Origin of the sequence: Psychrobacter sp. AOP7-B1-25 (assembly GCF_052376195.1) — a bacterium.
GTDB lineage: Bacteria > Pseudomonadota > Gammaproteobacteria > Pseudomonadales > Moraxellaceae > Psychrobacter.
This window is the reverse complement of the sequence record NZ_JBQSVK010000005.1, coordinates 1-57,671: the sequence shown is the minus strand read 5'-3', so window position 1 is coordinate 57,671 and position 57,671 is coordinate 1. Positions and strand designations below refer to the sequence as shown.

Annotated in this window: 44 protein-coding genes and 1 tRNA gene (1 of these 45 running past the window's edge); 20 read left to right on the top strand and 25 right to left on the bottom strand. The window is 42.4% G+C overall.

Features of this window, described 5'->3' with window-relative positions:
- Together ACT3QR_RS06335 and ACT3QR_RS06330 are read right to left on the bottom strand one after the other, a co-directional pair.
- Positions 1-363 carry the beginning of a type I glyceraldehyde-3-phosphate dehydrogenase gene (locus tag ACT3QR_RS06335; protein ID WP_444520636.1) on the bottom strand. The gene continues 786 nt to the left of window position 1, outside the view, so 363 of the gene's 1,149 nt are visible here — the first part of the coding sequence; the start codon lies at positions 361-363; its stop codon lies beyond the left edge, outside the window.
- A gap of 158 nt (positions 364-521) precedes the next feature.
- Positions 522-2,459 carry an AAA family ATPase gene (locus ACT3QR_RS06330; protein ID WP_444520542.1) on the bottom strand — a complete coding sequence of 646 codons (1,938 nt, stop codon included), beginning with the start codon at positions 2,457-2,459 and terminating at the stop codon, positions 522-524.
- Positions 2,460-2,794: 335 nt separating this feature from the next.
- Here ACT3QR_RS06330 and exaC point away from each other — a divergent pair, with 335 nt between their 5' ends.
- From exaC to ACT3QR_RS06285, 9 genes are all read left to right on the top strand, one after another.
- Positions 2,795-4,321 carry an acetaldehyde dehydrogenase ExaC gene (exaC, locus tag ACT3QR_RS06325; protein WP_444520541.1) on the top strand — a complete coding sequence of 509 codons (1,527 nt, stop codon included), beginning with the start codon at positions 2,795-2,797 and terminating at the stop codon, positions 4,319-4,321.
- A gap of 224 nt (positions 4,322-4,545) precedes the next feature.
- Positions 4,546-5,574, top strand: a complete 1,029-nt coding sequence (gene adhP, locus ACT3QR_RS06320; RefSeq protein ID WP_444520540.1) for an alcohol dehydrogenase AdhP — start codon at positions 4,546-4,548, stop codon at positions 5,572-5,574.
- A 226-nt stretch (positions 5,575-5,800) separates the two neighbouring features.
- Positions 5,801-6,127 (top strand): DUF779 domain-containing protein, encoded by a 327-nt coding sequence (locus ACT3QR_RS06315; RefSeq protein WP_444520539.1) that lies wholly within the window; start codon positions 5,801-5,803, stop codon positions 6,125-6,127.
- Positions 6,128-6,317: 190 nt separating this feature from the next.
- Positions 6,318-7,961, top strand: coding sequence for a GMC family oxidoreductase (locus tag ACT3QR_RS06310; protein ID WP_444520538.1), 1,644 nt, complete (start codon positions 6,318-6,320; stop codon positions 7,959-7,961).
- 490 nt (positions 7,962-8,451) lie between these two features.
- Entirely contained in the window at positions 8,452-10,092 is a 1,641-nt protein-coding gene (locus tag ACT3QR_RS06305) for an ABC transporter substrate-binding protein (RefSeq protein ID WP_444520537.1), read from the top strand.
- 173 nt (positions 10,093-10,265) lie between these two features.
- Entirely contained in the window at positions 10,266-11,282 is a 1,017-nt protein-coding gene (locus ACT3QR_RS06300; RefSeq protein ID WP_444520536.1) for an ABC transporter permease, read from the top strand.
- 140 nt (positions 11,283-11,422) lie between these two features.
- Positions 11,423-12,337 (top strand): ABC transporter permease, encoded by a 915-nt coding sequence (locus ACT3QR_RS06295; RefSeq protein WP_444520535.1) that lies wholly within the window; start codon positions 11,423-11,425, stop codon positions 12,335-12,337.
- A gap of 1 nt (position 12,338) precedes the next feature.
- Positions 12,339-13,406, top strand: a complete 1,068-nt coding sequence (locus tag ACT3QR_RS06290) for an ABC transporter ATP-binding protein (protein ID WP_444520534.1) — start codon at positions 12,339-12,341, stop codon at positions 13,404-13,406.
- Positions 13,403-14,374, top strand: a complete 972-nt coding sequence (locus ACT3QR_RS06285; RefSeq protein ID WP_444520533.1) for a peptide ABC transporter ATP-binding protein — start codon at positions 13,403-13,405, stop codon at positions 14,372-14,374. The genes ACT3QR_RS06290 and ACT3QR_RS06285 overlap by 4 nt, the downstream gene beginning before the upstream one ends.
- Before the next feature lie 12 nt (positions 14,375-14,386).
- Here the strand turns inward: ACT3QR_RS06285 and ACT3QR_RS06280 are convergent, their stop codons facing one another.
- From ACT3QR_RS06280 to serS, 4 genes are all read right to left on the bottom strand, one after another.
- On the bottom strand, positions 14,387-15,406 hold the full coding sequence (locus ACT3QR_RS06280; RefSeq protein ID WP_444520532.1) for an NERD domain-containing protein: 1,020 nt from the start codon (positions 15,404-15,406) through the stop codon (positions 14,387-14,389).
- Positions 15,407-15,527: 121 nt separating this feature from the next.
- Entirely contained in the window at positions 15,528-16,034 is a 507-nt protein-coding gene (locus ACT3QR_RS06275) for a hypothetical protein (protein WP_444520531.1), read from the bottom strand.
- 253 nt (positions 16,035-16,287) lie between these two features.
- Complete coding sequence (gene tkt / locus ACT3QR_RS06270; RefSeq protein WP_444520530.1) at positions 16,288-18,285, bottom strand: transketolase; 1,998 nt, start codon at positions 18,283-18,285, stop codon at positions 16,288-16,290.
- 295 nt (positions 18,286-18,580) lie between these two features.
- On the bottom strand, positions 18,581-19,867 hold the full coding sequence (gene serS / locus ACT3QR_RS06265; RefSeq protein WP_444520529.1) for a serine--tRNA ligase: 1,287 nt from the start codon (positions 19,865-19,867) through the stop codon (positions 18,581-18,583).
- Between the two features lie 489 nt (positions 19,868-20,356).
- On the opposite strand from serS, the gene ACT3QR_RS06260 reads away from it, so the two are divergent.
- Together ACT3QR_RS06260 and ACT3QR_RS06255 are read left to right on the top strand one after the other, a co-directional pair.
- Positions 20,357-21,016 (top strand): YcxB family protein, encoded by a 660-nt coding sequence (locus ACT3QR_RS06260; RefSeq protein ID WP_444520528.1) that lies wholly within the window; start codon positions 20,357-20,359, stop codon positions 21,014-21,016.
- Positions 21,017-21,282: 266 nt separating this feature from the next.
- Positions 21,283-21,768, top strand: a complete 486-nt coding sequence (locus ACT3QR_RS06255) for a Dps family protein (RefSeq protein ID WP_444520527.1) — start codon at positions 21,283-21,285, stop codon at positions 21,766-21,768.
- Positions 21,769-21,869: 101 nt separating this feature from the next.
- Here ACT3QR_RS06255 and ACT3QR_RS06250 read toward each other — a convergent pair whose 3' ends face one another.
- The 3 genes from ACT3QR_RS06250 to ACT3QR_RS06240 form a co-directional block, all read right to left on the bottom strand.
- Positions 21,870-22,574, bottom strand: coding sequence for a DUF2057 family protein (locus ACT3QR_RS06250; RefSeq protein ID WP_444520526.1), 705 nt, complete (start codon positions 22,572-22,574; stop codon positions 21,870-21,872).
- A gap of 89 nt (positions 22,575-22,663) precedes the next feature.
- A complete protein-coding gene (gene hda, locus ACT3QR_RS06245) occupies positions 22,664-23,467 on the bottom strand; it encodes a DnaA regulatory inactivator Hda (RefSeq protein ID WP_444520525.1) in 804 nt (267 codons plus the stop codon).
- Between the two features lie 325 nt (positions 23,468-23,792).
- Positions 23,793-24,899: an AI-2E family transporter gene (locus ACT3QR_RS06240; protein WP_444520524.1), complete on the bottom strand. Its 1,107-nt coding sequence runs from the start codon at positions 24,897-24,899 to the stop codon at positions 23,793-23,795.
- Between the two features lie 503 nt (positions 24,900-25,402).
- Between ACT3QR_RS06240 and purM the strand changes: the two genes are divergently transcribed.
- Both purM and purN read left to right on the top strand, forming a co-directional pair.
- Positions 25,403-26,464 carry a phosphoribosylformylglycinamidine cyclo-ligase gene (gene purM / locus ACT3QR_RS06235; RefSeq protein ID WP_444520523.1) on the top strand — a complete coding sequence of 354 codons (1,062 nt, stop codon included), beginning with the start codon at positions 25,403-25,405 and terminating at the stop codon, positions 26,462-26,464.
- Entirely contained in the window at positions 26,464-27,150 is a 687-nt protein-coding gene (gene purN / locus ACT3QR_RS06230; protein WP_444520522.1) for a phosphoribosylglycinamide formyltransferase, read from the top strand. The genes purM and purN overlap by 1 nt, the downstream gene beginning before the upstream one ends.
- Before the next feature lie 186 nt (positions 27,151-27,336).
- Here purN and ACT3QR_RS06225 read toward each other — a convergent pair whose 3' ends face one another.
- Positions 27,337-28,710 (bottom strand): NAD-dependent succinate-semialdehyde dehydrogenase, encoded by a 1,374-nt coding sequence (locus ACT3QR_RS06225; RefSeq protein ID WP_444520521.1) that lies wholly within the window; start codon positions 28,708-28,710, stop codon positions 27,337-27,339.
- Between the two features lie 438 nt (positions 28,711-29,148).
- Positions 29,149-30,138, bottom strand: a complete 990-nt coding sequence (locus tag ACT3QR_RS06220) for a LysR family transcriptional regulator (protein ID WP_057761159.1) — start codon at positions 30,136-30,138, stop codon at positions 29,149-29,151.
- A gap of 678 nt (positions 30,139-30,816) precedes the next feature.
- Here ACT3QR_RS06220 and ACT3QR_RS06215 point away from each other — a divergent pair.
- Positions 30,817-32,403: an isocitrate lyase gene (locus ACT3QR_RS06215; protein WP_192519445.1), complete on the top strand. Its 1,587-nt coding sequence runs from the start codon at positions 30,817-30,819 to the stop codon at positions 32,401-32,403.
- A gap of 153 nt (positions 32,404-32,556) precedes the next feature.
- Positions 32,557-34,143, top strand: a complete 1,587-nt coding sequence (locus ACT3QR_RS06210; RefSeq protein ID WP_444520520.1) for a CYTH and CHAD domain-containing protein — start codon at positions 32,557-32,559, stop codon at positions 34,141-34,143.
- A gap of 144 nt (positions 34,144-34,287) precedes the next feature.
- Here the strand turns inward: ACT3QR_RS06210 and ACT3QR_RS06205 are convergent, their stop codons facing one another.
- On the bottom strand, positions 34,288-34,803 hold the full coding sequence (locus tag ACT3QR_RS06205) for a L,D-transpeptidase family protein (protein ID WP_444520519.1): 516 nt from the start codon (positions 34,801-34,803) through the stop codon (positions 34,288-34,290).
- A 140-nt stretch (positions 34,804-34,943) separates the two neighbouring features.
- Here ACT3QR_RS06205 and ACT3QR_RS06200 point away from each other — a divergent pair, with 140 nt between their 5' ends.
- The gene (locus ACT3QR_RS06200) at positions 34,944-36,221 is read left to right on the top strand and encodes a hypothetical protein (protein WP_444520518.1); all 1,278 of its coding nucleotides are present in this window, start codon (positions 34,944-34,946) and stop codon (positions 36,219-36,221) included.
- A 144-nt stretch (positions 36,222-36,365) separates the two neighbouring features.
- Here ACT3QR_RS06200 and ACT3QR_RS06195 read toward each other — a convergent pair whose 3' ends face one another.
- On the bottom strand, positions 36,366-37,604 hold the full coding sequence (locus ACT3QR_RS06195) for an argininosuccinate synthase (protein WP_444520517.1): 1,239 nt from the start codon (positions 37,602-37,604) through the stop codon (positions 36,366-36,368).
- Between the two features lie 335 nt (positions 37,605-37,939).
- Here ACT3QR_RS06195 and pyrC point away from each other — a divergent pair, with 335 nt between their 5' ends.
- From pyrC to ACT3QR_RS06180, 3 genes are all read left to right on the top strand, one after another.
- Entirely contained in the window at positions 37,940-39,010 is a 1,071-nt protein-coding gene (pyrC, locus tag ACT3QR_RS06190; RefSeq protein ID WP_444520516.1) for a dihydroorotase, read from the top strand.
- 168 nt (positions 39,011-39,178) lie between these two features.
- Positions 39,179-39,964 (top strand): ribonuclease T, encoded by a 786-nt coding sequence (gene rnt / locus ACT3QR_RS06185; protein WP_444520515.1) that lies wholly within the window; start codon positions 39,179-39,181, stop codon positions 39,962-39,964.
- Positions 39,965-40,495: 531 nt separating this feature from the next.
- Positions 40,496-40,571, top strand: a tRNA-Glu gene (locus ACT3QR_RS06180).
- A gap of 243 nt (positions 40,572-40,814) precedes the next feature.
- Here the strand turns inward: ACT3QR_RS06180 and ACT3QR_RS06175 are convergent.
- The 12 genes from ACT3QR_RS06175 to ACT3QR_RS06120 form a co-directional block, all read right to left on the bottom strand.
- Positions 40,815-41,423 (bottom strand): BLUF domain-containing protein, encoded by a 609-nt coding sequence (locus tag ACT3QR_RS06175; protein WP_444520514.1) that lies wholly within the window; start codon positions 41,421-41,423, stop codon positions 40,815-40,817.
- Positions 41,424-41,843: 420 nt separating this feature from the next.
- Positions 41,844-42,572, bottom strand: a complete 729-nt coding sequence (gene ispD / locus ACT3QR_RS06170) for a 2-C-methyl-D-erythritol 4-phosphate cytidylyltransferase (protein ID WP_444520513.1) — start codon at positions 42,570-42,572, stop codon at positions 41,844-41,846.
- Between the two features lie 166 nt (positions 42,573-42,738).
- Positions 42,739-43,047 (bottom strand): FtsB family cell division protein, encoded by a 309-nt coding sequence (locus ACT3QR_RS06165; RefSeq protein ID WP_444520512.1) that lies wholly within the window; start codon positions 43,045-43,047, stop codon positions 42,739-42,741.
- A 153-nt stretch (positions 43,048-43,200) separates the two neighbouring features.
- Positions 43,201-44,517, bottom strand: coding sequence for a phosphopyruvate hydratase (gene eno / locus ACT3QR_RS06160; RefSeq protein WP_444520511.1), 1,317 nt, complete (start codon positions 44,515-44,517; stop codon positions 43,201-43,203).
- 323 nt (positions 44,518-44,840) lie between these two features.
- Positions 44,841-47,189: a heavy metal translocating P-type ATPase gene (locus tag ACT3QR_RS06155; protein WP_444520510.1), complete on the bottom strand. Its 2,349-nt coding sequence runs from the start codon at positions 47,187-47,189 to the stop codon at positions 44,841-44,843.
- Between the two features lie 228 nt (positions 47,190-47,417).
- A complete protein-coding gene (locus ACT3QR_RS06150; RefSeq protein ID WP_444520509.1) occupies positions 47,418-47,642 on the bottom strand; it encodes a heavy-metal-associated domain-containing protein in 225 nt (74 codons plus the stop codon).
- Positions 47,643-47,881: 239 nt separating this feature from the next.
- A complete protein-coding gene (locus tag ACT3QR_RS06145; RefSeq protein ID WP_444520508.1) occupies positions 47,882-48,139 on the bottom strand; it encodes a heavy-metal-associated domain-containing protein in 258 nt (85 codons plus the stop codon).
- 27 nt (positions 48,140-48,166) lie between these two features.
- Positions 48,167-49,042: a 3-deoxy-8-phosphooctulonate synthase gene (gene kdsA, locus ACT3QR_RS06140; protein WP_444520507.1), complete on the bottom strand. Its 876-nt coding sequence runs from the start codon at positions 49,040-49,042 to the stop codon at positions 48,167-48,169.
- Positions 49,043-49,275: 233 nt separating this feature from the next.
- A complete protein-coding gene (locus ACT3QR_RS06135; RefSeq protein ID WP_444520506.1) occupies positions 49,276-50,910 on the bottom strand; it encodes a CTP synthase in 1,635 nt (544 codons plus the stop codon).
- 195 nt (positions 50,911-51,105) lie between these two features.
- Positions 51,106-52,227 carry a porin gene (locus ACT3QR_RS06130; protein ID WP_444520505.1) on the bottom strand — a complete coding sequence of 374 codons (1,122 nt, stop codon included), beginning with the start codon at positions 52,225-52,227 and terminating at the stop codon, positions 51,106-51,108.
- Positions 52,228-52,475: 248 nt separating this feature from the next.
- Complete coding sequence (locus ACT3QR_RS06125) at positions 52,476-53,522, bottom strand: porin (protein WP_444520504.1); 1,047 nt, start codon at positions 53,520-53,522, stop codon at positions 52,476-52,478.
- 608 nt (positions 53,523-54,130) lie between these two features.
- The gene (locus ACT3QR_RS06120) at positions 54,131-56,329 is read right to left on the bottom strand and encodes a malate synthase G (RefSeq protein ID WP_444520503.1); all 2,199 of its coding nucleotides are present in this window, start codon (positions 56,327-56,329) and stop codon (positions 54,131-54,133) included.
- A gap of 528 nt (positions 56,330-56,857) precedes the next feature.
- Here ACT3QR_RS06120 and ACT3QR_RS06115 point away from each other — a divergent pair.
- On the top strand, positions 56,858-57,589 hold the full coding sequence (locus ACT3QR_RS06115) for a tRNA-(ms[2]io[6]A)-hydroxylase (RefSeq protein ID WP_444520502.1): 732 nt from the start codon (positions 56,858-56,860) through the stop codon (positions 57,587-57,589).
- The last annotated feature ends 82 nt before the right edge of the window (positions 57,590-57,671 follow it).

Here is a 57,671-nt window from a genome sequence, read left to right as displayed (position 1 = left end):
CATATTGATGCAGTAAGTTAAGTTGTTCTTGGTCAGGCAAAGCTCGATCTTATTGGTATCACCTAACTCATTCTCTACAAGCTCAGCATCTACCCCTAGCCGACTGAGGCGACCATGTGTGCTATCAAACTTTAATAAATGCAGCAAGATATCCGCTGGCGCTAAATCATTAATTGCCACCACATGAATTGCACGGCCCAACACCTCAAAGCGCTCTAGCAAAGCACGAAGTACATTGCGCCCTATACGACCAAAACCATTGATAGCAACTCTCAGTGGCTGTGTGTGCTCACCCGTCGTACGGAACGTCGCCGCTATCGGATCAGAGGTCAATTGATAAGTAGCGCTCGAAAAATCAGGCATAACATTGGACATAAAGGGTATCGCTATAAATGGGGGCAAAAACTGAGCGTTATCACGTTAAGTGCCTTTATAATTGCTGAATACTAAGCAATAGTAAAAATAAAGGCCAAAAAACAAAAGTAGTAAAATAATAGGCAGTAAAGTTATAAGCAATACAGCTACGGAGTAATAAAAATCAGTGCGAGGCGAATGGTGTTGTAGTCAATGCTCTGCTTAAGATGATCAAATATCGGACGTAGCTTGATGTTGCCATCATCGTTGAAGTCATTTGGATTGTTAGCGACTTTAATGGCAACATAGGCATTGCCAACGGCTGTCATCACCTCATCATCTGGACGCAAATGATCACAGGCAAGGCTGGGGTCTTGCGACTTTAATTCACCGATGTGACGCATGATAGTCGACTGTGACAACTGACGGGCTTGTGATATCTCCGCAATAGTCAAACTCTCTTCTAATAACACTCTAGTCGCAAGTAGAGTACTGTCTGACTTGTCAGAGACTTGATTGCCTAATTTCTGTTTTTTATCAATCTTCGCTTGCTGCTGTTCGCGGCGCTTCTTTTGTAGCGTGGCGTAAGCGTCGATTACCGACTGACTTAGCGTCCCACCTGACTTTAAGACGAATTTCTCATGTGCCTGTTGCATGCTTTCTTCATCTAGCATCGCATAATTAGCATCCGCTTCTTCAGACAGTACCAAAAACCGCTTATCTGCACCACGAGCCAATGGGTCGAGTTGCAAGCTCATATCGTTCATACCTAGCAACTGTAGACCCGATAGCGACTTGAGACGTGATAATGCCACATAGCCTTGTCCCAACTCAAAAGTACGTGACAAGTCAATTTCAGCTGCATCGAGAGTCATGCCCTGTGATTTATGGATGGTAATCGCCCATGCCAGACAGAGCGGCACTTGTAAGTAACTTGCCAGCACATCACCCGTTTCATCTTCGATAATCCATTCTTCAGGCTCAGCGATGACTTCTCGTCCTGAATTGAGCCGCACGACAGGCATTTTTTGGGTCGTTGGTTTCTTCGACTTTGGTTTTTCTTTATCATTCTTAGCAGTGGACTTCTTACCTTTCGTTGTTTTTTCGCCAGCAGCATCTTCATCAACATCATCGCTGCTATCGTCTTCGACTAACGCGTCACTACTTTCTTTATCGTCTATTTTAACAGCAGCAAAACCAATCAACTCGCCCATTGTTCCATTAGAGACACCAAGCTCAGCATTGTTTTTGATAAACATCACCTTTGCGCCAACTTTAAGAATTAGCTCGTCTTGGGTGCGGACGGTCTTTTTTAGCGTCTCAACCAGCTTACTATCGCCTGTCGCCGTCGCCTCAAAACGCATCATCTCTCCATCTAGAGAGGCCAGCTCTTTATCATTGATTTTATTCACGTTGAGATTGTGCGTATACAGACGTGTACGCTTGATATCGACACTTTGGTCATAAGTTGCTTCTAAAGCGGCAATTGCCTCAAAAGTCACTTCCTGCCGACGAATTTGGTTAAGAATATCGTCCAAGTCAAGACCACCGTTGGCCGCTTCGCTGACTTGACGATGCTGCTCAGACAAGTAGCAAATATGGAACTTGGCATCGAGCCATGCCTCAGACATAAAGGCAAACTTTTCACGATTGGTTTCACCTTTACTACCAATCGGTGGTAACTGGAAAAAATCACCTGCGACAACCACTTGAATACCGCCAAATGCTTTGTCATTTTTGCGAATATGTTTAAGCACTTGACTGACCAAATTAAGCTGCTTGGCATGTAGCATTGAAATCTCATCGATGACCAATACCGCAGTATCTTTCAATCTGTCTGCTAAAAACTGCTTGCGTGACAAAGTGGTCAAATCTCGATCAGTCAGCTCATCTTTGATACCGATGCCTGACCAGCTATGAATCGTCGTGCCATTCATGTGCGTGGCGGCAATACCCGTACTGGCGGTCACCGCAACGGGCACACGGCGAGCGCGTAGATAGTCGATGTATTGATTGAGAGTATAAGTCTTACCTGAACCTGCTGAGCCGGTCAAAAAGACGTTTTGACCTGTTTTTAAGATATCAAGAGCAGAAGATTGACGCATATATGTAAACCAACCAATAACTTAGAAAAAAAGAGCCGCTATCAGCAAATTTATAAATGCAATAGCCTAAAAAACTGCCAATAATTATAGCAGCTACATCAACTTTACGAACCACTTTAACCGATACATTTTCCATAACTAAATTTCATACATATACCGACTAATCATTATTAAAATTGAGTATAAGTATAAGCAAAAGTTCAGTACGATTGATTAAGAACTTAATTAGGAAGATTAAGTAACGACGATATAAGTCTCTATTTCATACATAATAAAATGATGAATTATGGTTTACCCATCGTGTACCTGATATATAAAACAACAAGGAGCAGTTAATGTTATACCCTTATCCAAATACCGAGAAAAGCCAAGTCCAATTCCGCGAAAAATACGACAATTTCATCGACGGTGAATGGGTAGCACCAATTGATGGTGAGTACTTTGACAATACCAGTCCCATCGATGGCAAAGTCATCTGCCAAGTTGCCCGCTCAAAATCAGCCGATATCGAAAAAGCCTTAGACGCAGCACATGCTGCCAAAGACGCTTGGGGCAAAACCAGCGTGACGGAACGCGCGAATATCCTACTCAAACTCGCTGATAAAATGGAAGCCAATCTCGAGTCTATCGCTATTGCTGAATGTTATGAAAACGGCAAGCCAGTGCGTGAGACACTCGCAGCAGACATTCCTTTGGCTGTTGATCATTTCCGTTATTTCGCTAGTGCTATTCGCGCCCAAGAAGGCGGCATTAGTCAAATCGATGATGATACCGTTGCCTATCATTTCCATGAGCCACTTGGCGTTGTCGGTCAGATTATTCCTTGGAACTTCCCTATCCTCATGGCCGTATGGAAACTAGCCCCTGCATTAGCTGCGGGTAACTGTATCGTCCTCAAACCTGCGGAACAAACCCCTGCCTCTGTTTTATACATGCTAGAAATTATCGGTGCGGCTGATATTTTACCTAAAGGCGTATTGAACGTGGTTAATGGCTTTGGTGTCGAAGCAGGCAAGCCACTGGCTTCAAACCCGCGTATCAATAAAGTGGCCTTTACTGGTGAGACCACCACCGGTCGCCTTATCATGCAGTATGCCAGTGAGAACATCATTCCTGTGACCTTGGAGCTGGGTGGTAAGAGTCCAAACATCTTCTTCGCCGACATCATGGATGAAGATGATGACTTCTTAGACAAGGCGGTTGAAGGCCTAGTGATGTTTGCGCTCAACCAAGGTGAAGTCTGTACCTGTCCGTCACGTGCACTGGTACATGAGAGTATTTATGATGAATTTATCAAACGCTGTGTCGCTCGTGTCGAAGCCATCAAAATGGGTAATCCACTAGATACTGACACTATGATTGGTGCACAAGCAAGCTCAGACCAGCTAGAGAAAATCTTATCTTATCTAGATATCGGCAAACAAGAAGGTGCAAAAGTCCTAGTTGGTGGCGATCAAGCCAAACACGATGGCGACCTAGCAGACGGCTACTATGTTAAACCTACTATTTTTGAAGGCACGAACGATATGCGTGTGTTCCAAGAAGAAATTTTTGGACCTGTACTTGCCGTGACTACCTTTAAAGACGATGAAGACGCAATGAAAATTGCCAACGATACATTGTATGGTCTAGGTGCAGGTATTTGGACGCGCAGTGTTCATAAAGCATATCGCTTCGGTCGCGGCATCCAAGCAGGCCGTGTATGGACTAACTGCTACCATGTCTATCCGTCACATTCTGCATTCGGTGGCTACAAACAGTCTGGTATTGGTCGCGAAAACCATTTGATGATGTTAGATCACTATCAACAAACCAAAAACATGCTGGTATCCTACGATCCGAAGAAAATGGGCTTCTTCTAGACGCACATTTAAATACTGGCTTAAAGCACTTTGCAACTGAGGTTGCAAAGTGTGTTAGGAATGCTTATAGAGCATTTTCATATAGTAGCGATAGTCGGTTCAATCTAGTTTGGATACAAGGAAAGCGCGTGAAAGTACTACAAGTAGTAGACTAGACGAGGCTAACAACGTATCTAATCTATAGAGGATTGGCTGTATCAAGACTTATGACAAGGAATAACGACATGACTGATAAAATGAAAGCAGCCGTATTGCACGAGTTCAACCAACCTTTAAAAATCGAAGAAGTAGATACTCCCACACCAGGTCCTGGTCAAATTTTGGTCAAGATGCAAGCGTCAGGCGTTTGTCATACTGATCTACACGCAGTCGAAGGTGATTGGCCAGTCAAACCCAGTCCACCATTTATTCCAGGACATGAAGGCGTTGGTTTAATCACTGCCGTCGGTGATAATGTTACTCATGTAAAAGAAGGTGACCGAGTTGGCGTACCTTGGCTTTATTCAGCCTGTGGACACTGTACTCATTGTTTGGGTGGTTGGGAAACGCTATGCGAGAGCCAAGAAAACTCTGGTTATTCAGTCAATGGTAGCTTCGCAGAATATGTTCTAGCGGATGCCGATTATGTCGGTATTATTCCTGATAGCGTTGATTCTATAGAAATTGCACCAGTACTGTGTGCAGGGGTCACTGTCTATAAAGGGCTCAAAATGACTGATACCAAATCAGGCGATTGGGTCGTTATCTCGGGTATTGGTGGGCTAGGTCACATGGCAGTACAATATGCTATTGCAATGGGGCTAAATGTTGCAGCAGTGGATATTGATGACGAAAAACTTGCCTTTGCTAAGAAGCTAGGTGCCAAAGTTACGGTCAATGCAAAAGACACTGATCCTGGTGAGTATCTACAAAAAGAGATTGGTGGCGCGCATGGCGCACTAGTAACAGCAGTATCATCTAAAGCGTTTGACCAAGCATTGAGCATGTTACGACGCGGTGGTACTTTAGTCTGCAATGGTTTACCAACAGGCGACTTCCCTGTCTCTATCTTTGACACCGTATTAAACGGCATCACTATTCGCGGTTCTATCGTGGGTACACGTCTTGACTTACAGGAATCACTAGACATGGCCGCCGCAGGAAAGGTCAAAGCGACTGTAGCAGCAGAACCACTAGAAAACATTAACGATATCTTTGATCGTATGCGTGACGGAAAAATCGAAGGACGTATTGTCATTGATTATAGTATGTAATTATCACTTATGATATTTTGACTTTTTCTTAAAATAGTCGATTAGAGATAATTTGACTATAGATCATAAACCGTCAGTCGTATCATTTTCGTTCACATACTATAAATGATGTGAGTGAAAGTGATACGACTTTTTATATTCTCACTTAATATAGATATGAGCTAACCTACTTCACTTCAAATAAAACAATGTCTACAACTATAATTTATATGATAAGGAAGTCATTATGAAAGTTACAGCAACAGAAGCCTGCACTACCTTAATTGAACTGCTTAAATCTAAACATGGTGAGCTGATGTTTCATCAATCAGGTGGCTGCTGTGATGGTAGCTCGCCGATGTGCTATCCATTAGGAGAGTTCAAAGTGGGCGGTCAGGATGTACTGGTTGGGGATCTTGCTGGATGTCCATTCTATATGGGTAAGGCACAGTATAATCTATGGCAGCACACCGACCTCACCATTGATGTCGTCGATGGGCGCGGTGCAAGTTTTTCCTTAGAAATACCTGAAGGCAAACGCTTTATCGTACGCTCAGAAATATGTGCGATATAAGCTCGTTCGGTGCAACACTAAGTAGCATTCATTTTAAATGATGTACCCAATACAACAGTCTTAGCTTCTTCTATAATATTTGTGCAAACAGATACCGCAGAGTCATTTTTATTTTATTATTTCAGCAGAATAATAGTTACTGTAAAGCGTAGCCTATTTTAATTAGCACGGATGCTATAAGGAATATAAAATGGAATTTGACACAACCTTTGACTATGTCATCGTAGGCGGTGGCTCAGCGGGCTGCGTGCTCGCCAGCCGTCTTACTGAAAATCCAGATATCAGTGTCTGCTTGTTAGAGTACGGCGGTGATGGCAAAGATCTAGCAGTACGAGTACCTGCTGGACTGATTCTGATGGTTCCTGGCAAACCGCTTAAATTGAATAACTGGTGCTTTCACACCACTCCGCAAGAGCACCTTAATAATCGTAAAGGTTTTCAGCCGCGTGGACAATGCCTAGGCGGTTCATCAGCCATCAATGCCATGATCTATACACGCGGTAGTAGATTAGACTATGAGCGCTGGGTAGAGCAAGGCTGTACTGGCTGGGGATTTGAGGATGTCCTGCCTTATTTTATCAAAGCTGAAAATAACGTCCGTGGTAGCGATGATTTACATGGTGATAGCGGGCCGCTGCATGTTAGTGACCTACTCAGTCCACGAGATATTTCTAAAGCATTCGTAGAAGCTGCGATTGCCAATGGCCTAGATCACAACACCGACTTTAATAGCGAAAAGCAAGATGGTACAGGGTTGTATCAAGTCACTCATTTCCATGGTGAAAAACAAGGCCAACGCTGCTCTGCCGCAGCCGCTTATCTACATCCTGTACAAAACCGCTCCAACCTGACGGTTATCACTCATGCGCAGGCTAACCGCGTCATTATCGAAGACAATCAAGCAACAGGTGTCGTCTACGAAAAAGACGGCGTCGAACACACTGTCATGGCACGTCATGAAGTCTTACTATCAGGTGGTGCCTTTGGGTCACCCAAAGTTCTAATGCTTTCGGGTATCGGCCCTGCAGATCATTTGCAGTCTCATGGTATCGATGTGGTGGTAGATGCACCTGAAGTCGGTGGCAATTTGCAAGATCACTTAGACGTCGTCTTTGATTACGAGGTCAATACTACTGACGTTATCGGTATTGGCATGGCATCTATTTCGACATTGACCAAAAGCATTCGGCAATGGAGAAAGGACGGTACAGGCATACTATCTACCAACTATGCCGAAGCAGGTGCGTTCTTTAGCGTCGGTGATGACCCAAAAGAGTGGCCAAACACCCAACTGCACTTTGTCATCTCGCGCGTGATCGAGCATGGCCGCAACCTCAGACGTGGGTTTGCTGTCTCTTGCCATAGCTGTTACTTGCGTCCTAAAAGTCGTGGCACTGTCAGATTGGACTCAGCAGATCCATCTGATGCCGTCTTGATCGATCCAAACTATCTGTCTCATCCAAAAGACGTAGAGTATATGGTGGCAGGCGCCGAGCGGACTCGAGCCATCATGCAGGAGTCCGCGCTCGCTAAGTACATCACGGAAGACTACCCTGCCCCTTACATCGAAAAAGATGGCATGCTTGGCTATATCCGCAATAAATCAGATACTATTTATCACCCAGTAGGCACTTGCCGCATGGGCTCAGATGACAGCTCCGTGGTTGATTTGGAACTGAAGGTACGCGGTATAAGTGGATTACGAGTCATCGATGCTTCAGTGATGCCAACGCTTATTAGCGCCAACACCAATGCGCCAACCATTATGATTGCCGAAAAACTAGCAGACCTTATCAAGGTAACTCATGATCATGCCGAAAATATTTCTGCATAAAATATAGTCATATATATCGCCACACAACACAGATAACCATCCTAAAGGCACTTCATAACTGGCTACGCTAAATGAACGTAACCAGTTTATTTCTTGACGTATATATTTAGTAATAAAGACATACAGAAATAAATTTTGACTGCTTACCTGTAAAAATAAAATGTATAGACAAAAATCAATAAAATCTAGTGTATTCCACTAAAACCATGCTACCAACAGCATAATAATCTATTTTTTATCAAAATTAGTTTATTTATAGCTTGCGTTACTACAGATTAAAAGAGTATATTCGAACGACTTGTTCATATTTTTAGTTTCCATCTATATAATTTAAAGTTATAACAACCTTTAATATGTTTTATTTTGTATATATTAAACATTGTATAGATGGAGATTTTAGAGGTTATTAAATACTTTCTCATCATACTCATGCTCAAGTACGAGCATATGGATACATGAGTAACTACCTACCATTACATAGGATGTAATAATGCAAAAATCACTCTTCAAACTTACGATGTTGGCGACGTTTGTCTTAGGTATCAGTGCCTGTAGTGGAGACAACAAAACTACCGACGACTCTGCTGCTAGCTCAGACGCTAAAGCCGCGAAGACATTGCTCTATTGCTCAGAAGGTAGCCCTGCTGGATTTGATCCAGCGCAGTATACTTCAGGCACGGATTTTGATGCGAGTGCATTCCCTATTTACAATGGCTTGGTAGAATTCAAAAGAGCGGATACAGAGATTCAACCAGGACTTGCTGAAAGCTGGGACATTAGCGAAGACGGTAAGACTTATACTTTTAATCTACGCAAAGGGGTTAAATTCGGTACAACTGACTACTTTACTCCGTCTCGCGATTTCAACGCGGATGACATTGTCTTTACGCTAGAACGTATCACTGACCCAGACTTTGAATTTAACAAAGCTTATCCTGCTGAATTCCCGTATTCGGTCGGTATGGGGCTACCTGATATTATCTCTAATATCGAAAAGGTTGACGACTATACGGTGAAAATCACCCTTAGCGAAACCAATGCGCCGTTCCTACAGAACCTAGCGATGCCTTTCGCTTACATCAACTCTGCTGAGTACGCAGATCAATTGCTAGCCTCTGATAATGCTGCTGATATTAATACTAAGCCCGTTGGTACCGGACCTTTCGTCTTTACTTCATATCAAAAAGATGCGCAAATTCGTTATACCAAAAACCCAGACTACTGGAACAAAGACGACATTTATATCGACAACCTAGTGTTTGTCATCACTAAAGACTCAGCAGTCCGCGCCCAAAAAGTGCAAGCTGGCGAATGTCACGTGTCCGCTTATCCAAAACCTGCCGAAATCGAATCTGTCAAAAAATCAGGTAAAGCTACTGTGCTAGATCAGCCTGGCTTCAACGTTGGCTATGTCGGTTACAACGTAGAAAAACCTCAGTTGAGCGATCTTAAAGTTCGTCAAGCATTAGATATGGCGATCAACAAAGACGCCATTATCAACGCGGTTTATCAAAGCGAAGGGCTCAAGGCGACCAACCCAATGCCACCAACGCAGTGGGGCTATGACGAGTCACTTCAAGACGCACCTTACGACGTCGAAAAAGCAAAAGCACTAATCAAAGAAGCCGGCGCGGACAACCTAGCTATCAATTTATGGTATATGCCAGTTCAGCGTCCGTACAATCCAAATGCCAAGCTAATGGCTGAAATGCTGCAAGCAGACTGGGCGAAGATTGGCGTCGATACCAAACTTGTGACTTATGAGTGGGGCGAGTACCTCAAGCGCGCTGCTAAAGGCGAGCCTGATGTCATTCTAGCGGGCTGGACTGGCGACAATGGTGACCCAGACAACTGGCTTGGTTCGTTATTGTCTTGTGACGCGGTCGGTGGCAATAACTACTCACGCTGGTGTAACAAAGACTTCGATAATTTGGTGACCAATGCCCGTCAGATTAATAATCAAGATGAGCGTGTCAGTGAATATGAGCAAGCTCAGCAAATATTCAAAGAGCAGCTTCCTTGGACGACGATGGCGCATTCAGTAGTGACCGTATTCACCGCACCAAACGTTGTCGATTATAAAATCAGCCCACTTGGCTCAATACGCTTCGATGGTGTAAAAGTTGAATAACCTTGATTAATTAATTCCGTTACGACATTCGCAATTTATTCATTGATTTTCGGCTGGGTCAGTTACTCTGCTCCAGCCGAATTCATATAAGCAATATGAATTAAGCGCTTTGTCACGGAACTCTTCATCATCGCCAACACTCTAATCATTGAACCACAACTATTGAGCAGCCCATGCTACTTTATATTCTGCGTCGTATTGCCATTTTAATACCCGTCTATCTTGGTCTAACCCTGTCCACCTTTACTCTAATTCGCCTCGTCCCTGGAGATGCAGTCGAGATTATGATGGGTGAGCGTATGGTCGATCCCGAGCTACATGCTCGTGCCCTTGAGCGACTAGGATTGGACAAGCCTCTTATTGCCCAGTACTGGGATTATTTAACGGGTATCTTGACAGGTGATTTCGGCCAATCTTTTCGTACTCGTACACCCGTACTACAAGACTTCTTTGCTCACTTTGTCCCTACTTTAGAGTTAGCGCTGTGTGCCATTGTTATTGCTAGCGTCGTTGGTATTAGCTTGGGGATTTTTGCTGCCCTACGCCGTGGTACGTGGATTGATTACACGCTCATGTCAGGCGCGTTGGCAGGATACTCTATGCCCATTTATTTATTGGGCCCCATCCTGACTGGTATCTTCGCTCATTACTTAGGTCTTTTACCCGTCGCTGGCGTGATATCTGTCGCTCATTTTTTGGACGTGCAGCCATTGTATGGCTCATGGTTACTTGGCTCTCTCACATCAGGAGAACCTGGCGCGTTTTGGAATGTGGTCAAACACTTTATATTGCCTTCGATTGCATTATCGACCATTCCGTTAGCGATGATTGCACGGATGACGCGCTCTGCGATGCTGGAGGTGTTAGATGAAGATTATGTACGTACAGCACGAGCCAAAGGCTTATCTCCACGCCGAGTGATACTGGTTCACGTGATGCGCAACGCATTGATTACTGTTGTTACAGTCGTTGGTCTACAGATGGCAACGTTGCTCGCGGGTGCCATTATTACCGAGACAATCTTTAGCTGGCCTGGTGTTGGTAACTGGTTGCTCGATGGATTCTTCACGCGTGACTACCCTATTGTACAAAACGGTATTTTATTGGTCGCCACCGCTCTGATTTTGGTTAGTTTATTTATTGATATTTTGTATGGTCTGATCAATCCACGTATTCGCCATACTTCTTAATTTAACATTGATAAATACTCACATTATAAATAGTGATAATTAGCGCTTGCATGGTTCTAGAGGTTTTAGCAAATTCCTAATGATTGTTAGGAAAAGAAGCCCAAACGAAACCGATGCGCTAGTCACTATAGGAAATGCTCATGAAGCCTTCTGTTCTTCCCTCTGATGTCAATCTGATGGCAGCCACACCGCCGTCATCTTGGCAGCTATTTTTGTCGACGTTCTGCCGAAACAAAGGTGCAGTGATTGGCTTTATTGTACTGGCGTTGATGGTTCTTATTGCCGTACTCGCGCCTGCCATTGCTCCCCATGACCCTTACGAGCTGTTCACCGGTCAAGAGCAATTACCGCCTGCCTTTTTAGATGGTGGTAATACGATGTTTTGGCTAGGTACTGATGATGCAGGCCGAGATACATTGTCTCGCGTGATGTATGGCGCACGTTATTCGTTGTTTATCGGTCTAAGTGCAACGACTCTAGCGATGTTGGTTGGTATCTCACTAGGTCTGAGTGCGGCGTTTTGGCCAAAGGTCTGGGGCAAGGCCGTCATGCTAGTCAATGATATTTTGATGTCATATCCCAGCTTGCTATTGGCCATTATCATTGCCGCTATCTTAGGGCCATCTATGACTAATACGATTATTACGATCGCACTGGTCTGTACACCGCCATTTATTCGTCTGACTCGTGCGACTGCGATGGTAGAGCTACAACGTGAATACTTTATTGCTTCACAAGTGATGGGCGCTGGCGTACTCAGATTATTGTTTATCACCATTTTACCCAACTGTATGGCACCGCTTATCGTACAGGCAACGATGATTTTCTCGTCTGCTATTTTAGAAGCAGGTGCGATTGGTTTCCTAGGCTTTGGCGTACAGCCACCTGATGCTGAATGGGGCGCGATGCTAGGTACGGCACGTCAATATATTCAAAGCAATGTTTGGCTAGCAATCTGGCCAGGTGTCGCTATCTTCTTGGCTGCATTATCGATTAACCTGACTGGTGATGGCTTACGCGATGCGCTGGATCCCAAATTAAAGCAGGTGACCTAAGATGACTGAACCATTAATCAAAACACCTACCACTCACACCTCTATGAATGGCGCATCAACAAAAGATTCACCATTGTTGCTAGATATTGAAAACCTGTCTGTCACGTTCGGACAAGGAGTGCGTGCCTTTCGCGCAGTGGATGATGTGTCATTAAAAATAACCCAAGGTGAGGTCATCGCTGTCGTCGGCGAATCTGGCTCAGGTAAATCGGTCACTATGATGGCGCTAATGGGTCTGTTGCCACCTTCCGCGACCGTACGTGCACAGCGAGTGGTCTTTGACAATAAAGACATGCTCAGTATGTCAGCCAAAGAGAGACGCGGCATCATTGGTAAAGACATCTCTATGATTTTTCAGAATGCAATGTCTTGCTTAAATCCAAGCTTTACGGTTGAGATGCAACTGGGTGAAGTCCTGCGTAAGCACCTTGGTTTACGAGGCGCAGCTGTACAAACACGCATTTTAGAGTTGTTAGAGTTGGTCGAAATGCCCGATGCCAAAAACCGTCTCAAAGTCTATCCGCATCAGTTATCAGGTGGCATGAGTCAGCGAGTTATGATTGCGATGGCGCTTGCCTGCGAGCCAAAACTGCTTATCGCAGATGAACCGACCACCGCACTAGATGTCACCGTACAAGCACAAATTATGGATTTACTGAGCCGATTGCAACGCGAAAAACAAATGGCAATGGTATTAATCACTCATGATTTGGGTCTGGTTGCACAAAACTCGCGTGATATCGCGGTTATGTATGCGGGGCAAGTGGTTGAAACCAGTACTGTGCCAGAAATTTTTCAACATCCTGCACACCCTTATACTGAAGCACTGCTACAAGCAATCCCTGAGCTAGCTATCGGTCAAGACCGTCTGAATAGCTTACCAGGAGTCGTACCAAGTCAGTACGACAGACCAGCTGGTTGCTTGTTGTCTCCCCGTTGCCCGTATAAAGAACCCACTTGTGAAGTACCGCCACCTATTTTAGATACACCTAATGGCAAGGTGCGCTGTATTGATTCTAATATTACCTCTCGCCCCTCTCACGCTGCTACCTTGGAGTCACAAGTATGAGTAACAAAGTAGTCCTAAAAGCAGACAATTTACACAAGCATTACCCAGTATCACAAGGTCTGGGCAAAGCAAAAGCATACGTGAAAGCGCTCAACGGTGTCTCATTTGAACTTGAAGCTGGTAAGACACTGGCAGTCGTTGGTGAGTCAGGCTGCGGCAAATCAACCCTTGCCCGCCAGCTAACATTGATCGAAGCGCCTACGCAGGGTGAGCTATTTATCAATGATGAAGGCACTACGGGCTATAGTAGAAAGGCGCTAAAAGAGTTGCGTACTGAAATTCAAATGGTCTTCCAGAACCCGTATGGCAGCTTAAACCCTCGCCACACTATCGGCTATCAATTGACTGAGCCGTTGGATATTCATACCAAACTGTCTAAAGAAGAAAAGCGCGACAAAATCAACGAGATGATGAGGCATGTCGGTCTACGTCCCGAACATGCTGGTCGTTACCCACATATGTTTTCGGGTGGTCAGCGCCAGCGTATTGCCCTCGCCCGTGCCATGATGCTCAATCCTAAAATTGTCGTCGCTGATGAGCCAACTTCCGCACTCGATGTCTCGATTCAGGCGCAAGTCTTGAACCTGTTTATGGACTTGCAGGACGAGTATCAAACCGCTTACGTCTTTATTTCGCACAATCTATCCGTTGTGCGCCACGTCGCTGATGATGTGATGGTGATGTATTTGGGTCAAGCTGTTGAACACGGCCCCAAAGAAGCGATTTATAATGCGCCGAAACACCCCTATACCATCGCGCTACTGGCTGCTGCACCAACGGTCAATGGTCATAAAAATGATTTGACCCTACAAGGTGAGCTACCAAGTCCTCTCAATCCACCAAGTGGCTGTGCCCTACATAAACGCTGCCCATATGCCAAACAGCAGTGCAGCGAAGTAGAGCCACAACTGCGCGAATGGGATGGTCGATTGGTGGCTTGTTTACGTTTAGAAGAGATATATGGTTAAGATAATTAGTGGTTAGTCGATATTTACCACACCGCGACACGTAGGAAACTGCGCGCACCCATAAAAGGATTGTCCTTGGCGTGCGCCTTTTTTCGCAGTGCGTTCAACCATCACGCCGTTACATCTCGGACAGGTTGGTATTTGAACAAGATTAGTTGCATCGTCTGTCTCTTTAGGTATCTCAGGTGCTTCCACCTGCGGCTCAGACTCTATAATTTCAAACGGCGTAAGAAAAACCTTATCGGCCATATCTTGTGGTGGGCTTGCCTTATGAGTATTCAAACTATCAATCGGTAACTCGTTAGATGCAACTTCAGTTTGACCAGACCAGCGAGGCACTTCTTTGCTTTTTAGCGTGGCTCGTTTAGCGGTTTCTTTTACTATCGGCTCTAGTGTAGGCTTATTAGCCACTTTAGCAGCTGGTTTGTTATTAGCGTCACCGCTAGGCTGTTTGTTTGAGGGGCTATGCTTGTCTTTTAGATAGGCTTTATGCTTCCTATTAGTGCGCCAAGATTTACTAAATCTATTGCTATTAATCTGCTCAACGATAGATACAACCTCATCTTCAGTCAGTAGCTTATCTTGCTTTTTCTTTACATAAGACGCCATACCGCTCGTCAATACGTGCTCAGGTAATTCATCACGAGTTTTTAGCTCACACTCACCGATGAAAGCAATCATCGAATGAAAGTAGCTTAGCTCTAAACCTAATAAATCTGCAAGCGTTTTAATGTGCAAGTAGTTTTGGCGCAATGGGTTTTGGAATTTGTATTTGCTGCCATTGGGGAAGGATTGCGTCCACTGTCTTTGCTTCTCGCTACCGTATATCCAGCCTTTATAGTTTTTAGTCTCAATCACAAAGATGCCGTATACGGAGACGATAATATGGTCGATTTGAGTACTGCCGCCATTGGCTCGTGGCAAGGTGATACCGTTTAATCTATGGTAAACATCTTTTTTAAGCTTGAGCCACATGGCGACGTTGATGACGGTCTCGCCGATGAAGCCTTTGAAGGTGGGTTTTAGGGACATAGTTTTTCTTTCAACACGTGAATAGAAATCGTAGGAAATATATATACGATAAATAAAGCAAATATAAAAAACTGTACACTTAATTTTTGTAGTATAGACTGAATTATTCACGCCTTAGAAACTAAATATATTTTGGAATACATTTCTGTATGTTGTGGTAAAAGCTACTATAAACTTTTTCAAAATCTGCTTGACGCTGCTCAAGTTTATTTAGGTTTTCATCATTAGAGTTTATTTCGAGAAATCGCTGAGCGGCACATAAATCTGATCCTGCCTGTAGAAAAACCTTACATTCATCTTCAAGCTCAGAAAAATATAATACTGTCAAAATTTCAACTTTCCCACCTTCTCTAGCAAAATTACTCAGATCAAAGCTTTTACTATCTTTACCCTGAAAATTTTTGATTTCATGCTCTTTAACGAGAGTAGCAAAATCTGCAAGCCTAAAAACCAGCTCCTCAAACTTCTCTCTAAGGAAAGCTCGACGCTCTTTTTTTCGGTCAAAGTATTGAGTAATGAAAATACCGCACAAGCCTAAGAATCCAATGATAAAGGCTGCTATCACTCCTTCACTTAGACCTATTTGTTGCAACCATGTTGTATGTGTTGTTAGCTGTATGTTTTCCATTTATCTCATCCAAAGTTCAGCAGCATAAAATCAGACACTATAGTCCTTATCCAGTTATATTATAGACAGTAGTTACGATGATCATCGCTATATTTTAATATCAAAATAAAGTATACCTACACTAAAAAACTAAATGATAACCCTTATTTTTTAGTGTTTAGCTATTGAAAATAACTATTAAAACCAATCATATAAAAAAAGCCACCAGATTTCTCTGATGGCTTTTTTTTGAACACTAATTAAGTTAAGTCTATTACACCAAACTATTTACCGCTTCGACCACAGCGTCAGTCGTGATACCGAACTCTTTATACAAGTCACTAGCAGGCGCAGACTCGCCATAAGTGGTCATACCGATGACTTTACCATCTAGGCCAACGAACTTATACCAGTAATCTACATGAGCGGCTTCTACTGCAACGCGAGCACGGATATTGGCAGGCAATACCGTTTCGCGATAGCTAGCATCTTGCTCCACAAAAATCTCAGCACATGGCATAGACACTACACGGACGCCAACACCATTTGCGCTCAACGCTTCATACGCTTCCATCGCTAGGCCAACTTCTGAACCTGTCGCGATGATGATGGCTTGTAGCTCGCCTTGTTCTTTTGCCAGTACATAACCACCTTTGGTGATGTTCGCTACTTGCTCGCTATCACGTGCTTGATGTGGCAAGCTCTGACGGCTAAAGATCAATGCAGATGGGTTGTTTTCAGACTTGATTGCTTCTACCCAAGCGCTAGCCGATTCAGTTGCATCACACGGACGCCAAGTGCGTAAATTTGGCGTCGTGCGTAGGCTAGTCAATTGCTCAACTGGCTGATGCGTTGGGCCATCTTCACCCAGACCGATAGAGTCATGGGTGTAAACATGGATGACGCGCTGCTTCATGAGTGCGCCCATGCGTACCGCGTTACGTGCGTACTCCATAAACATTAGGAACGTGGCTACGTAAGGGATAAAACCACCATGTAGTGCGATACCATTGGCAATCGCGGTCATACCGAACTCACGTACGCCATAATAGATATAGTTTCCATCAGCATCTTTCTCAATGCCTTTAGCACCTTTGAATAACGTGAGGTTTGAGCCTGCTAGATCCGCTGAGCCGCCCATCAATTCTGGTAATAATGGCTGCAAGCTGTTAATGGCGTTTTGACTGGCTTTACGACTAGCCACATCACCACCCGCTTCTTGCGTTTGCTGAATATAGGCTTGCGCTTGGCTAGCAAAGTCAGCTGGTAAATCGCCATTTAAACGACGTAATAATTCTGCTGCAAGCTCTGGATAGGCTTTTTTATACGCTTCAAAGTCAGCGTCCCAGTTCTTTTGCTGTACGTCGCCTTTGGCTTTGGCATCCCACGCTTCATAGATTTCATCATCTAATTCAAACGGAGCATGTTTCCAAGACAGCGCATCACGAGTCAAGGCGATTTCGTCGTCACCAAGTGGTGCACCATGACTGGCTGCTAGGCCTTGCTTATTCGGGCTACCAGCACCGATCGTTGTTTTACAAATGATGAGACTTGGCTTAGCAGTCTCTGCAATCGCTTGCTCAGTTGCTTGCGTGATTGCATCAGTGTCATGACCATCGACTTTGATAACTTGCCAGCCGTAAGACTCAAAACGCGCTTGCGTATCGTCTGTAAACCAGCCTTCGACGTTACCATCGATTGAGATACCGTTATCATCGTAGAAAAATACTAATTTGCCAAGCGCCAACGTGCCAGCCAGTGAGCACACTTCATGACTGATACCTTCCATCAAGCAACCATCGCCTAAGAATGCATAGGTGTTATGGTCAACGACATTATGACCGTCACGATTGAACTGCGCGGCTAGGGTTTTTTCTGCAATCGCAAAACCAACGGCATTGGCAATACCTTGACCTAGTGGACCAGTCGTCGTTTCTACACCAGGCGTGTAGCCAAGCTCAGGGTGACCTGGAGTTTTTGAATGCAGCTGACGGAAACCTTTTAGGTCATCAGCGCTGACATCGTAACCTGATAAATGTAACAACGAATAAATAAGCATCGAGCCATGACCGTTTGACAATACAAAGCGATCACGGTTGTGCCAATTAGGATCTGCTGGGTTGTGCTTCAAAAACTTGCGCCACAAAACTTCGGCAATATCAGCCATACCCATTGGCGCACCCGGATGTCCAGAGTTGGCTTTTTGAACCGCGTCAAACGACAGTACACGGATGGCATTGGCTAGTTTACGTTCGCTAATTGGAGCTGGCATAGAGTGTCCTAATATTCGAATGAGTCGTATAAAGATAAGAGGAGAGTTTACTCAGAGGATAATCCATCAAAAACGCGGCAGGCGCCTTTAATGAATAGGCTATAAAATAAAAATGCAATATTAACATATTTGCTATAAGCCTAGCCAAAAATGCGGTGACAGGACCGTTTATATTTAGCAATGACTCACATCATTTTTGTTAAACGATAAGTAATGACGTACTTTTACTTAAATCATAAGTAACAAGCCGCGAGTGACTTAATGGACTTGTAGCTTGTTACTTATAGCCAATTTATTAAACTGAAATAGTCTCAGAATCGCCCATAAACGGACGTAATACTTCTGGAATCGTAATGCTGCCATCAGCGTTTTGATGGTTTTCCATCACTGCTAATAGCGTACGACCAACTGCTAGACCTGAACCGTTTAGGGTGTGCGCAAGGCTGGTTTGCTTACCATCTTTGACACGCGTACCCATACGGCGTGCTTGGAAATCACCACAGTTAGAGCAGCTTGAGATTTCGCGGTAGGTGTCTTGGCTTGGTAACCATACTTCGATGTCATAAGTCTTTTGTGCAGCAAAACCCATATCGCCAGTACATAGCTGTACCGTGCGGTATGGCAAGTTCAACTGCTGCAAGATATATTCAGCCTGCCCTGTCATTGCCTCAAGCAAGTCATCAGATTGCTCAGCAGTACCAACATTGACCATTTCAACTTTTTCAAACTGATGCTGACGAATCAGACCGCGAGTATCACGCCCGTGTGAGCCAGCTTCACTACGGAAACATGGCGTATGCGCCGTGAACTTTAATGGTAGCTCTTTGATATCCAAACGCTCGCCGCGTACCAAGTTGGTCATTGGCACTTCAGCCGTTGGGATAAGATAAAAGTCCATCTCATCATTATTCGTGTGATTGCTCAGCTTAAATAAGTCATCTTCAAACTTAGGTAACTGACCCGTACCTTTTAAGCTATCGCTATTAACAATATAAGGCACATACGTCTCAAGATAGCCGTACTTCATAGTATGCGTGTTCAACATGAATTGAATCAACGCGCGATGCAATTGTGCCAATTGTCCTTTTAGCACGTTAAAACGGCTACCAGTCAACTTAGTCGCGGCTTCAAAATCGAGCATACCAAGCGTTTCACCGATATGAGTATGATCTTGAATCTCGAAATCAAACGTACGCGGCGTGCCCCACTTGCGCACTTCTACGTTATCGTCTTCTGACGTACCCACTGGTACATCTGCCGCTGGAATGTTTGGAATTTGCAAAGCTGCTTGGGTAATGCGCTCTTGCAGAGTACGTAACTCGTCTTCAGCCGCTTTAATCTCACCGCTGACGCTTTGCATCTCAGCCAATAGCTCACTGGCATCTTCGCCTGATTTTTTTAGGGCACCTACTTGCTTAGCACCAGCGTTACGGCGCGATTGCAACTCTTCAGTTTTGATTTGCAGCGACTTACGCTCGTTTTCAATCGTCTGCCAAAACGCCATGTCCAGCTCATAGCCACGGGTGGCTAGCTGCTGCTGTAGGTCGTTCAAATCGCCGCGTAAGAGTTTCGGATCAATCATAGTAGTTGCCTGTAACACTAAAGGTGAGTAAAAGGTTTATTAATATAATAGTTGCCTAGCACATCGCTATCAGCGTCTTTGTGACAACGGGCTATGGCGTTATGTCTTGTACCAACATATCTTGTAGCCGCTATAATACCAAGACACAGCAGATTTGACCATGTTTTGGATATCTTTGGCTGCTTTTCACTGTTTTCAACTGACTTTCACTAGCTTTTATTCATTATGCCAATCGCTTATAGCAAGTTACTCTATTTTTAATTACTCACTTTTGCTTTCGTCTCGTCTTAATAAGCTGAGTATAGAGCGTGAACTACGGCATTAATATGACATCTATCCGTGAACAGCCTTGGTTATATGTTTCATTTAGGAGTACTTTTCGGTAAGATAAGCGCATACCTTTATTCACTTCTAGCCAAGTACAGCATCGCTGCTTCGCTTTGGCAGTTTTAATCCAACGCTTTTAATATAAGTATTTGAGAAACCTTTATGGCCCTGTACCCCTACACGCTCCAACCTGTCGCCTTAAACCTAACTGAGGCTGAATTTCATCAAGCACAGTATGAACTGTTTGCCAGTGCCAGCCCTTCTTTTGGTTTATCAAGCTTTAAGACCAAAGAGTGGATCATCATGGCAGTGGTTGTGGTACTTGCTATTGCAGGACTTATCTTTGTAACAGGCTATTCAACCATCATATTTTGGTTAATGCTGGTTGGTGTGGTGATTTATCTATTGGCGCGTACCTTAGGTTTTAAATGGTATGTAAAAAGAGAATTTGACAAACAAGTGGCCGACCAAGAGATGCCAGATGAAATGCGTCAGATGAAGTTAGGCGTGCAGAAGCATGGTCTAGTCATGGCAATGCCAAGCAACCAGCCTGATATGATGAAAAACTCACAAATGCGCGGTATGCAGATGCGTGCAGGCGCGACCCAACAAGCGGTTATTCCTTGGACGTCTATCAAGAGCTGGGATGAGACTGACGACTATATCTTTATGATGTTTGAGATGAAAGGTCAGCAAGGCAGTCAAATCGTGCCGAAACGTTTGCAAGCACAGAAGTTTCCTATTGATACAGTACGGCAGCATCTACAAGAAGTGGTTCCTATTAAAGGATTGAACCCTGAAAACTTGCAGCCACCAGCATAACCGTAGTTAAGTTTCTCTATCGTTGAGAAAAATAACAGAGAAAGCTGTTTTTAGTTTTATAAAATAAATCATAAAATTGCATTTATTAAATTTAACTTATTAATAATAGTTTGCTATTATTATAAGCATCAAAGGAAGAGGTAGAGTTTATTTCAATAGATACAGATAAAAGTCAAAGCGTTCTTATCCGTACCTTAGCTCGTTAAAAGCTCTACTCTTCTTTATTCAGTATCGTACAACTACACTCACACTATAAGGACAATACTATGAGTAATTCTAACAATGCTACTAACCAGATCGGTCTAGAAAAAGCAGACATGAGCGAAGTTATTGCTCAACTAAACAATCTATTATCGACGTATCACGTGTTTTATTTAAACGTACGTGGTTATCATTGGAACGTAAAAGGTGAGCATTTCTTTACCTTGCATCCAAAATTTGAAGAATTGTATACGTCACTACAACTTCAAATTGATGAAATCGCTGAGCGTATCTTAACCTTGGGTGGCACACCACTCCATGCTTACAGCGATTTTACACAGCATACTAGCATCAGTGAAGATAAAAACGTTAAAGATGGCACGAGCTGTGTAAAAGGTGTCGTCACTGGCTTGCAAGCGTTGATTGCAGAGCAGCGTCAAGTATCAGCACTAGCAGAAGAAAGCGAAGACCAAGGTTCTGCTGATTTAGTTGATGCCTACGTACAAGAGCAAGAAAAACTTGTATGGATGTACAATGCGTTCTTGGGCTAGTGAAATATAATCTTTTATCTAAATACTCATGAAAATCCAAACAATAAAAAAGCACCCATTTGGGTGCTTTTTTATTGTTTGCCGGTTCGAAAAATATCAGTCTACTGTTGAATCCATTGACGCATTTTTTCACGTTCAGCAGGCGTGGCTTGTAGCCAGACTTGCATAAATGTATCTAGCGTACTAGTGGAAGTATTCATACTAGTAGCTTGGTTAACAGTAGTCGTACCAGTATTGACGTTGCTAGTAGTATTTGCTGCTGGTTGATCTAAAGAGGCAATAGCACGTTGGTTCTGTAGCTCTGCGTCACCTGCACCGCCAAACACGCCGCCTAATGCTTTACCGATGCCTGAGAATATGCCGCCTTGATTACCCACCATACTTTGTTGACTAGCGATAACAGTATTGTTCTGCTGGACAGCGAGCGTTGGCTGCTTGGCGTAGTCTTTAGCCGCTTCATAAGCTTCTGGTTGGTTAGGCATAGTCAAACGATACGTTTGGTTATCGGCCAATTGTGCTGTCACGCTGACATTACCTGAACGCAAATAGTCGTGCTGATCGCGAGGCAAGTTATACAGACGATCATATTTAGCGGTGATAGCATGTTGTCCAGGCTGTAACGTAAATGTTTTCTGCAAAGCTTGAAAAGCGCTCTGCTGAACTTCCTGCCCATTAATAGCGGTTACTTTGATATGGTCATCAACCTGTAGAGTCACTGCTGCCTGTGACAACATAGGAACCGAGGCAGCACCTAACAACAACGTGCCTATCGTTAATTTTTTTAGCAAAGAAGCATTCGATTTCATAAGTTATTCCATTAATAGTAAAAGCGAGTTGGGCAAAAGATTCGTATTCTTAGGGTTATTCGTTTTTCTTACTGCTAAAAATCTTGCTATTAAAAATCAAGTGGCATCGTGTGCTGGTCTTGATCGGGAGTATCATTATCTATATGTGTCTCTTGAGCAATATCTGCCAGCTCCGCCGCAAGCGTCTGCTCATCGATGGTACGCAAAGCATCACTTATTACTGCTTTTGAGATATTACTGCGACCAAGGTTAGAAAACATTGGCTGAATATAATTAAGCACTTCCATCATCGCACCGATACGATGCGGACCATCAGTCAATAAGTGATCAATAATTCGATCGTCAAACTGCCATCCGCGCCGACGTAAAATAGATTGTAATAATGCTTGTCTGTCTGCCAAATCATGGCCAGTAGGTACTTTAAAGGTAGGTGCTTGTGCCAAACGCGTCATCAAATCCCTTAGCTGAAATGGCAAGTCACCAGCTGGTTTATTGGCTGCAAACAATAATTGACGCTGCCCTTCTCGGCTACGATTAATCAAGTGAAACAAAGCTTCTTGCCATTGGCCGCTTTGCTCAAGCACTTCCAAGTCATCAATAGCGATAAGATCAAAGTTTTCTAACGATGAGAGTACATGGACATCTGTATGAATCAGCTCATTAAGAGACAAACAGATAGCCGATTTATCCATTTCGATAAATGACTCACAAATAGCAGATAGCAAATGAGATTTACCTGTGGCAGGGCTACCAAACAGATATAACTGACCGATCAGGCCGACATGTAACTGTCGTACTGCATCGATAATCGACATCCAACCAGGACCAGCAAAGTCGCTGAGACTTGCATCATGTTTAATGTCCAGATTGAGGCTTAGCTGTGCTTCTGCCATGAATCATCAACTCGTATTGCGTAGTGCAATGAAAAATATAATAAAAAAGTGGGTTGCTTTAAGCTATATCTATTACTATCAGTACTAGCCGATATAAATGCATTTAATGACCCTATAGCCTTTGCAAAATCGGTTAATTACTTTGTAGAAAACAACTTTAGCAAAACTGCTACCAAAACGGTTGATACTATCAACACTGCGCCTATATATAACATATTTACAAAATGACTGACAAGTCTTTTGCCCATTAAGCCTTATCAGTCATTGCGTTCCTATACTTATATTGTATACCTATCTCTATCTAGTATATTCAATAATAAGGTAATTATCTTTTTTCAAACAATGCCAATTGTTTGCGGCCTTTATAAAAGTCCGTCGTACGATAATAATTATATAAATGGCGGAACAGAACATTTAGAACAGCAGATACTGGTAAAGCGATCAGCATACCGACAAAACCTAATAAGCTAGCACCAGCCAATACGGCGAATATTACCCATAGTGGCGATAGCCCAATCTTATCACCTAAGAGCAACGGTTGCAGGATATAACCTTCTGCCGCCTGACCAATCAAGAACGCACCTACAACTAATGACAAATACGTCCAGTCCAATCCAAACTGAAATAAGCAGGCGATAATAGCTGCGATAAAACCAATACCAAACCCTAAGTACGGTACAAAACTGGCAATGCCTGCTACCATACCAATAATAAGCCCAAGCTCCAGCCCAATAAGCTGCAACTGTACCGCATAAATAGCGCCTAGTAACACCATTACGAGTAATTGACCTTTGATAAATGCCATCAATGCAAGATCGCACTCTTTAGCTATTTCGGTCACTTTTTGGCAGTAAGCACTTGGTATCGCCATCTTCCAACTTTGCAAACGTTGATCCCAATTGAATAGGAAATAAAAAGTCAAAATTGGCACCAATACAATGAGACCTGCATTATTAATGAAATTCATACTTGAGGTCAGTATCTGACTCATCATGGTACTGGCATCAGCGAACTTATAGTTAGTCTGCATATAATCGACAAGTGTATCAGAGAACTCCTTCGACTCTAGTTCAGGCAGTTTTATACGGGTATTACTGTTGAACCACTCTCGTACTACTTGGTTATACCAATTAAATATCTTTGGCAGATAATCCCAAGCCGCTTGCAGCTGATGCCACAATGTTGGTACCAACCACCAAAGTAGTAATGCCATCCCCAAAGTAATCGTCGAGTAAACAATGATGATTGCGACCCAACGCTTGATGTATTTCGATAAGCGTTTGACTAGAGGGTTAAATAGGTAAGCCAGCATAAAGGCAAAAACGAAGGGTACGATGACAGGCATCATCAAATACAAAAGAAACACAGCCACAACTAACGCCACGACAATAAATAAGCGCCGGAAAAAAGGATCTATTGTTTGGTTTATCATGGCAAGTAATCCTATAGTTGGACGGGTTTGAAAAGTGATCAAAAACAATATACTGCTAGTAATTTCTAAATGAAATGAATACAACATTATGCTATTTCACTAGGTGAGTTTCTTTTTCTTCTAGTTATTTTTAGCTAGCTAAGCTGAGATGTATCAAAACCTTCAAAGACGTTTAATTTTTGACAAATTTATGTTTATTATTTTCTATGCTGTCAATCACATATGAACTTGTATTAAAGCTATTATTAACAATAAATCTAGCGTTCTATTATCGCAGAACACAACAAAAAATCAGTCATTTTTTGTTTCTTAACTGCTAATTTGCCCCTTAGCGCAAATCTTATTCAAATATTGGCAAGTTGCTTTGCGAGTATGGTCTGTTTTTGGGTATAATGCGCGCACTGTCTTTAAACTTTGTCTTTAAACGTTATAACGCTGATTTTTGCGTGCTCAATTACTTTACCTTCTAATCCCAATTATCTATCCCCAACTGTGAGATGACTATGAGTGACAAGCCTTCTTTAAGCTACAAAGATGCCGGTGTTGATATCGATGCAGGCGATGCTTTGGTGCAGCGAATCAAGTCCGTTGCAAAAGCCACTACTCGTCCTGAAGTCGTGGGTGGACTTGGCGGTTTTGGCGCGTTATGCCGTATTCCAACAGGTTATACCTCGCCACTATTGGTTTCTGGTACGGATGGTGTCGGAACAAAACTAAAATTGGCCCTACAATTGAACCGTCACGAGACAATCGGTATCGATTTGGTTGCGATGTGTGTCAATGATCTATTGGTTTGCGGTGCAGAGCCACTATTCTTCTTAGACTATTATGCAACTGGTAAGCTGGATGTAGATGTAGCAGCGACTGTCGTGACTGGTATCGGTGATGGCTGTAAACTTGCTAACTGTGCGCTTATTGGTGGTGAAACTGCTGAAATGCCAGGTATGTATCAAGATGACGATTACGACTTAGCTGGATTTTGTGTGGGCGTGGTTGAAGAGGCAGAAGTCGTCACTGGTGAAAATGTCGCAGAAGGCGATGTACTGATTGCGCTTGCCTCAAGTGGCGCGCATTCGAATGGCTACTCATTAGTGCGTAAAGTTATCGAAGTCAGCGGTGTTGACGTGACCAATAGTGATGAGCAACTAGACGGCCAGCCTATTCAAGACGCGCTAATGGCCCCTACTCGTATCTATGTAAAAGCCATCAAGGCATTACAAGACACACTTGGTAGCTCAGCCTTACATGCGATGTCACACATCACAGGTGGCGGCCTGACGGACAACTTACCGCGTGTACTACCTGATGATCTAGCCGCTAGCATCGACACCAATAGCTGGCAATTCTCAGAGCTATTCACTTGGCTACAGACCCAAGGCAACATCGCACAGAGTGAAATGTACCGTACCTTTAACTGCGGCGTTGGTTTTGTCATTGTTATGCCAAAAGACAAAGCTGAAGCTGCTATTCAGACACTGACCGATGCTGGCGAGACAGCTTGGCAAATAGGTGAGATGGTCAAGCGCAGCACTGATGACCAAGCGGATGCAGTGGTGTACCGTTAATGTCAACTGATAATACAAGCCAGCTTATCAAGCCATTGCGTATTGCTGTGCTAGTCTCAGGAAGCGGTAGCAATCTGCAAGTATTAATCAATGCAATGCAGGCAGGCGCGCTACCGATAGAAATCGTAGGGGTCATTAGCAACCGTGAAGACGCTTATGCGTTGACACGTGCTAAAGAAGCCAATATTCCAGTAGCGGTATTGTCGCACGTTGCTAGTGGCAAACGTATGGGTATCAAAACGTTTGAAACTCATGCCAATGAGCAGCTAATAGCATGGCAACCTGACTTGATCGTCTTAGCTGGATTTATGCGCGTGTTAAGTGGTTCATTTATTGATAATGCACCAGCACCGATGATTAACCTTCACCCTTCTCTACTTCCGGTTTATAAGGGTTTAGATACTCACAAGCGAGTCATACAAGCAGGTGAACGTCGTCACGGGTGTAGTATCCACAAAGTGACAGCAGAGCTTGATGCAGGTCAGGTATTGACTCAAGCCGTGTTGAATGTCGATATCAACGAGACAGTAGATAGCTTGCAGTCACGAGTTCAGAAGCTTGAACATCAGCTACTACCTTGGACAATTTTATTGCTAGCAAAAAATGTACTATCACTTGAAACAGTTAATACGTCATCAGAAACTTACCTACCCACGTTACCTTTGCAGCTACTTATTGATGGATAAAAATTGCAGTTTACTAAGCTGCTTTTAATCCTATTCGGATAGCAAAATAAAAGCCCAGTTACTCGTAATGAGTAACTGGGCTTTTCTAATTCAACAACTATCTATCGTCTGAAATCATCTAACATTCAAAATCGTAAATAGTTATCTGTTAAGACTATTTATCTAAGTCGTTTAATTAAATCATTCTTAAAATACATGAACTGCTTTAATATTGACAAACTCTTTCACACCAAAGCCACCATGCTCACGACCATAGCCTGAGTTTTTCACACCGCCAAATGGTAATGCAGGATTAGCAAGACCGTAACCATTGATATAAACCATACCAGTGTCAAATTGCTCACGTGCTAGACGAACAGCTTTCTCTTCATCTTTTGAGAAAATCGCGCCACCTAGACCATAACGACTGTCATTAGCAATGCGCATTGCATCATCTTCGTCTTTGGCACGAATCAATGATGCTACTGGGCCAAACAGTTCATCATCATACGCAGGCTGACCTTTTTCTACATTCTCTAAGATAGTTGCTGGGTAAAAGCTACCTTTACCTTCGGGTACCTTACCACCGACCGCAATTGTCGCACCTTTGGCCACACTTTGCTCTACCTGCTCGTGTAGTTGCTCTTGTAAGTCCGCACGCGCTAATGGTCCGATATCTGAACTATCATCCATTGGATCACCAGCTTTGGTACCTTCAAATTTTTCGACGATACGTTTGCGGAACTCGTCATATACGCTATCGACTACGATAAAGCGTTTAGCTGCTACACAAGTTTCACCATTGTTGATTAGACGGGCTTGAGTACAAGTCTCTACAGCAATATCGATATCAGCATCTTCTAATACAATAAATGCATCATTTGAACCAAGTTCTAATACCGCTTTCTTGATTGCTTTAGCTGCCTGTTGTCCAACAAGGGCACCCGCACTGTCACTACCTGTTAGTGTGACACCGCGTACTTTATCATTACCGATCAGTTCTTCTGATTGATCATGATCAATGATAATCGTACGGAACAAATCGTTTGGCAGTTCTGATTCATGAAGAATTTTTTCAATTAATAAGCCAGAGCCTGTTACATTAGACGCATGTTTTAGTAGGACACTGTTACCCGCCATCAAGTTCGCAATCGTATAGCGAAAGACCTGATACGCAGGGAAGTTCCATGGCTGCATACCGTAGATGATACCGATAGGTTGATACGTCACCAGACCTTTTTTCATGCTTTCGATATCACGTACATCATCAGCCAAAGATGCGACGCCGTTTTCAGCAGTGTAGTCACAGATGGCTTTGCACAAATCAATCTCTTCCATGCTTTGGCTGTACAATTTGCCGCGCTCTTCTGTCATCAGTTTTGATAACTCTTCTTTATACTCCATCAGTTTATCGCCGATAGATTTAATAACACGGCCGCGCTCTTCATGGCTGACAATTCGCCATTCTAGAAACGCGTTATGTGAAGCATCGACAATTTTATTAACTTCGTCGTTGCTCATATAGCTATAGTTACTGATTTCTTCGCCCGTGGTTGGGTTGATAGTAGTAATGTCTGACATAGTTACTGTCCTTATTATTCGATTTTGTGTGCTCGTGGGGATTATTACTTGTAATTATTTTGCTATTACTATTTTAGTTATTAGATTGCTATCTACCGATTAATGAATTGCTAGCTACCGACTAGTAAATTACTACTAGCTACCGACTAGTAAATTACTAATAGGTGATTTTCTATCTGTGGTTATCTTAACAAGCTTTTCGCTGAACAGTTTTACAATATATTGTGAAGTGTGATTAAGATGTTAATAGTGTGACTGACTTATTAAGGATGGCTAAATGACATATATGAACTATTAACTGCTAGAACAAAAAAACCAGCCTAGGGGCTGGTTTAGTAACGATACAGAGTAGGATACAAAGAAAAATATTTTTACTAGAGCATAAAGGCTCAACAATATGCCGCCATAATGTGACGTAATCTTAATCACACAAACCCATCAAAATAAATGATTGATAACGGGTATTTCTTGTGGCGGATTTTCTTCTTCAGCAACGACCTGACGCGCTACATGCATAATTAGCTGGCGTAACCAGCGGTGAGCGGGGTGATGCTGTAACAGAGGTGACCATGCCATCGTAAGCTCAAACTCAGGAATAAAAAACGGTGGATCTTCCATCATGATGCTATCGTTATTTGCCTGCATTCTTGCCACACGCGTGGGCAACGTCGCTATCAAGTCTTTGTTTGCTGCAAGCATGGCAGGCATTTGATAATGCCGAGTAAAAACACTAATTTGGCGTTTTTGACCAAGGCGCTGCAATGCCTGATCGATAGATCCTAATCCACCTGACTTCTCTGGGTTCACACCAAACCCTACACCCATACCTGTTTTAGATACCCAAACATGCTGTGCTTTTAGATAGTTTTTCAAGTTAAAACGATTGGCATAAGGGCTGTCAGAAGATAATAGACAGCTAAAAGTATCACGCCAGACTAGTACCTGATGAAAGCTTTGAGGTATCTCGTTAAAGCGGTTAATCGCTAGATCTACTCGTCCTTGCTCCATATCTCGATAAGAGACGTCTGATGGGGTCAAGAAATCCAAAATAACATTTGGTGCCTCTGAACGTAGTGCTTTTACTAGCTTAGGCACCAAGGTCGCTTCGGCATAATCCGATGTCATGATACGAAAAACGCGTGACGTACTATAAGGACGAAATTCGGTACGTGGCTCCAATACTTGAGTCAAATCAGCGAGTATCTCACGGATACGTGGCTGTAATTCAAGGGCACGTTCAGTCGGCGTCATACCTTCTGACGAACGTACTAATAATGGATCATTAAACAGCTTACGTAGACGGCGCAAAATATTACTCATGGCAGGCTGAGTAATACCAAGCTGCTCAGCTGCGCGAGTAACGTTTTTTTCTCGTAGCAACACATCTAAATGGACTAATAAATTTAAATCGACCCGCTGCAAATTCATATTTAGTTCTCTTGGCTTTTGAATAAACACCACGTTAAGACTGGCGTTTGTAACATTGCTACGATGGTTTATACACTGCAACAGCGTAATTTCATTATTTTTTACTAATTTGGTTCGAAATCTCTTTGATAGACTCACATCACAACTTACTCAACCTATCTTAAGAGCCTGTTATATAAGTATTATATCATATAGAAATACCAAAGATAACTATCATAAATTAGATAAATCTTGGCAAGGTGGTTATAGTGAGTTCTATAAAGGATTTGCAGCATAGACGATGAATCTTTGATTTACCGTCCGTTCTCACCTGATTAAATATTGTAGCTCAGTAATATATTAACGGCTTTTGTCAGTCATTGAATATGGTTAATTTAACTTATTATTGTAACACTTCCAGCTACCAATTATGACATTACTGCCTATGAAGTATTTAAATACCTTACAGATATATAGTTAAAATCGATACACCTTTACAAGTTAGCAAGTATTTTTAACTGTGGAGTTCAGCAAATTTCTTGTAATAGCATAGCGGTTTGTTTAGGGTAAATAGAGCTTCGATAAATAACCAAACAGATTCTGAATAGCATTTTTTAGTACAAAACTTTAGTAAAGCAACATACTCATTATTTTAGTATTTAACTTATTTGTTTTTTACACCCCACCAAGGAGACATAGATGTCAACTGCATATAAATCAGCGATCGATTTAGTACGTGAATTAAAGCAAAAGCACGGTAACTGGCAGAACATTAGCGAGACTGATGCCGCACGTATGATGTCACAAAACCGTTTTAAAACAGGTTTAGATATCGCAAAATATACTGCAAAAATCATGCGTCAAGACATGGAAGACTATGACAATGATACATCTCAATACACCCAGTCTTTAGGTGCATGGCATGGTTTTGTTGCACAGCAAACAATGTATGCTAAGAAAAAATATTTCGGTACGACTTCTAAAACTTATATCTACCTATCAGGTTGGATGGTTGCGGCCCTACGCTCTGAGTTTGGTCCTTTACCTGACCAATCTATGCACGAAAAAACGTCAGTACCTAAGCTAATCGAAGAAATCTACACTTTCCTACGTCAAGCAGATGCTAAAGTATTAAACGACTACTTCCGCGAGCTAAACGCTGCCGAAGAAGCGGGTCAAGATACTTCAGCCATCCTAGAGAAAATCGAAAACTTTGATTCACATGTTGTACCAATCATTGCTGATATCGATGCAGGTTTTGGTAACGAAGAAGCGACTTACTTGTTGACTAAGCAAATGATTGAAGCTGGTGCTTGTGCCATTCAGGTTGAAAACCAAGTATCTGATGCTAAGCAGTGTGGTCACCAAGCAGGTAAAGTAACCGTACCGCATGAAGACTACATTGCGAAAATCAACGCTATCCGTTATGCATTCCTAGAGCTAGGTGTTGAAGATGGCGTGATCGTTGCCCGTACTGACTCTGAAGGCGCATCACTAACACAAAAAATCCCAGTATCAAATGAGCCAGGCGATCTTGCTTCTAAATACATCGACTTCCTAGAAATGGAAGAAGTGAGTATTGAAGACGCTAACGAAAACGACAGCCTACTTAAGCACAATGGTAAGCTAGTACGTCCAGTTCGTATGCCGAACGGCTTGTACAGCTTCCGTGAAGATACTAACATCGACCGCGTTGTTCTTGACTGTGTCACTGCTTTAGAAAATGGCGCTGACCTACTTTGGATTGAAACACCAACACCAGATGTTGCCCACATCAAATCAATGGTAGACCGTATCAAAGAGCAACAGCCTAAAGCGAAGCTGGTATATAACAACAGCCCATCATTTAACTGGACGCTTAACTTCCGTAAGCAAATTATCGCTCAATGGGAAACCGAGGGCAAAGATATCTCTGCATACAATAAAGATGACTTGATGAGTGCTGATTATGACGGTACTGAGCTTGATGCAGCAGCTGACGTAGCCGCTAAGAACTTCCAACGTGATGCGTCACGTGAAGCTGGTGTATTCCATCACTTAATCACGCTACCGACCTACCACACGACTGCTCTTAGCGTTCATGAACTTGCTAAAGGCTACTTCGGTGAAGAAGGCATGCTTGCTTATGCAGCTGGCGTACAGCGTAAAGAAATCCGTGAAGGCATCTCTTGTGTTAAGCACCAAGCAATGGCTGGTTCTGACCTTGGCGATGACCACAAAGAAATCTTCTCAGGCGATAACGCTCTGAAAGCTGGCGGTGGCAAGAACACAATGAACCAGTTCTAATTACAGACAAACTAGCAGTATTTATCAAAAAACCGCCCTACATGATGTAGGGCGGTTTTTTATTGCGGTTTAAATAATCAGAGAGTGGTAGACTAATAATTGTTTATTGCAACCATCGATCAGAGCCATCAGTCAGAATGATTAGGAGCTAATATGCAAGAGATAGAGCTGAAGTTTTTGGTACCAGAGTCGCGACTAAAGGGTTTAATGCGTCAAACGCACGTTAAATCTTCACAAACGACACAACTGGCTGCGCACTACTACGATACGACTGACCAGCAGCTTGCACAGGCAGGTATTGGCCTACGTATTCGCAAAGAAGGTGATACATGGGTCCAAACCATTAAAGCTGGTGGTGATGGTATCGCCGCACGCCTAGAGCACAATGCCGTGCTCGATAACGATCAAGTACAAACGATGCTCAATAATAATGAGCTGATGCCTGACTTAACAATATATGAAGACACTCCAATCGCTACTGCATTGGCTGAATTCAAAATCACAAAGCTAGCAAAGACATTAACACGGCTGTATGTCACTGGTGTCGAGCGCACTACTCGGTTGCTAACAGAAAGCAATGAGAACGGAACCGATAACCGTATCGAAATGGCTTACGACCAAGGGGAGATTATTCATGGTACCGATGATTCGCTACGCAAAGATATTCAAGAAATAGAGTTCGAATTGGTATCAGGAGATTTAGACTTTCTATTTACAACTGCAAAAACATGGTGTAAACGCTATAAGTTATGTCTATCTACCGTTACCAAAGCTGAAAACGGTGGCCTGCTTATTAACGGACAAAACCACAGTCCAGCAGTCAACGTAAACCTTAGTCAATTAAAAATAGACAAGGACAGCAGCGCGACCGCCTTTATACGTGCAGTCGTACATAATTGCTTATTACAGATATTACCAAATAGCAGTGCTATCGTTGCTGGCAGCACAGAAGACAATCATATTCTACAGTTACGGATAGGTATTGATCGCTTGCGTACTGCATTAAAAGCATTTGCCAACTTCTCTAATGAGATTAATCCTGAATGGCTGCCGATACTTAATCAAACCGCAACCTTGCTTAGCGATTATTATCAACTTGCTTATATCAATGCACAGATCGAACCTGAGCTTCAATCACTTGGCGCGCCTGTCGTTGACTGGACGACAGATATCGAAGATATAAAAATCACACCTATCAATACGCTGCAAGCCAATGACTTTCAGATAACTTTGCTAGAGCTGATTGCTTTTACCATGAGCGACTCAAGCATTGAACCTCAGACTGACCAACTGGCCAAAGACAAGTTAGAAAAAACCCTAGCTAAGCAATATAAAAAATTCGTTAAAACCAATAAAAAAACTGACAAAGTAACTGATATCGAGCTTGTGAGTGGTGGCGCAAATGCAAGCACAGACACTGCTTATGATGACCAGTCTGAAAGTGAACTGCTTAACCAATTAAGAAATTTACGTTACATCGGTGAATTCTCCGCACCTTTATTAAGTAAGAAAAAAGCTAAGAAGAAAACCAAACGTTGGCTAAAACGGTTGATAAAAGCGCAGAAAGCATTAGAGCAACTGAACGATGATAATCAATATCAGAAACTTTATGAAGTAAAATCAAAAACAGACGCTAATGCTTTATATGGTGCGGGTTGGTTTGCCGCTATACTTACTGGTGACCAAAACCATATTGATGTACGTTTAGCAAAATTTGCAGACAGCTCAACGTTTTGGTAGTAGTAATATTGTTTTTTATACAGATAATGCTCTCATAAAGTAAAAACGTTCCATAGAGAAGCCAGCCTGTTATATAACAGGCTGGCCTTTTTTATTGTATTTAAGTAGCCTCTATCAGCGCCGTAGTTAAAGGTACAACATGATTTATTCAGCAACAATCGTAACGGGCATACCCTCTTCTACTTGCTCAAATAATTCTACAATATCTTCATTACGCATACGTATACAGCCATGAGATAGCGGGATGCTCATTGGTTCAGTATCGGGTGTACCGTGAATATAAATATAGCGCTCATAAGTATCGCAACCACCTTTACTATTGCTACCTTTGTTTACCCCTTCTTCAAGACCGCTTAACCAAAGAATACGGCTCAATATCCAGTCACGTTTGGGATGTAACTCACCAAGGTTTGCATCATATATTTCACCTGTCGGTACTCGCCCGACAAATACCGCATTCATAGGCTCACTACCACCTATTTTCTGTTCAATGATATGCCTACCTAGCGGCGTGCAGCCACTATCCTGCTGACTACCAATACCATTTTTCGCAGTGGAGACCACGTATTTAGCAACCTCAGTTTGCTGTTGGTACATCGTTAATGTTTGCTCAGCGATATTAATCACTAGTTGTTTATCAAGCGTCTCGTTATTTATCATAAATGCTTCCGACTATCAGTCATTCATCAGATTACTATCAAGGTTATTCGTAAAATGATTGAAAATTTCTATTATCAAGGGATTGTATCAAGACATTTGGCACCGTAATATAGGGGCACACTTTTTGATGCTAGCAGATTATGACGACTATTTCACCGACACGTGTGTCGATGTATGATTTTTTATATCATGATACCCAGCCTATGCTGTCACTTTTGGCCGATGCGGCACAGCTTTCTCTACCGCAAGCGCGCTTAGGGACAGATGCCAGTCTACAAGCTATCGTAAGTGCGCTTCTGGCCTATCAGCAGCGGCATCAGGGACAAGCCATCAGCAAGAAACTATTTAGTCGTAGTGCTGTCAAAGAGTTACGACAGTATAACTCAATGAACTTTGCGACTATTAGCTCTACACTTTACCATCGTCACGATGCGGCAGATGCCGTATTTAGCGATAACAGCCGTGTCATAAAGGCAAGCGAACATATCGCCGAGAAGATTGATGCAACGACGCAACAGACTCAAATTCTACTCACTTCTTTGTGCGTGATTGTACTGCGTGAATTGGCTATTCTGACAGAATACAGTCAACTAGACAGTGATGAAATCAACAAATGGTTTGCACTACAACCACAGTTTTTATCAGCGGCACGGTTTGATTCACAGCTTACGCATACCTTATCTACTGATACAGAAAGTAATAGTGACGCACCTAAACCAACTACTGAAGCGGTAGAGAATGTTGAAGCTATAGAGAATAACTCAGAGAGTAACGCGGAGCGTACGTTATTAAATGCTGAGCAGTTATCAGGCACCCCACCCTCTTTTGATCCTTACTGGTATGAACTGACTGGCTTCAAACCAGAAAACTATGAACCTGTGCAAGACATGCAAATGGCAACAGGCAATTACTTAAAAGCCATTGGTCGCTCACCTAATAATCTACAGCAAGGTCGCCACAACGATATGCTGGTATTTACCGAGATGCATGCCGTTGTTTTGCCACACCAACGTTGGTTATTACAACTGGCCAAAATATCAGATATCTATCTCAGCCGAAATCGACTGCGTGTTAACTCTGAACCAGCGAACCCACCCAAACCGCCTTTGGTAAGCTTAGGATTGATTGGCGGCAATAACGACAATACACCAACCACCACCAGTGAAAAGCCCATTGAGTATGAGGCCTCCACACCGCTATGGAAAAATCCTGTTATTCTCATCATCATACTTGTCGTTGGTATACTTGGTACACTCGCTACTTTAAAATATCAATCGCAAAAATCTGATGGTGTCACCCTTGCAACTGAAGAAGTATTAGAACAGGACGCTATTGATGAGCGTCAACAGCAAGATGTAGCCATTGTCATGGTAGACGAAGATGAACCTGACGTTGCAGAGACAGAAAAAGCTGAGTAAAGAATTTCGATTTTAGAATAATTATTCTCAGAGTAAATGTTTTGACAACAATTCATTAGTCATAAAAAAAGAGGCCCTATCAATATAGAGCCTCTTTTTTGTTGTGCAATCTAAGTTTTCAATTGACTATAAGCAGCCAAAAACTTACTTAGATAAATCACGACCACGGCTAGCTTCGATAGCCAGACGTAGACCATTTAGACGGATAAAGCCTTCTGCGTCTTTTTGGTCATAAGCGCCCGCATCATCTTCGAAAGTAGCGATTTTTTCATCAAACAATGAATCGTCAGATTTACGACCAACAACGCTCACGCTGCCTTTGTATAGTTTTACACGTACTGTACCGTTGACGTATTCTTGTGATTTGTCAATCAAGGCTTGTAGCATCATACGCTCGGGGCTAAACCAATACCCGTTGTAGATGATTTTTGCGTAGCGTGGCATTAGCTCATCTTTTAGATGCGCAGCTTCACGATCGAGCGTTAGTGATTCAATACCACGATGCGCTTTTAGCATAATAGTACCCGCTGGCGTCTCGTAGCAACCACGTGATTTCATACCAACGTAACGATTTTCAACGATATCTAAACGACCGATACCATGTTTGCCGCCGAGCTCATTCAGCTTAATCATAACTTCATACGGCTTAAGCGCTTCACCATCGATAGCAACGATATCACCTTTTTCGTATTCTAATTCTAGATACTGCGCTTCATCAGGTGCTTCTTCTGGGCTGACAGACCAGCGCCACATATCATCTTCTGCTTCAGTATACGGTTCTTCTAGGACACCGCCTTCATAAGAGATATGTAGTAAGTTAGCATCCATTGAATAAGGAGATTTTTTCTTATTGCCCGCATAATCGATTGCGATATCATGCTCTTCAGCGTATTTCATCAAGCTTTCACGGCTTGATAAATCCCACTCACGCCAAGGAGCAATGGTCACTACGTCTGGTGACAAGGCAACAGCACCTAGCTCAAAACGAACTTGGTCATTACCTTTACCAGTCGCACCATGGCTGATAGCATCGGCGTTATGCTCTTTAGCAATCTCAACCAAACGCTTGGCAATCAATGGACGAGCAATAGACGTACCTAGTAAGTATTCACCTTCGTAGATGGCGTTAGCACGGAACATAGGGAATACATAATCACGAGCAAATTCTTCGCGCAAATCTTCGATATGAATATGCTTGATACCCATTGCCTGAGCTTTGGCTCGTGCTGGCTCAACTTCTTCGCCTTGACCGATATCAGCGGTAAAGGTGATTACTTCCGCATCATAAGTTTCTTGTAGCCATTTAGCGATGATCGAGGTATCAAGACCACCTGAATAAGCCAAGACGATTTTATTAATATTTTTTGGATCAAGTTGAGCCATGAATAACTCCCATTATGAAATATAGTTTTAAAAAAGGCGACGATCAAATCAAAAGCAAGTCGAACGATAGTTACCTGCTCAGTGTACATCATATTTACTATGGGCAAAAGTCTAACTGCCACAAGGCGTGCGCTTTTAACTTAAATTCTAGTCAACCTCATTTTTGCCACCCAAATTTAGACATTATTTAATGACAAGACATTAATCTCAGATCGATGAATTATGTACAGATATTTAGCCTTATATTTAGTCGAGTGGGCAAATCTGTTATGATAGACCCACAGTATCACTCCCTTTTGTTTCCTTTATTTGACGATATAGAGCGCTTTGACACTATGACTGATTCGATTAGAGAATTGACCATCCTTCAGCCAGATGACTGGCATATTCACTTGCGTGACGATCTTGCTTTGAGCACGACTGTACCTCATGCCGCAAGCAGCTTTAACCGTGTCATCTGTATGCCAAACCTTGTACCTCCAGTCAAAAATGCGCAGGATGCTATTGCCTACCGCACACGTATCATGGAGCAGTTAGCAGCTAGTGATTTGAGTCTTGAGCGCAAGTCAGCGTTTGATCCACGTATGACGCTATATTTAACAGATAATACCACTGCCCAAGATATCGAGTTAGCAGCGCAGTCAGGTATCGTACAAGCAGTTAAGCTCTATCCTGCTGGGGCAACTACCAACTCCGCAGATGGTGTCACCAATATCAACGCCTGCGTCGATGTCTTTGAAGCACTAGAAAAATACAATTTGCCATTGCTAATCCATGGTGAAGTGACCCAAGACCATATAGATATCTTTGATCGCGAAAAGCGTTTCTTAGACGAAGTATTGGCACAAATTATCGTAAAATTCCCTACATTGAAAATAGTAGTAGAGCACATCACTACCAGCGATGCGGCAGATTTTGTATTGTCACAAGGCAACCATGTTGCTGCGACTATTACGCCGCAGCATTTGATGTTTAACCGCAACCATTTATTGGTTGGTGGCATCAAACCGCACTTTTATTGCCTACCTATCTTAAAGCGTGAAAGCCATCAAAAAGTGCTATTAGATGTAGCCACTAGTGGTAATCCAAAGTTCTTCTTAGGTACTGACTCTGCGCCACATGCGACAGACAAAAAAGAAGCCGCTTGTGGCTGTGCGGGTTGCTATAGTGCAGCGACGGCGCTGCCTTTGTATGCTACCGCCTTCGATAGTGTTGGAAAAATAGATAAGTTAGAGGGCTTTGCCAGTCGCTTTGGTGCCCAGTTCTATGGTCTACCTCTGAATGAAAGCACTATCACGCTTGTCAACACGCCTATGCAAGTACCGACTGACTATCCTTATTTTGATGGCGCATCATTGACACCCTTGATGGCAGGTGAAACGCTACCTTGGTCAATTAAAGCCTAACGCCCGCAAAGAAAACTTAGCATTTAATACATGACCTATTATTTGATCCTATGATATTAATGACACCTTTGTACTAGATTTCTTTGTACTAAAGGTTCAATTAATATCATAGGATGCTTATTTTTATTTAATATATTAGTACGACTGATAAAAGTGATTTAACTTTATATGACCAATCAAAATATAGCGGCCTTGCCTGACGAAGACCTATCAAACCCTAAATCTGCGAGCCTTGATACCACTCTAGATGCTTCTCCTAAAGACGTAGCCTCAGTAGCAGACAAGCAAGCGCCTATGGCCTTAAAAGACCGTTTTCGTAAGTTCTTGCCTGTCGTTGTGGACGTGGAAACAGCAGGCTTTAATGCACAGACTGACGCCCTATTAGAGATTGCCTGTATCCCTGTGCTACTTAATGAGCAAGGTATGTTTTACCCAGGTGAAGCTTTCAACGCTCATATTGAGCCTTTCGAGGGCGCAAACTTAGAGCCAAGTGCTCTTGACTTTACCGGTATTGATCCTAAAAACCCAATGCGTAAAGCTATCGCGGAAGATGAGAAGACAGCGTTGCGCCGTATCTTTAAAGGGTTAAAAGACGTACGCCGTGATGAAGAGTGCCGCCAATGTGTCTTAATTGGACACAATGCTCACTTTGATTTGGCTTTTTTAAATGCCGCCGTACTACGAACCAACAGCAAAAATCACAATCCATTTCATAATTTTTCAGTATTCGATACCGTCACTTTATCAGCCTTAGCGTTTGGTCAAACTGTTCTCGCACGCGCTTGTAAAGCAGCTGGATTAGAGTTTGATGGCAAGAATGCTCACTCAGCTCTATATGACACTCAAAAGACTGCTGAGCTATTTTGTCACATACTAAACAACTACCCGATGCTGGCCAATGCGCTGCACAACGAAGACGCAAAAGAAGAGTCAGCTGACAGCGACCGTAAATAAGTCACATATCCTATATTGCCAATCAGACATAATAGTGCTATTTGTAATACTTGATAACTTTAACATCTTGATTTGGCAATCAATAGGGATATGATTAATATTGTGATAAATAAACGGAACTATTTCAGCAATTACAGATGTGGTCATTTCGGCTGATACGAATGACTATCTGATTATAGAATGTCACTCTTAAGTGATGTGGTTGTATCCTATAGATGGTTTAAGTTGCTCACACTGTTTTGATAGTAAGCCCTATCAAGATTAACAGGAGGGACTTTATTATGGATCCACAGCTCAAGTTATGGGGCACCATACTCGGTTATATGCTGCTTGCATTGACGATTAGCGCCTGTACTTCTTTATGGATTCGCTATCATTTGAAGCGAAATGACCTACATCCTCGTCGCGCAATTAAAAAAAGATATTTAATTTTAAAAAGACGTAGAAAAAGGCTTGACAGAAGACGCCGACGCTATTAGAATACGCACCACTTCAGCATAAATGGTGAAAGCAGTTGAAGTGTTGTTACTAGTCCCCATCGTCTAGAGGCCTAGGACACCGCCCTTTCACGGCGGTAACGGGGGTTCGAATCCCCCTGGGGACGCCACTATTTGGCGTCACTTATTAGCACTTTTGCTTAGCATTAGATTAGACTGATAAGCGTACCACCAAAAACCCAGTTCATAATATATTATGAACTGGGTTTTTTTATACCTATCACTAAAAGCTCAGTTATTCTGTTCAATAAAAAAGCCAGCATCAATCGATGCTGGCTTTTTTGTTTGGCTATCTTATTAAGTAAGTATAAATATAACTTAGTTTGATGCGAAACGTTAATAATATTAGTAGATTAAAGCAGTAACCACAATAACGTCGCAACTATCATCAATCCTAATATCGTCTGGATTAAGAAGAACGCTTGATGCTGTCCTACAACCTTACTAAGAGTCACCCCTAGCGTACTGTATTTGACAGGCGGTGTATCAATGTTACCTATTCTATTTTGTTCTTCATAGTAGCCTTGCAGTACGTCTAAGAACTTTTGCCACTCATCAGAATCCCACTCATAAGGCTTAAATGGCATTAACTGCTTAAGTTCAGGCTCTTTAGTCATCCAGCGCTCAAGAGTAATCGAACGTAACGACCAACTGGCAAAGCGACGCTTGGTAATTGCAGAAAAATCCAAAATCTTTAACTCTTTGTGTCGATCATCTACTATTAAACGATTTTTTAGATTGGTTAACGCCTGCTCTGATCCTTCAACGCACTGTAAAAAGTAACCATTGCCGTAGCAAAGAATACCGGTAACATTATCTATTTGATTGCGTTCAACTGCGGTCTCTGAAATATCATTAAGTGTGCTAGGACTTGAAAGACCAGTAGAAGTAATCCGGCTTATATATACAAGCTGGCAGAGATCTGTCGTTACTGGATTTGTTGAACCGTTGATTGTTGACAATCAGCTTCTCCCTATTATTGGGTAAATGTCGCTAAAACAATCATACTAACTTCAGAAAAATATAGAGACAACATAACTGCGCGTCATGAATTAGTCTGATATATTATTGATTTTATAAGTTTTTATATTAATTGTATTAAGTTAGTTACATCATAGGTTAGTTTAGTCATCAAAGCAACCTATTATCGAATGTAAGCCTTTTCAGATACAAAAAACACTTATCATCACGATATTTAACCCATAGTAAATGATACGTTTTCTATCTTTCCGTGATAGAAAACATACAATATGTTCAAAATATTTTGGCAACTTCAAGAGGAGATACACTGATTGGTAATATTGTGAGCTTTGCCATGATCACTATTGATTACAAATAGAGCAAAGCTGATGCTTATTGATGGAGGCCGAAGTGAAGATAAATTAAGACTGGAGAGCCATGATGGCTGTTAGTAGTGCGGCATCGTCAGGGTAGGTAAGCTTGATATTTTGGCGGCTACCAGAGACTAGTCGTATTGGTAATTCTAGTTGTTCAAAGGCACTGGCCTCATCTGTGATGCTTAATTGGTGCTCAGATACATGATTGAGGACTTTCTTTAATTGGCCTAAACGAAATACTTGCGGCGTTTGTGCTTGCCACATATTGCTACGGTCGATAGTAGATTTGGTATAAGAATGCAGACGACTCTCTTCTGTAGTGGTAGCTTGCTGATAAGAAGCTTTTAATGTATCGGCCACTGGTGTCGCTAGGATAGCACCATAATGCTCTATCATTGCCGCCTCTATCACTTTGTCGATATCTGAGCTTGGTACAGCAGGACGTGCCGCATCATGAATGAGTACCAAGTCTGAATCATCAGCGCCTACCTGACTAATTGCCTCAACGCCTGCCTGTACTGACTGCCAACGTTCTGCTCCGCCGACTGCATAGCGTATAGGGAGTGCAAACTCTAACTGTTGAGCCGTGCTGTCATCTGCTGATATGACCAATAGACACTTATTAATATAATTACTACAAGCAAGTCGTGCCACGCTATGCTGCAATAATGTCTGACCTTCTAGCATTGTATATTGCTTGGCGATAGACGCACCAAAACGGCTACCGCGACCAGCTGCAACGATCATGGCATGTATATTAGGGGTTGTATTCATAGTATTGTACTCATGGTTGAGCCCATGACAGTATATATAAAGAGAAATAAAGCAGGTGTTAAGTATGGTGAATGCTGTCAGATAATAACGGTATGATGCTATGTTATAAAATTAATGTATGTCGTAACTGCTAGTATATCTATAAAAGTCAGTATATTCGTAAAAACTAATAGTTGCTATGCGTGGTTGGTGCAGTGGATACTTGGACAAAAGTTTCATTTGGTTTGATTAAACCTAAATCTAAGCGAGCGTGCTCTTCTACGGCCTCAAGTCCCGTTTTTAAATCTTGAACATCGGTGCGTAACAAGTTATTTGCCGCAACTTGATTGTCATTCAAACTTTGTTGCTTTTCAATTTGAGCCGTCAACTTATCGTGTTCAAAGCGACCATTTTCACCTAGCCAATACTGATATTGCAATCCTAAAAGCACTGCAACGGCTAAAGCAAGTAGCATGAATTGGCTAAAGTATTTCATAAGATAGTAACGCCAAACGATATGAAAAAAAGGATAGTAAAGTTTAAGCTGATTAGGCGATATATAAATGTTATATATCACCTAAATATTGACTTCAGCTTATGAGTCTAGGCTTTCTAACGTATATTACACGTCAAAAATCCAGTCAGATTCTTAGCCACGTAGACCGATAAACTCTTCACGGCCACGGTAGCTTGCACGTACTTGCTGCTCAATACGTAGCAACTGGTTGTACTTCGCTACGCGGTCTGAACGGCATAGTGAGCCTGTTTTGATTTGACCAGCTGCTGTACCTACTGCTAAGTCTGCAATGGTGCTGTCTTCCGTTTCACCTGAACGATGTGAGATGATGGTTGCATAGCCATTTTTCTTAGCCATATAAATTGCATCTAGCGTTTCTGACAAGGTACCAATTTGGTTGAATTTAATCAAAATTGCATTGGCAATATGTTTATCGATACCTTCTTGCAAGATTGAAGGATTGGTCACAAACAGATCATCACCAACCAACTGGACTTTATCGCCAATTTGCTCAGTCAAATACTTCCAACCATCCCAATCTGACTCATCAAGACCATCTTCGATAGAGATAATAGGGTACTGACGTGCTAGCCCAACTAGGTAGTCTGAGAAACCTTGGCTGTCAAAGGCTTTATTACCTTCGCCTGCCAGAACATATTGACCGTTTTTGTAAAACTCACTGGCTGCACAATCTAGCGCAAGATGGATATCTTCGCCAGCTTTATAGCCGACTTGTTCAATCGCTTGCATGATAACGGTGATAGCTTCTTCATTGCTACGTAGGTTCGGTGCAAAACCACCTTCATCACCAACGGCAGTGTTTAGGCCCTGTGATTTTAATACAGATTTCAAGCTATGAAAAATTTCTGTACCAGCACGCAACGCTTCTGAAAAGCTTGTAAAGCCTACAGGCTCAATCATAAACTCTTGGATATCAACGGTGTTGTCCGCGTGTTCGCCACCGTTCAAGATGTTCATCATCGGCACAGGCATAGTCAACGACGTTTGATTACGTAGATTGGCGATGTATTGATGCAATGGCAGGTTCTGTGACTTAGCTGCTGCTTTGGCAGTCGCAAGTGACACAGCTAACATGGCATTAGCACCCAAGCTTTCTTTGTTTTCTGTACCATCTAATGCAATCATAGCATCGTCAATGGCCTGTTGCTCAGTCACATCTTTGTCAATCAAGGCGCTGCGGATTTGACTGTTGACATTAGAAACGGCTTTTTTGACGCCTTTGCCCATAAAACGGGTCTTGTCGCCATCACGTAGCTCAAGCGCCTCACGTGAGCCTGTTGATGCGCCACTTGGAGCAGCAGCACGGCCGACAGTACCGTCAGCTAAGATAACATCAGCTTCGATAGTTGGGTTGCCGCGCGAGTCTAAAATTTCACGAGCGCGAATGTCTTTAATTGCGGTGACGTTGTTGGTTTCTTCAGCGTACATAATGTCTGTTAATTCCTTTGGTCATGCCAAGTTTGTGAGATAAATAACGGCAGCTAGCATACAAAAAAGATAAAGCAAAATATCATATAGCGCACAATCCTAAAAACCTTTTATACCCCTCTATCTTGTGGCTAGAGTTTCCTAACAATTAGAGGTATATGGAGCAGATTAATAGTCGGCTATAGTGCTTGGCATCATAGCATATATTTCACCAAACTTCCCTTATCTTACACTGACTTGCAGTCATAAAAACAATCTTAAAGATACATATACGCGGTTGCTGCCTCTTTTATATTTATAGAAAACCTAAGCAAATATAATAGCTACCCTTCCGCTAAACGTTCTTTATCTGTATGAGATGTGGTTACTGTATTGTCTAACTCAATCTTGGTCTCAAAACGTGTCAATCGTAGTGCATTCATGAGTACCGAGATGGAGCTAAGCGCCATGGCGGCAGCCGCAATCATCGGATTTAAAAACCCAAACGCAGCAAGCGGAATACCGAGACAGTTATAAATGAAGGCAAAAAACAGATTTTGCTTGATATTGCGTAGCGTCGCTTGAGCGATTTTTTGTGCCGCATTAATATGCATGAGAGACTCACCCATTAGACGTGCAGAGGCACTATGCTGAGCAACGTCAGTTCCTTCAAACATCGCAAAACTAGCATCGGCAGTGGCCATCGCTGGTGCATCGTTGACGCCGTCTCCTGCCATCGCTACCTTATGACCAGCAGTTTGCAATAGTGCAATTTGACTGGCCTTGTCACGTGGACTCATCTTGCCATAAGCCTTATCAATACCCAACTGCCCTGCTACATGATCGACGACGGATTGCTTATCACCACTCATCAAAATCACATTGATACTCGCATCTTGTAATGCAGTGATTGCTTGCGGGGTATCCTCTTTTAAGTCATCAGCTAAGGCAAACGCGCCTAATGGCTCATCATTAATACTAATTGCGACGGTGCTAGCAATTTGCCATACTTTTGGCATAAATTTTGGTAGTGCTAAATTCGCAAACTCTGCTGTCCCAACTTTTATAAGCCCAAGCCCTTCGATATTGGCTTGTATACCAGCGCCTTTTATCACACTGATGTCAGTCACATCAAACAGAGGTAGTTGGCGATCTTTAGCCGTATTGACGAGAGCAGTAGCTAGTGGATGGCTGGCATGCGCTTCGACATTGGCCGCAATCTGCAATACATCATCAACAGCAAGTGACTTATCCACCATAACATGATCGACGATGGTCGGTCTTCCAATAGTTAATGTACCTGTTTTATCGAGTACTACCGTATCGATATTACCTGCCGCCTCAAGGCTTTGTGCATCTTTGAACCAGACACCATGACGCGCAGCAACGCCCATACCAGCCATAATCGCCGCTGGCGTGGCCAAACCAAGCGCACAAGGACAAGCGATGACCAATACTGATACAGCATGCATTAAAGCCGTATCAACCATACCTGTTAGCCACCATGTGGCCCCAAAGGTAACCAGTGCAATCGTTACTACTACAGGAACAAAGACAGCCGTTACTCGGTCAGCGAGACGTGCTAGATTGGCTTTTGAGCCTTGTGCATCACTTAACGCTTGTACCATATCGCCAAGCTTAGTATCGCTGCCCTTCGCATTGACACGATATAGCAGGCTCCCGTTCTCTACCAAGGCACCTGCTAGCAATCCATCACCTTGCTCTTTTTTGAGTGCGACTGATTCACCAGTCAAATGACTCTCTACGCACCATCCGCTACCTTCTATGACGGTACCATCTGTAGCGACGCGGCTACCTTGTTTTGCACGTAGGACATCACCTATTTGCACATCAGACAACGCAATATTATGAAAATCACCATTTGGCTGCTGCTGCTCTACTTTATCAGGCGTCAGTGACAGTAATAAATCAATACTGTTTAGACTGTGCTTCTTAGTACGTTCTTCTAAGTATTTACCCGTACGCACAAAAGCAATGACCATCACCCCTGCTTCAAAATATACGGCTGGGCTATTACTAGTGCCATGTCCACTTTGCAACAGACTGTTTAGAGTACCATCGCCGTGCGTGAGCCATAAATAAGTCGAATACGCCCATATCGTCACTGTACCGATAACTACCAGCACATCCATATTGGCAAGGCCGCCTTTGATAGATGCCCATGCGCTTTTATAAAACGGTAATGCCAAGCCAAACTGTACCACTGTCGCTAAAATGAATTGAGCCCAGATCGGCGGCATCCACGCCATACCAAAACCCGTCAGCATACCTGCCATACCCACCAAAAATGGCACCAAACAGATCCATAATCCGATCAGACGCCATGGATATTGAGTGGCGGTATCTTCATCAGTCTGAGCAAATAAGCTATCGCCTGCCTGTACGTTGGCAACGAAACCTGTTTTATTCACCCACTCTGTCAGCTGCTTGGGTGTCGTCTGGGTAGGATCATAGTCAACATTGGCAGTCTCGCCAGCAAAACTCACACTTACCTCGTACACCGAAGGTTTCTTGTTAAGCACCTTTTCGATTCTTGAGGCGCAGGCCTGACAGGTCATGCCGTCAATCGCTAATTGCAGATGCGCACGTTGCGGTGTAAGTGGCGTATTGGACTCAATGTCAGTTTCGACATCGTAAGACTCATCTTTGGTAGTACTGGCGGTATCGTTCATAAATAAAACTCGTCATGGTGCCTATAAATTCATAGGGACCACGATAAAATATCAGTGGGTGGGCAAAAAATTCAAACAAAGTAATTGGGTAATATCGTATTCAGCATTAATATTTTAGACAAAGTAGTAAAACATTAATGCCGAATACTCATAATCGTTAATCATTAAAAAACCAGCTATCATGCTCGCAATAACATGTTAGCTGGTTCTGTAAATATATGACGAAGTTTATGAGTTAGCGACTGTCGCCTCAAACCCAGCATCGTCAATAGCCGAAGCAATAGCCTCTGCACTGGTTTTGCCATCATCAAAGGTTACCGTCGCTAAGTTATCAGCAAGGTCAACAGTAATAGTCTCTAATCCATCAATATCGGCTGTCGCCGTGTGTATGCTTGCTACGCATCCGCCACAAGTCATACCGTCAATTTTAATAATACGTGTTTGGTCTGCCATATTGGGCTCCTTATTTTTATTGGTAACAGGCAGCTCTAATAGTGATTCTGTTAATGCTAAATTTACCAAAGTAAAGCAAATCATTAGAGCTACAGCAAACAAGCATAAGCCCTATTACTTTCGACAACAAGACCATTTGGTTGTTACTTTATTAACGAGATGCTATTAACGAAGCGGCAACTTATTAATAAAAACGTAAAAAAGCTCATTGGTGAATCTATAATAATAGCCGTTTGCAATCATAAATTGTAATGATGCGGATTCTGCGGTGAATCAATCGGAAATGGCTGAGTCACATAATCCACCATACTAATCGCCGCTGTCAAAGCATGGATACTAGTATCCGTATCATCATAGCTCACCGTTGCAACATTATGTTTGGGATCCAAATTGATAGCAGTCACGCCTGAGATATTCTTAAGAGCGGTCATTACGCTATCTAAACCTTCTGCATCGTCGATATTTTCGATACTTACTTGTGCCATTTGAATTGCCATTGTATAGCCCTCTTATCACTTACCGTATCAATGAGTATCTAATACTTCAAAACCTTTGACTAAGTCATCAATTTGCTTGAGCTGATGTAAGAACGGCTCTAATTGGCTCATACGCAGCGCACATGGACCATCACATTTTGCAGTTTCTGGGTTAGGGTGTGCCTCTAAGAACAGACCTGCTAGCCCTGTAGCCATACCTGCACGAGCAAGCGTTGTAATCTGCTCACGACGTCCACCAGCGCTGTCACTACGTGCACCTGGCTGCTGTAGGCTATGGGTTACATCAAAAAATACCGGAATATCCATCTGCTTCATGGTATCAAAACCAAGCATATCAACGACCAGATTATTATATCCAAAGGCACTACCACGCTCACAAAGTATGAGCTTATCATTACCGCCCTCTAAGCACTTATTGACGATATGACGCATCTCATGAGGGGACAAAAACTGCGCCTTTTTAATATTAATAATGGCATCTGTTTTTGCCATCGCATGTACTAGATCTGTCTGACGTGACAAAAATGCAGGTAGCTGAATAATATCAGCCACTTCAGCGGCTGGTGCTGCTTGGTGGGGTTCATGCACATCCGTAATAATCGGCACTTGGAATTTTTCTTTAATCTGACCTAGCCAATCGATCCCCTGCTCTAAACCAGGCCCACGGTACGAATGTAGACTTGAACGATTGGCTTTATCAAAGCTCGCTTTAAAAACATAGCTGATACCTAGGTGCTGGCAAATATCAACATACTGCTCAGCAATCTCAAACGCTAATTCTTTAGACTCTAAAACATTCATACCACCGAACAATACGAAAGGCTGGTCGTTACCAATGTTAATCGTATCGTTGCTAGGAGTATTAAGTGTGATATGTGATTGCGCGGACAATAAATTTTCCATGAAGCCGTTACCTCTTATTTTGTTATTAATATGTCTGTCCCATATTGTAACCGATAGCCCAATTAAAAAAAGTATGCAAGCGTAATTAGACATCATTAGTAAAGATGATTGTTGGCTAATAACAACAAACAGTTTAAATTGAGCAAAAAAAAAGACCGATCCGAAGATCAGTCTTTTTTATAATAAATGCTTTTACTCTGCAATGCTTTATAAGAGTTGCTTTGCTATAAGAACTACTTTATTTCGCTATGGTTCTTAGCAGCTTTTACAAAGCTATTAAACAGTGGATGACCACCACGTGGAGAACTAGTGAACTCTGGATGGAACTGTACGGCAACAAACCATGGATGTTCGTTAATCTCAACCGACTCTACCAAATGCTGCTTGGCAGAATAACCAGAGATGGTCATACCTGCTTGCTCTAATGGCTCAATATAGCGGTTATTCATCTCGTAACGATGGCGATGACGCTCAGTAATATTGCTAGCGCCGTAAATTTGGCTCAGCTTGCTACCAGAAACTAGCTCTGCTTGCTGTGCGCCTAAACGCATCGTACCGCCAAGGTCTGAATCATCGCTACGAATCTGTAGATCACCGCGCTCATCTAACCACTCAGTGATAAGACCAATGATAGGCTCAGCCGTCTTACGATCAAACTCAGAAGAATTGGCATTAATATTAAGTACATTACGCGCATACTCAATGACAGCCAGTTGCATACCGAGGCAAATACCTAGATACGGAATATTGTTTTCGCGAGCATAAGTGATGGCTTTTATCTTACCCATCGTACCGCGCTCACCGAAACCACCTGGTACCAAGATTGCATTGGCATCATCTAACTGTGCAAATAGTTCGGCATCGCTCTCTAAACGCTCAGCATCGATGTAGTCGATTTTCACATCTACTTTATGCATGATGCCTGCATGTAGCAATGCCTCATTGATAGACTTATAAGCATCTGGAAGCTCGACGTATTTACCAACCATCGCAACAGTGACTGTGCCTTCTGGGTTCAGTTGGGCTTCAACCACTTTGTCCCAATCACTCAAATCAGCTTCAGGCACATCAAGACCGAAACGCTCACAGATCAGATCGTCAAGATCTTGCTCGTGTAATGTGCGCGGTATCTGATAGATACTTTGCGCATCTTCACACATAATAACCGCACGCTCTTCAACGTTGGTAAATAGCGCAATCTTACGACGGTTGTCTTGTGAAATGTGATGGTCAGAGCGGCAGATTAGGATATCAGGCTGTAGGCCAATAGAGCGCAACTCTTTTACTGAGTGCTGCGTTGGCTTAGTTTTGGTTTCACCTGCACTAGCAATATATGGCACCAATGTTAGATGCATTAGCATGGCTCTATTACGGCCAAGCTCTACTTGCATCTGACGCACGGCTTCCATAAAAGGAAGTGATTCGATATCACCAACGGTACCGCCAATTTCGATAATCGCGATATCATACCCTTCGCCACTGGCAAGGATTTTGTTTTTAATTTCATCAGTAATATGCGGAATAACCTGTACAGTACCGCCTAGATACTCACCACGGCGCTCTTTATTCAAAACGTTCTGATAAATACGGCCACTAGTAAAGTTATTACTCTTACTCATTTTTGAGTGACGCAAAAAGCGCTCGTAATAACCTAAATCCAAATCGGTCTCGGCGCCATCTTCGGTGACGAATACTTCACCATGCTGAAATGGACTCATTGTACCTGGATCGACGTTAATATACGGATCCATTTTGGTCATCGTGACGGTCACGCCACGTGCTTCTAAGACCGCTGCAAGAGAAGCTGCGGTGATACCTTTTCCTAGTGAGGACACTACCCCACCGGTCACGAATATAAACTTGGTCATAGTACTCTGTCGGTAATTGGTAAAGAAGGATTTTACTAAAAATACGCCATAAAATATAGGGCAAAAACGCAAACTGTCTGAAACTCTTGTGTTTTTACACTAGTAGCAAACATTTTTCTATTATTAAAACATTACACAATAAAAAACTCACCCTAAAGGATGAGTCTTGATAAACAACTTATAAAACTATCTGATTTAGAATTTGTATTCTAAACCACCGCCGATAGCGAACACATCAGCATCACCGCGAGCATCAACTTCAGATATAGTATTATCGTCATAGTTTCTAACCACTAGCAGACCATTTTCCAAATCTGCTGAGTTTTTGCCGATATAAGCATGTGCAATCATGTTGTCTTTGAACTCATATTTACCGCCCAATACGATTTGGTCTGAATCATTACCACCTAGGCCTGCTAAGTTTTCAGTTTTGTCATACTGTAGATAGACAGAAGCTGGACGTGCGAAATTGGTCAAACCCATTTCAGCGCTGACGACCAAACCTTTCTCTTCATCGTTAGTGTCATCAAAATCTACTTGTTGATATAGCGCGCCTAGCGTCACTGGATAAGCCATGTATTTACCTAAATCGACACTAGCACTACCGCGTAGAATCTCACCTGTGACACTCATATCTTTGTCGTAAGCCACACCAGCGGTAAAACCTGCACCTGGATCAAACATTAACGAAGCGCCGAAGCCACTATCGCGATCATCATTATCAGAGACAAACGATTCATCAGCACCATACTGTAATGCAAGTTCTACTGGCAAGTCATTGTATTTAGGCGCAATCCATACGATTGAGTTATTGATACGTTCGCCATCAGTCAAAGTAAGAGCTTCAGTTAGTGTATTGCTATCACCTAAAGAACTTGCGCCAATGTTATCCCAATAGCCTTCATTTACAGTCACGTTGTTAATGTAATCAGAAACTGAGTAGTTACGACCGAATCGAAATTGACCAAAGTTTTCGTTGTTTAAACCCAGATAAGTGTCACGACTTTTGAAACCAATGTTATCTGAACCACTGTCATCGATTTTGATACCGTACTCTAATTGATAGATGACGTCTGTATTGGCAGTTATTGCTTCAGATCCTTTGAACCCTAAACGTGAAGAGTGTGAGCTAACTTGTACAGAGTCGTTGTCTTCATTGACATAGATAGCATCATTTGGCAAATCCATCGACTGGCGATCAAGTTCAGCATTGACATAGTTAGCAGTCACAAATGCCTTACCGTAGACAGTTGGGGCTGCTTGAACAGTAGAAACTGATAGCGTTGCAATTGCTGAAGCTAAAAGTAATTTTTTCAAAGGATATCTCCACTTTACGATTTGAGTGATAAATGGTCTAAGATCATTAGATATATAATAGTTTTAGGTTGTATGCCTTTGAAACCATAATATATAGCGAGCCATAAGAACTGCTTAGACATAACTTTACCAAGCAAATATTACAGTAAGATGAAAAAACCAAAGTTTACATATTGGTTATGATTTTTTATGACATAAAAAAACTCACCCCGAAGGATGAGTTTCTTATAATCTAATTAAGTGTGATATTAGAATAAGTATTCTAGACCGCCACCCAATGCGAAGATATCAAGATCAGTATTGCTAGCTCCGTCTTCGGCAGAGTTGTTACCGATATAAGCATGAGCAATCATGTTGTCTTTGAAGTTGTATTTACCACCTACAACTACTTGATCTGAATCACGGTTGTCAATACCAGCTAGGTTTTCAGTACCGTTGTACTGTACGTATACAGAGGCTGGACGAGCAAAGTTGTTTAGACCCATTTCAGCACTTACGATTAAACCTTTTTCGTCTTCAGCACCGTCATCGAAGTCAGTTACTTGATACATAGCACCTAGCATAACTGGTGCAGTCATATATTTACCTAGATCAACAGTTGCACTACCACGTAGAAGATCACCAGCTTGGCTCATGTCTTTTTCATACGCAACACCAGCAGTGAAGCCAGTACCTTGGTCAAACATTAATGAAGCACCGTAGCCACTGTCGCGGTCATCACTGTCAGAAACGAATGTCTCATCAGCACCATATTGTAGAGCAAGCTCTAAAGGCAAGCCGTTGTATTTAGGCGCAATCCAAACGATAGAGTCATTAACACGGCCGCCATCAGCCATAGTTACAGCGTCAAGTACATCGCCTTCCATATCAAGGTTACTAACACCTAGGTTATCCCAGTAACCTTCAGTCACAGTCACGTTGTTGATGTAGTCAGTTACTGAGTAGTTACGACCAAAACGGAACTGACCAAAGTCTTTGTTGTCTAGACCAAGATAGGTATCACGGCTTTTGAAACCAATGTTGTCATCATTACCATCAATAGCGATACCATATTCTAACTGATAGATAACATCAGTGTTAGCAGTAATCGCTTCAGAACCTTTGAAACCAAGGCGTGAAATGTTTGAGTTAACTTGTACTGAATCGCTATCTACGTCATATAAATCATCACTACCATCACGGTCAGCGTTGATGTAGTCAGCAGTAACGAATGCTTTACCATATACAGTTGGTGCTGCATTGGCTGCAGATACAGATAGGGCTGCGATTGCTGTAGCTAAAAGTAGTTTTTTCATGGGGTATCTCCACTTTACAATTGTAGTAATGAGCAAGCTATTATTAGCTGGCGCCCATAATGGTATCGTCACAAATCCTCAAAGATATAATGTGTAACTGGCTACCGAGATTAGTCAGAAACAAGTGTGGCGAATTGCTATTACAGTAAGGTAAAAAACCATGACACACATGACTGGGATTAAACAACGCAACTGCCATGTAACGTTTGGTCTTTATTGCTCCGTGCGTAACATCCGTTACCAAACTCATACTTCGAGTACAAGCATATCAACTTTGACATAATTTGCAACATATTTTTTTGCTTTTTCGATACATCCATTATCGAATAACAAATAACGCCTCATATTTGAGCAATCGCTAAAAAACTTCTATTTACTCAATTAGATACGAATACCACTGGTTAATACCAATACTAATAGTCTTAAATTATTGTAATGGATATTAACTAATCGACCAAAATAAAGCGCTATTTATAGATAAATAAATAGCGCTTACAACATCCTTATGACTTATTTCTGACACATTTAACAGTTACAAACAAGCAAGAATAATTATCATACTTGCTCGTTTAGTATGCCCTAATATTAATCTTATTTACCCTATAAATCTAAGCGTTTGCTTTTAGATCCAAACGTGCTTGATGCAATAATGGCTCCGTATAACCACTAGGCTGCTCACGTCCTTTAAAGACTAAATCACAGGCGGCTCTGAATGCATAAGACCCATCAAAATCATCTGCCATCGATTGATAGTCAGCATCGCCTGTATTTTGCTCATCGACGACCTTGGCCATACGTTTCATCGTATCCATCACTTGCTGCTCACTGACTACGCCATGATGCAACCAGTTGGCAATATGTTGGCTCGAGATTCGCAAAGTAGCACGATCTTCCATGAGACCTACATCGTTGATATCTGGTACCTTCGAGCAACCTACGCCTTGATTTACCCAGCGTACGACATAACCTAAGATACCTTGAGCATTGTTTTCAAGCTCTTGCTGCTTCTCTTCGTCAGTCCAGTCGGTATTTTTTGCTAATGGAATGGTTAAGATGTCATCTAAACTCGCACGCTCGCGTGATTTTAGCGTGTCCTGTACATCAGACACACTCACTTGATGATAGTGTATGCTATGCAAGGTAGCGCCCGTTGGTGATGGTACCCACGCAGTGCTAGCACCAGACTTCGGATGATCGGCTTTGGTATCCATCATCTCTTTCATTTCATCAGGCTTAGCCCACATCCCCTTACCAATCTGCGCGTGACCTTGTAGTCCTGTCTCTAGACCGATATCGACGTTCCATTGCTCATAAGCAGGCTGCCATGCTTGCGATTTCATCTCGCCTTTCGGTACAAACGGGCCTGCATTCATACTGGTATGCATCTCATCGCCAGTACGGTCTAAGAAACCTGTGTTAATGAAGATAACGCGCTCTTTGGCTTGGCGAATTGCTTCTTTTAAGTTGACCGTCATACGGCGCTCTTCATCCATGATGCCGATTTTGAGCGTATTGCGCTCCAAACCTAACAAGTCTTCTGATGCATTGAATAAATCATTGGCCATTTTGACTTCTTCAGGGCCATGCATTTTTGGCTTCACGATATACATTGAGCCTTGGCGTGAGTTTGATAGCTCGTTTTTACCTTTGATATCATTGAGCGATAATAGTGGCGTGATCAAACCATCCATTAGACCTTCAAATATCTGCTCTTCACCCTCACCCAAATCTACCAAAATAGCAGGGTTTTGCATTAGATGACCAACGTTGCGAATTAATAATAGCGAACGACCTGGTAAGATCAGCTTGCCACCATCTGGCGTATTGTATTCACGATCTGGATTTTGTTTACGTGTACGCGTTTTTCCACCTTTTTCAAAGGTTTCTTGTAGGTCGCTATTCATCAAGCCAAGCCAGTTACGATAAACTTCGACTTTCTCTTCTGCATCTACAGCAGCGACTGAATCTTCACAATCTTGAATAGCTGTCATAGCCGACTCAAGCAGTACGTCTTTAATATTTGCAGGATCGTCTTTGCCGACTGGATGGCTGCTATCAATTTGAATCTCAGCATGCAAACCGTTATTTTTGAGCAGTACACCTGTAGGAGCTTCAGCGTCACCGACAAAGCCGACAAACTTAGCGGTATCTTGTAGCTCAGTACTGCTATCACCTTGTACGATCTCTAACTTGCCATCGACTACTTTAAAACCAGTCACATCATTGTATGAGCCTGATACTAGTGCAAAGTGCTCATCTAAAAATGCTTTGGCATAAGCGACAACGGCAGCACCGCGAGTAGGATTATAGCTACCGCCTGCTTCTTGACCATTGTCACTGCTGATAACATCAGTACCATATAAAGCATCGTATAAACTACCCCAACGTGCATTGGTCGCGTTAAGCGCATAGCGAGCATTACGAACTGGCACGACTAACTGCGGCCCTGCGATGTGCGCGATTTCATCGTCGACATTTTTGGTATCAACCGTAAATGCTTCGCCTTCAGGTAACAGGTAACCAATCTCCTGTAGGAAGGTCTTGTAAGCTGGATAATCGATTTCACCATCTTTTGCTGGGTTATCTAGGTGCCACTGATCAATCTGTGCTTGAATCTTGTCACGAGTTTCCAATAGTGCCTTGTTGCGCGGGGTAAACTCTTTGATAACCTTTTCAAAACCTGACCAATAATCGTCTGAATCCACACCGACTTTCGGTAGTACTTCGTTTTCAATAAAGTCATATAACTGCTGATCGATGGCTAAACTGCCTTTTTGAATACGATTGGTGTTAGAAGACTGGCTCATATTGTTATCCTTGTCTGTTCGTGAGAGGTACTAATACTGGACTGTGCCAGTAATTATTTAGAAGTTTTTTAAGTTTGAAAGATGTTAAACGTCCATATTTGTTCATTGTAGAAATTTACACGTTCTATTTTTCTAAGAAGATATCTCTACAAATTTTATGTTCTAATAAAAGGAGACTTATCAATAGCTCATCATAAAAATAAGATGAAATACTTAAAAAGTAAAATCTCATCCTACTATCAAATAATAAAATTAACAAGAAAACATCATTCACCAAGTAAATACTTGGGTTGTTTAATAATGATAGTCTAAACACTGTCTACATTAGAGGCCGTAATCGTCATTTAGAAATTAGATACGGCCGAAGCAATATAAACGGTAAGTAATCATTAGTTCTATTAATTATGCTTAATCGTTATCTGTTAATAAACACATATTGATGACTGTCCGTTATTTAGCATCGTATCTATGTCGTACTAACGATATAATTACTTATATTATCATTCACAAACAAAGCTTCCTTAGACTATGACCATCAAACAACAAGACCTCGAAACATTACAATCATCAGAAAGTGCTATAAATAGCGATAGTATTGAAGAAGAGCTGATCGAAGAAGACAGTGTGGATATCACACATCTGCGCACTCCTATAAAGGTAGATCTATCTCCTGTCTATAACTTCTTGGGCGCTCGAACCACGAAAGCTTGGGTAGATGCTGCTATTGAGAATCTGCCCATGATTATTCAAGATCATGCCAACTGCGAAAAAAAAGCCGCTGGCACTGCAATGAATTTAATATTCCGTTATGAGTTCTCTTATGACTTGCAACGTAAACTTGCACAGCTGATACGTGAAGAGATGCTGCACTATGAACAAGTACTGGGCATCATGAATGAGCGTGGACAGGAATGGAAATATCTGAGTGCTGGTCGCTATGCTAAAGGTATGCTGAAACATAAGCGCACTTACGAGCCAGCAGCGATGGTCGATGTGTTGATAATCGGGGCGTTTATTGAGGCACGCTCTTGTGAGCGTTTTGCAGCATTGGCCGAAGTCATCGATGATGAACGCTTAGCAAAATATTATCGTTATCTGCTCAAATCAGAGAGTCGTCATTTCGAAGATTATCTTACACTCGCCCAATCATTATCAGACGAAAATATAGACGAGCGAGTTGCGTTCTTTAAAGAAGTAGAGGCCGAATTGATAAGTAGTCCAGATGCTGAGCTGCGTTTTCATAGTGGTACACCCGCATAAAAAGGCCTCTCCATGTACCTACTTCCATAACCATCTACTATATAGTATAAAAAACAAAAAAAGGCACTGTATTTGATACAAG

What these genes read in the sequence shown, in the direction of transcription:
- ACT3QR_RS06330 (WP_444520542.1), bottom strand. Translation starts at nt 2,459, where the DNA reads ATGCGTCAATCTTCTGCTCTTGATATCTTAAAAACAGGTCAAAACGTC.
- exaC (WP_444520541.1), top strand. Translation starts at nt 2,795, where the DNA reads ATGTTATACCCTTATCCAAATACCGAGAAAAGCCAAGTCCAATTCCGC.
- adhP (WP_444520540.1), top strand. Translation starts at nt 4,546, where the DNA reads ATGACTGATAAAATGAAAGCAGCCGTATTGCACGAGTTCAACCAACCT.
- ACT3QR_RS06315 (WP_444520539.1), top strand. Translation starts at nt 5,801, where the DNA reads ATGAAAGTTACAGCAACAGAAGCCTGCACTACCTTAATTGAACTGCTT.
- ACT3QR_RS06310 (WP_444520538.1), top strand. Translation starts at nt 6,318, where the DNA reads ATGGAATTTGACACAACCTTTGACTATGTCATCGTAGGCGGTGGCTCA.
- ACT3QR_RS06305 (WP_444520537.1), top strand. Translation starts at nt 8,452, where the DNA reads ATGCAAAAATCACTCTTCAAACTTACGATGTTGGCGACGTTTGTCTTA.
- ACT3QR_RS06300 (WP_444520536.1), top strand. Translation starts at nt 10,266, where the DNA reads ATGCTACTTTATATTCTGCGTCGTATTGCCATTTTAATACCCGTCTAT.
- ACT3QR_RS06295 (WP_444520535.1), top strand. Translation starts at nt 11,423, where the DNA reads ATGAAGCCTTCTGTTCTTCCCTCTGATGTCAATCTGATGGCAGCCACA.
- ACT3QR_RS06290 (WP_444520534.1), top strand. Translation starts at nt 12,339, where the DNA reads ATGACTGAACCATTAATCAAAACACCTACCACTCACACCTCTATGAAT.
- ACT3QR_RS06285 (WP_444520533.1), top strand. Translation starts at nt 13,403, where the DNA reads ATGAGTAACAAAGTAGTCCTAAAAGCAGACAATTTACACAAGCATTAC.
- ACT3QR_RS06280 (WP_444520532.1), bottom strand. Translation starts at nt 15,406, where the DNA reads ATGTCCCTAAAACCCACCTTCAAAGGCTTCATCGGCGAGACCGTCATC.
- ACT3QR_RS06275 (WP_444520531.1), bottom strand. Translation starts at nt 16,034, where the DNA reads ATGGAAAACATACAGCTAACAACACATACAACATGGTTGCAACAAATA.
- tkt (WP_444520530.1), bottom strand. Translation starts at nt 18,285, where the DNA reads ATGCCAGCTCCAATTAGCGAACGTAAACTAGCCAATGCCATCCGTGTA.
- serS (WP_444520529.1), bottom strand. Translation starts at nt 19,867, where the DNA reads ATGATTGATCCGAAACTCTTACGCGGCGATTTGAACGACCTACAGCAG.
- ACT3QR_RS06260 (WP_444520528.1), top strand. Translation starts at nt 20,357, where the DNA reads ATGGCCCTGTACCCCTACACGCTCCAACCTGTCGCCTTAAACCTAACT.
- ACT3QR_RS06255 (WP_444520527.1), top strand. Translation starts at nt 21,283, where the DNA reads ATGAGTAATTCTAACAATGCTACTAACCAGATCGGTCTAGAAAAAGCA.
- ACT3QR_RS06250 (WP_444520526.1), bottom strand. Translation starts at nt 22,574, where the DNA reads ATGAAATCGAATGCTTCTTTGCTAAAAAAATTAACGATAGGCACGTTG.
- hda (WP_444520525.1), bottom strand. Translation starts at nt 23,467, where the DNA reads ATGGCAGAAGCACAGCTAAGCCTCAATCTGGACATTAAACATGATGCA.
- ACT3QR_RS06240 (WP_444520524.1), bottom strand. Translation starts at nt 24,899, where the DNA reads ATGATAAACCAAACAATAGATCCTTTTTTCCGGCGCTTATTTATTGTC.
- purM (WP_444520523.1), top strand. Translation starts at nt 25,403, where the DNA reads ATGAGTGACAAGCCTTCTTTAAGCTACAAAGATGCCGGTGTTGATATC.
- purN (WP_444520522.1), top strand. Translation starts at nt 26,464, where the DNA reads ATGTCAACTGATAATACAAGCCAGCTTATCAAGCCATTGCGTATTGCT.
- ACT3QR_RS06225 (WP_444520521.1), bottom strand. Translation starts at nt 28,710, where the DNA reads ATGTCAGACATTACTACTATCAACCCAACCACGGGCGAAGAAATCAGT.
- ACT3QR_RS06220 (WP_057761159.1), bottom strand. Translation starts at nt 30,138, where the DNA reads ATGAATTTGCAGCGGGTCGATTTAAATTTATTAGTCCATTTAGATGTG.
- ACT3QR_RS06215 (WP_192519445.1), top strand. Translation starts at nt 30,817, where the DNA reads ATGTCAACTGCATATAAATCAGCGATCGATTTAGTACGTGAATTAAAG.
- ACT3QR_RS06210 (WP_444520520.1), top strand. Translation starts at nt 32,557, where the DNA reads ATGCAAGAGATAGAGCTGAAGTTTTTGGTACCAGAGTCGCGACTAAAG.
- ACT3QR_RS06205 (WP_444520519.1), bottom strand. Translation starts at nt 34,803, where the DNA reads ATGATAAATAACGAGACGCTTGATAAACAACTAGTGATTAATATCGCT.
- ACT3QR_RS06200 (WP_444520518.1), top strand. Translation starts at nt 34,944, where the DNA reads ATGACGACTATTTCACCGACACGTGTGTCGATGTATGATTTTTTATAT.
- ACT3QR_RS06195 (WP_444520517.1), bottom strand. Translation starts at nt 37,604, where the DNA reads ATGGCTCAACTTGATCCAAAAAATATTAATAAAATCGTCTTGGCTTAT.
- pyrC (WP_444520516.1), top strand. Translation starts at nt 37,940, where the DNA reads ATGACTGATTCGATTAGAGAATTGACCATCCTTCAGCCAGATGACTGG.
- rnt (WP_444520515.1), top strand. Translation starts at nt 39,179, where the DNA reads ATGACCAATCAAAATATAGCGGCCTTGCCTGACGAAGACCTATCAAAC.
- ispD (WP_444520513.1), bottom strand. Translation starts at nt 42,572, where the DNA reads ATGAATACAACCCCTAATATACATGCCATGATCGTTGCAGCTGGTCGC.
- ACT3QR_RS06165 (WP_444520512.1), bottom strand. Translation starts at nt 43,047, where the DNA reads ATGAAATACTTTAGCCAATTCATGCTACTTGCTTTAGCCGTTGCAGTG.
- eno (WP_444520511.1), bottom strand. Translation starts at nt 44,517, where the DNA reads ATGTACGCTGAAGAAACCAACAACGTCACCGCAATTAAAGACATTCGC.
- ACT3QR_RS06155 (WP_444520510.1), bottom strand. Translation starts at nt 47,189, where the DNA reads ATGAACGATACCGCCAGTACTACCAAAGATGAGTCTTACGATGTCGAA.
- ACT3QR_RS06150 (WP_444520509.1), bottom strand. Translation starts at nt 47,642, where the DNA reads ATGGCAGACCAAACACGTATTATTAAAATTGACGGTATGACTTGTGGC.
- ACT3QR_RS06145 (WP_444520508.1), bottom strand. Translation starts at nt 48,139, where the DNA reads ATGGCAATTCAAATGGCACAAGTAAGTATCGAAAATATCGACGATGCA.
- kdsA (WP_444520507.1), bottom strand. Translation starts at nt 49,042, where the DNA reads ATGGAAAATTTATTGTCCGCGCAATCACATATCACACTTAATACTCCT.
- ACT3QR_RS06135 (WP_444520506.1), bottom strand. Translation starts at nt 50,910, where the DNA reads ATGACCAAGTTTATATTCGTGACCGGTGGGGTAGTGTCCTCACTAGGA.
- ACT3QR_RS06125 (WP_444520504.1), bottom strand. Translation starts at nt 53,522, where the DNA reads ATGAAAAAACTACTTTTAGCTACAGCAATCGCAGCCCTATCTGTATCT.
- ACT3QR_RS06120 (WP_444520503.1), bottom strand. Translation starts at nt 56,329, where the DNA reads ATGAGCCAGTCTTCTAACACCAATCGTATTCAAAAAGGCAGTTTAGCC.
- ACT3QR_RS06115 (WP_444520502.1), top strand. Translation starts at nt 56,858, where the DNA reads ATGACCATCAAACAACAAGACCTCGAAACATTACAATCATCAGAAAGT.